The sequence below is a fragment of the Cecembia calidifontis genome (assembly GCF_004216715.1).
Lineage (GTDB): Bacteria > Bacteroidota > Bacteroidia > Cytophagales > Cyclobacteriaceae > Cecembia_A > Cecembia_A calidifontis.
Genome location: NZ_SGXG01000001.1, coordinates 3,671,271 through 3,728,941, shown reverse-complemented (window position 1 = coordinate 3,728,941; position 57,671 = coordinate 3,671,271). Strand labels below are relative to the sequence as shown.

Below are 57,671 nucleotides of genomic sequence, written 5' to 3'. Positions count from 1 at the left end.
TTTCGGCTTTTTTTAAATCCGCCCTGCGGATTTAAGGTATTAATGAACCAGGGTGAATACTCCTGTTTGTGTTCCTTTTTCACCATCATTGGCTTTGAAAACTATTTTATAAACATAATTACCATTTGGACTCAAGACACCGTTCAGTGTTCCATTCCAACCTGAATCATCTTTGCTGAAAGTGGAATAAACCAGTTCGCCCCATTTATTAAAAATATGCATTTCAAACTCATCGATTCCTCTCATTTTAGGCATGAAGGTATCGTTAAGCCCATCTCCATTTGGAGTAAATGCATTGGGGACCATGATCCTGTAGGATGCCAAAACTTCTACCTGAATACTTGTCTGGGAAATACATCCTAAAGCATCGAAAGTCATCAAAGTAATAGTATAGGTTCCAGGCCTTGTATAGGTATGCATGGGGTTTTGTTCATTGCTGGTAGTCCCATCTCCAAAATTCCATTCCCAGGCTATGACATTGCCCTGGGTTCTATCCAGGAACTGGACTTCGTCACCAACAATAATTTCGCCTTCCTGGCCAATTGAAATAACAGTGTATACGAAGTCTGCATCCGTAAACGCCAATGGCATTTCTACCAATACAACAGCTTCGTCCACGCAACCATTTTCATCATAAACCATGACAGAGAGTTCTCCATCTTCGTAAAAGAGAACTTCCCTGACATCAGTTTCCCCAGTATTCCAGAAAATCTTATAATCACCTTTACCTCCAGTAATTTCAGCCCAGGCAACCCCAACCAATTCTTTGTTTTCACAGTCTACCATGAAAGAAGTCTTAATATCAACCTGGAGCCTTTCTGGTTCTAGGATATTAAATGTTTTTTCTATTCTACATCCGTTGTCATCTGTTACCTTTACTGTATAAGTTCCTGCGGGAAGATCACTCCTAAATAAACTGTTCAGGTTTGGAGCGTCAGCCCAGACAACTTCATAGGGTTGGATTCCGCCATTTATTCCAATATTGATAAAGCCGGATCTGTCTCCATGACAGGAAAGTTCTTCTGAGAAATCACTTGTAATTTCGAGTGGTTCCGGTTCAAGAATGGTGTAGGTAGCTGCAGTAGAACAACCGTTTCGGTCTGTAACTATCACTGAATAGGTTCCGGGGCCAAGATTTCTTAAATTCCTACTGTTAGGGCCATGTGACCAACGGAAAGTATAAGGAGCACTACCGCCTGTTATATTCAAGGTAATACTTCCGTTTCTGGAACCTGCGCATTGGCTATTTTCCACTACTTCATTCAAATTTAGAATCTCAGGCTCCCTTATATTGAATGATGATGTGATGATACATCCCAAAGCATCTTCAACTTCGACCGAATAAGTCCCTGCTCTGAGGTTTCCGGCAAAGAGCTGATCTTGTACACCATGGCTCCATCTTATTTTTACAGGTTCTCTTGCACCAGTTAAAGACAATTGGATAGAACCATCATTTCCTCCAAAGCAGGAAACAGGATTAAGTGCTTCTAAATTTAACCTCCAGTTAGGTGCAGGAAGCACTTCTATTGACTCCCGGGCCCGACATCCATTTGCATCTGTAACAATCACTGTATAAGTGCCTGGACCTAAATTGGAAATGATAGGGGTGGTGGCTCCAGTATTCCATAAGTAGGTATAGGGTCCTGTACCTCCTGTAACAGTAGCTGATATTTGTACCCTCTCGCCTGGGGAGCACAGTACCTGACTGGCTGTTAGTTCTACCTCAAAAGGTAGAATTCTAGGTGGGATTTCGTAAGTTCTTTGAATTTGACAACCAGCTGCGTCAGTGATGGTTACTGTATAACTTCCCGGTTCAATCCCCACTAAATTCTGAGTGGTGGCACCATTGGACCATGAGAAAGTGTAGGGTGCGGTACCGCCTCTGACGTCAATCTCCAAGAAAATTTCATCATCGAAATTACAGAAGAAACTGTTGAAGTCAGCTTCCACTTCCAAAGGGGCATCAGGTTGGATAACTGTGTAAGTCCTTGATGCCACACAGGAATTTTGGTCTACAATAAATACGGTATAGGTACCTGCTGCTAGTCCAGTTAGCGAACTACCTATTCTACCGTTACTCCATTGGATGCTGTAATTCCCTGTTCCTCCCGTGATATTTAAATGAATCTCTCCGGTTCTTTCTCCGTAACAAGCCACATCAATCACTTCAGGAACAACCTGAATCGGTAATGGGCTATCGATAAAGACTACATCTTCCACAGGTTCACAACCTTGATCTGTAATGGTATATCTGTAATATCCACCTATAAGGTTGTTTAATTGGGTAGCATTATTGAAGCCTGGGTTAGTAGTAAAATTAACCCCGTCCGCAGAGTAGGCCCAATCTATCTGGTAAGGTGCCAAACCTCCTGTTACCTGAAGATTGATACGGGCAAAATTACCAGCACAATTTATAGTGGTATTGGTAACATTTACCTGTAAAGGTGTCGGCTGACTCAATGTCCTTGATGGGATCAATACCGGACAACCATTGGCATCAGTTGCGGTAAAGCTGTAATTGATGTTGGCAGCCAAATTATCGAATACAATCTCTTCTCCATCAAACCCGGTATAAGTATTTCCCTGGAAGGTGATGGTATAAGGAGCAGTGCCACCAATGAGAGTAAATGCAATCCTTCCATTATTGCCTTCGTAACAGGTAAGGTTCTGTGCCGAAAATCCTTGAAGCGTCAATGGAGAGGCTGGTTGGGTTACTTGGATTACCACATCTTCAGACCTACATCCGGTTGCATTATTGATGGCATAAGCTGTGTAAGTTCCTGCAATTGCCGTGAATTGGTTACCAAAAATCTGGTTACCGTTAACGAAGTAAGAGAAATTATCAGCTGTGCCAAAAGTTGCCGAAAGCTGTACGGTGGTATTACCACCAAAACAAAGGATATCTCCTTTGGTATAGGTCAATTCGAAGGCCGGTGGGGCAGTGATCAGAACATCTTCACTTACAGGATTACAGCCATTTCCATCTTCCACGGTGTACCTGTATAACCCTGGTCCAATATTGTCCAATTCCGGTCCATTGAAAGGAATCAATTCCCAACTTGAAGTAGTGAAATTAAATCTTTCCCAGGTGATGACATAAGGTAATTGACCACCAGTTATGTTAAGACTAATAAAAGTCAGATTTGGCTCACAAGAGATTGGGGGACTGTTGTGGGTAACATTAACCAGGTCAGGTTGTGTGATGACGAAATCCTTGATGACCTGACATACATCATCCCTGTCAAATATGGTTAAGGTATATTGTCCGGCAACTAGTCCTGTAAATTCATAAGTAAGATCTCTATCCAAGTTGCCCAACTCTGCTGAAAAGCCTGCTGTATTGGTCAGAACTGCTCTATATAATGGCCTTCCTCCGTTAACTCCAAAAGAAATTTTTCCAGTTGGGGTTCCAAAACATTCCCCATCTTCTTTTTCGAAATTAACGATTTCCAAAGGTCTGTCCGGTCCAGAGATTTGAACCAAGATCGGATCGGAGAGACAGCCAAGGTTATCTACTATTCTTACCTGATAATTTCCAGGAGCCAAATTGGTAAAGGTGGTAAGCGCTCCCTGGGAAATATTGTTGATCAGGACAGTAAAACTTCTTCCAGGCTGCAAGGTGGTACCGGTAATGTTGATTATTCCATTATTGTCTCCAAAACAGCTGACGTTTTGGGAAGCGACTGTAAATGATGGCTTAATTATTTGATTGATGGTAAATACTCCGGAAGTAATTCCGCATCCCGGATCTTCTATTGACCAAGTATAATCTCCAGGAGCCAGGTTTTCAAAATTAAATACCCCTGTATTTTCATTTTCAATGATCCTGCTGGTGCCATTGGTGGAATTTAGCTGAATAGTTTTCCCAGGAACACCTCCATTGACGGTAAGTCTGAAAGTACCTGTCTCATCAGCGCAAAGTGGCTGAATAACTAGGGGAGAGGTGACAATTTGTGGTGGTTGTGTAATGACAAAATCTTCTGAAATTATTGTACAGCCACTGGCATAAGTCAATTCGAAAAAATAGGTGCCTGCTATAAGGTTGTTTAATTCAGAGGTATCAATAGGAACAAATCCAGTTGGAATTACCCTCCTGAACCATTGGACCGATTGAATACTTGAGGTATTACCAAAAAGACCAAAAGTGATTATTCCATCATTTCCATTGAAACAGGAAACATTTTGGACTACTTCAGCGGTATAGAAAGGTGGATCAGGCTCGTTGATGGTAATGCTTCCAATATCTTCACAACCAGCACTGTCTGTAACTCTGACATCATAATTTCCTACAGTAAGGGATGTCATTATTGCAGGTGTGATTGGCTGCCAGATACCCCCAAGGAATATTTGGAAGGAATAACTTGGAACACCTCCGATTGCAGTAAAATTTAGTAAACCAGGTTCGCCAGGACAGCTCGCATCATCCGAATCCAGAATCAATCTTAATTTTGAGGTAGGACCATTTAAACGGATTATCCTTGTAACTGTACAAGATGCTCCTGTACTGTATTCCACTCTGTAAAAGCCCGGGGTAAGGCCATTGACGAAAGTCGTATTTTCGGCAATAAGGTCTCCTGTTTGAACATTAAACCACCTGCTTGTTGCAGTTCCGGGCAATGCTCCGATAAACTCTACCTCAATTGCACCATCATCGAAAACACAAGAAGGAGTAACTGTGCTCAGGACATTAATTTCAAGAGGATCAGGTTCGCTGATTACTATGTTTTCTAACCTTGCTTCACAGCCGTTAGCATCTCTTACGGTTACGGCATAAGTTCCCGGGCTTAAGTTTGTTGGGTTTTGGTTAATAAAACCATGATCCCAATTAAAAAAGTACAATCCAGTGCCCCCAGTTACTTCTATAAAAATTCTTCCATTATTTCTGCCATGGCAGGAGACATCTTCAATATTGGTGACAGTAATTTGTATCGGATCAAGTGCACCCAATGGAATGTTTTCCTCTCTCGTACAGCCATTAGCATCTGTAACGCTCACTTTATAATTTCCTGGGCCAATGTTTGATAAGGTTGTAGAATTGGATCCTACGGGTAAGAAAACCCCTGTGCTATTTTCTTTGAACCAGTTGAAGGTATAGGCCGGATTTCCTCCACCGGCCTGAATTTCAATTCTACCATTGCTAGCATCATGACAGGTAGGCTCAATGACATTTAAGACATTGATCTGAACTCCCCCAGGAGGCTGACTGATCAAAATATTGTTCAATTCTCTAAAACAGCCATTGGCGTCTGTAACCCTCACACTGTATTGGCCTGCTGGTACATTCGAAAGATTTTGGACATTGGATGTAAATCCATTTGGTCCTGTCCATTGGAAGGTGAGAGCACCTGTCCCTCCACTTGCAGCTATATTGATTGCTCCAGTTGACTCGCCAAAACAAGAAACATTCGTTGGCTGTCCATTGAGTTGAAGGCTCAATGCCGGGGTTGGTGGTATGGTTACATTGTGTAGAATAAAACAATTCGGATTGGTCAAATCAAAAATTCTTGCGACATAATCACCTGGACCACTGTTGCTAAGTAAGGCATTATTGGATAAAACAGTAGAAAAATTACCGGCCCTAAACCATTGGACACCCAATGAACCGCTTCCACCTGTAAATCCGATTTGGATAGATCCATTATTTTGACCGGCACAGGTTTCTGGCGTAATATTGGTACTAGTGACTGTAATAGCAGGCAGAGATGTGATGTCAAAGTTTATGTTAGGAACCTGACAATTATTTGCATCTCTTACCTCAATGAAATTATTATTGGAAGCAGCAAGGCCGGTAATAGTAACCGTATTCAAAGAGGTGGTTGTCGGGCTTCCTCCGTTGAGACGATAAGTATATGGGGCCGTACCTCCTGATATGGTGAAACTAACTGAACCTGTCGCATCTCCAAAACATCCCACATTGGTCACAACAGGCCCGCTTACTGCAAGTGGAGCAGGTTCATTAATAACGAATTGTCTTGTAACAATACAATTTTTGGCATCTCTGACCACAATCCTGTAAGTGCCTCCTGCCAAGTTGGAAATATTCAAACCTGTCTGGCCTGGAATATCAACAAAATTTGTCCCAGTTCTAACCTGCCATTGAAAACTTAGTGTTCCTGTACCTCCGGTGACTTGAAGTCCTGTAATGGATCCATTTCCGTTTCCATGGCATAAGATATGGTTAATCACGGGAGTATTAAATTGAATCTGTGGAGGGTTACTTACGGTTGCCTGATGGGTAATCACGCAAGTCCCGCCATCATAAGCAATATTGACAAAATAATCCCCGGCCGGGAGATTTTGAAAAGTCACATCATTTCCAATCAGGGTCTGTCCGTTTGTAGTGACAGCGTAAGTATTGGTGGGATCAGAAATTTGGATCCTAAGACTTCCATCAGAACCCCCAAAACAGGAAGGGCTGACTGGTGAAGAAGTTACAGTAGGGGCAGGAGGTACGCCGTTATTAACTGTCAATACCAGTTCGCATCCTCCAGAATCTCTAATGGTTACAGTATTTAATCCGGATGGAAGGTTAAATGCAGTAGCTGTAGTTTCACCATTGCTCCATAAATAGGTGTAAGATCCCCAACCTCCCGTTACTCCGGTTACTGTGGCTCTACCGTCATTAGATCCGATACAAGTTAATCCTACAACTCCATTTATACTTGCAGATAAAGCGGATGGAGGGCCTACCACATTAACATTAGCCACAGAAGTACATCCTTCGGAATCAGTTACTGTCACAGAATAGTTGCCTGGGGCAAGTCCGGTGGCTGTTGCAGTAGTAGCACCATTACTCCATAAGTAAGAGAATCCTCCCCAGCCACCGGATGCATTAACGGTAGCTGTTCCATCATTGGCTCCAAAACAAGTTAGGGGGGTAGATGAAGTACTCAAATTAATAGGGGAAGGAGGGGCGGCAACGGTTACTGTAAATTCCTGTTGACATTCAGGATAATTTACACCACCATGTCTTACCCTTATGGTGTAGGTTCCTGGTCCAAAACCTGAAAAAGTTTGCTGACCCGAGTTAGTACCGATGGCTACTGATGCATTGTTGACAGCAATTGTGTTATTGGGACGGATGATATCTACATTTATATTGGCAGGAGGGAAAGGAAATCCCATAAAAACCCTGTCTGCTCTTATAGTAATGGTTCCATCGTTACCACCAAAGCAGGTAACGGGAGTGCTAGTGGCCGTGTAATCCAATAGAATTTCATTTCCTATGGAAAAATCTAACTCAGCTGGACAAGTCTCATTTCTATAGAAATCGATAATTTCTAAAACATAATTACCTGCTACCAATTGATTGTATTGGATCAATCCACCCGGTGCCACTGTCCATCCATTTACATAAGTACCATTCGCCCGCCTGATCCTAAACCTTACCTCTCCGGTAAAACCTTGCGCATTAAATGAAATTCCCCCATTTGCCGCACAAGTTTCGGGAAATGTACCTACACCAGTAGCAGGTTCGAGAATTATAGGATCAATTTCAGGTATGTCAATTTCAGTTAATTCAATGCATAGTAAGGCGTCTTCTACCTCTACCACATATTGGCCTGCTGGAATTCCAGTCAAATTAAGTGGACCTCCTGGAAAATTATTAACAGTTCTAACTAAGTTTTCATTTAAATCAAAAAAACGTATAGTATAGGGGGGTAATCCACCTTCTATTATTCCCGTAATATTTGCGGAGGTCTCATTAGCACATTGGAAAATTTCTGAAATTTCAATATCGAGTGTAAAATTGCTAGTTCCAACGAAAGGTATATTTCTGGTTAGTGCTCTACCTCCATTATCTGTAATAATAAGAGTATAGACTCCAGGCTGTGCCCTTGTTAGCAAGCTAAACTGAGAACTTGATAAATTATTGTCAATTTGAACTATTTCTCCTTCGAAAGACCATTGATAGGTATATGGCGCAAGACCTCCAGAAGCTCTAGCCTCTACTGATCTTCTACATTCAGAAAAATTTAAGTCCTGAAGAATCAATGGGGTTTGCCCCATAGTTTCATTACCAAAGGCAAGCCAACAAAACAACCCAAAAACTGTAAGAAAAAAATGCTTATTAAGTGTTCTCATATAAGTTTCACATCTAAAAACAATTGTGTGACTCAAGTTTTTTCTTCTTATGGGTTTAAAAAGCACCCATAATTTTCAGTTTTTATAGCAATTAATGTAACCTATGCACAAAAATCAGTATTTCGTGTTTTAGTATATTATTTTATGTTTTTCGTATAAACATAATTTTCATTGCTGAAAAAACTGATTATCAATTAATAAATAGAATAAAATTATAAAAACAAAAAATTAATTCGATAAAAAATTTCAAGAGGAATAGAAAATTTCAAAGAAATAATTGTTGAGGGAGGTTTTTTTGATAAGCCCTGAAACAAATAAGCATCCACTAGGGATGCTTATTTGTTTCATATTTTTGGTGAGAATTTATTAGTATCAAGTAAATTCGATGAAGAGAAGATTTGTATTTTTTTCTAATCGATTTGAAAAATATTTTCTTTCTTTCCTCTAAACTCGTAGGAGTCACCTTTCTTTAAACCCCACAAGGTGGAGACTAAAGGAGAATCATTAGAGACAAGCTGATAATCCGTTCCTTGTAAACTGATTTTACCTAAAGGGATGGAAACCCACAGGTTTCCAATTGAAAGCTTTACCAAGGCGCCTTCCTGAACTGTATACAACTCTTTTACGGGTACTGCGTTGAGTTGTGCCAATAGCATTTTACTTTTCGCAAGACTTTTTTCCAACATGTCCCTGGATTGGTTGAGCATTTCCTGGTGTGTTTCATATTTGTCCCCTGCGGAACTCTTCTCTTCAGATTCTGAAGATTCCTGTAATGCCTCTAGTTGGTTTTGGATATCAGCAATCTGATCTTTTAAACTTTGTTGGGCTGCTGCCAACAATGCTTCTTTGATGGGATGACCTTTTTCACTCATGTCAGCAAAATTCATCTTTTTTCCGTCAATTCACAAAATCACTCAAAAATAAAGTTGAACTTTTCAATTTTCTCGAAAATTAAGCTTTTGGAAAATTATGAGCGTTGAAAATCGATTGGATATTTAATACCACTTTATCAGATAAACCTTCCACATGGTTCAAATTCTTTCCCCATAACTTTTCATTTGCCAGTACTTTTTGTACAAAAGAGACAAGATCATCATCCTTCCACGCTTCTCTGAAAAAAGAGATGATTTCCTGATCATCATTCACGGGAAGGGTTTTGCCCTGCCATTCACCTCTATAAAATACCAAAAGTGCCGAAAGAGATTCAACAAGCAGGGTAGGCAATGCTCCGAATTTTTCGACATATACCAAAAGGCTTGGAAGTACCCTTACCTTGAATTTTGAAACCGAATGAAGTGCAATTGAAGCAAGTTCATGCCTGATAAAGGGGTTTTTGAACCTATCCAACACATCCTCGGCAAATTGGGTCAACTCCGTTTCGGGAAGGTCCAGGGTCGGAATAATCTCTTTATAAATAATGGTATGGATGGTATTAAAGAATTCCTTGTCCTCAATGCAATCCTTGACCGTACGAAAACCCTTCAGATAGCCCAATGGTACCATGGCAGTATGGGCTCCGTTTAAAATCCTGACTTTCCTAGTTCGGTAGGGTTGAATGTCCTGAACGAATTTTACATTTAAGCCCGCTAGTTCGGCAGGAAAGATATCTTTTAGCTCCTGTTTGCCTTCAATTACCCAAAGGTGAAAAGGTTCGGCCATGACAATCAAATTATCTTCGTAATCCAGTTCTTTCTGGATTTCACTGATCTTTTCTTTTGGGAAACCGGGTACAATTCTGTCCACCAAGCTATTGCAAAACACAACGGATGATTTTAACCAAGCATTAAACCCTAACGGAAGCTTCCATAATTCTGAGTATGCCAAAATAGCGGATTTTAAAACTTCTCCATTCTTTTCAATCAATTCACAGGGAATAATGTAAAGCTTATTAGAAGCATTTCCATTATTATGTTCATATTTTCTGAGAAGGAATGCAGTTAACCTTCCCGGAAAAGTCCGGGGAATTGTGCCGGTATCAGGTAAATCTGAGGGGTCAAAAATTATTCCTGACTCGGTTGTATTCGAAATAATAAATTTAAGCTCAGGGCTTTCAGCCAATCGCAAAAAGGAATCAAAGCTTTCAAAAGGATTGACGATACCTTCAATGGAGGTAATCAGTTTTTTCTTGTTTATCAATTGTCCATTTTCAAAACCCTGTATAATTACATGATACAGGCAATCTTGGGATAAAAATGCTTCGGGCACTTTTTGGCTTTGGTTGAGCACAATTTTCACTGATCCGTTGAAATCCGTTTTTTCATTCATGATTTCAATCATCCAGTCCGCAAATCCCCTTAAAAAATTTCCAGTCCCGAACTGAAGGACTTTTATAGGCCTAACGGGTTTATCAATACTTTTTTTGTTTAACTTTTTCATTTGGATGCAAAATATCAATTTCAAATTATAACTTTAAATCAATCAAAATTTTGATTATTTAACGGGATCATTTTCATTTAAAAAAATCAAATTATGCCGGCATTGGTATTGGTCGAAGTCGAAATCCATAACCCCGAATTGTATGAGGAATATAAAAAACACACCTTGGCTACCATTTCAAAATTTGGAGGCAGGTTTGTGGTAAGGGGGGCAAAAACCGAATCTCTTGAGGGAGACTGGAATCCAGGAAGGTTGGTCATTCTTGAATTTCCTTCCGTACAGGTTGCAAAAGATTGGTGGAATTCTCCAGAATATACCTTGGCCAAGAATATCCGATATCAGGCAGCCCGATCCAAAATGCTGGTTGTAGAATGTAATGGTGAAATTGGGGTAAATTGATCATTTCAAAGTAGCTTAATTAACTGTGCTGCTTCCATTCCATTATCATACTACTTTAAATGAACCGCGATTGCCATGGAAATCAGGGTACCCTACGAAACGGTAAAGTCCACACTGCTAAGAATTCTGGAAAAGTATGATTTTCCAAATGAAAAAGCCCTTTTGTGCAGTGAGTTGTTTGTGCGGGCCAGTTTGGATGGGATCTCATCCCATGGTTTGGATAGGTTTCCAGTTTTTTTGAACATGGTCCGCAAAGGATGTGTGGTTCCTTCTGCAGATCCGGAATTTGTATTCAGATATGGTGTTTTTGAAAGATGGAATGGTAAGCTTGGTCCCGGTCCCTCTAATGCCCACTTTGCTATGCAAAGGGCAATTGACTTGGCCCAGGAATTGGGGGTCGGAATAGTGGCCCTGCAACATACCAATCATTGGATGAGGGCAGGAAATTACGGACTTCAGGCAGCAGATGCAGGATGTATTGGTATTTGTTTTACCAACACAAAGCCAAATATGCCAGCATGGGGAGGCAGTGAACCCAAATTGGGAAATAATCCCTTGGTAGTCGCGATTCCAAGAAAAAAGGGCATTGTCCTTTTGGATATGGCCATGTCGCAGTTTTCTTATGGCAGAATGAATATTTTTTTGAGAAAGGGTGAGCAGTTACCTTTTGATGCGGGATTTGATCAAACAGGAAAATTAAGCAAAGATCCAGCTGAAATAATTGAAAATGAACTGGCTTTACCTGTAGGCCTTTGGAAAGGAGCAGGTCTCTCTCTGGTCTTGGATATGCTGGCCAGCATGTTGTCAGGAGGAAACGCAACCCATGAAGTGGGAAAAAGCGGTACGGAATTTGGTCTTTCCCAGGTTTTTTTCTGCCTGCATCCCCAAAAATTAGGTATGGAAGATTGGGCTGATTCCAAATTGGACCTGATTATTCGGGACTTCAAATCCTCAAGGGTTTTTGAAGGAAAGGAAATTCGTTATCCTGGAGAAAAAATCAGTTCTATCAGAGAACAAAATCTTGTTTTAGGAGTGCCTGTGGATGAGGACCTCTGGAAAAAAATAATTAAAGAGCTGGAATGAAAAGAAAAATTGGAATTGGGATCATAGGAACCGGTGCCATCACCGGAACGCATATCCAGGCAATCCAATCATTGGAAAATGCCCATTTGGTAGGCTTGCTTGGTTTTTCCGAACAAGTAGCTCAATCTGCCGAAAGTCAATTTGGGGTAAAAGTGTTTTATGATATCAGGGAATTTTTAGCCATGCCTGATCTTGATCTAGTTTCCATCTGTACTGCCAGCGGAAACCATCTGGAGAGTGCTTTGGCAGCCATCCAGGCTGGCAAGCATGTTCTGATTGAAAAACCCATAGAAATCAATCTTGACAGGGCAGATCAAATAATCAAAGCTTCTGAACAAAATGGCCTTAAATGTGGGGTTATTTTCCAAAATAGGTTCAGTCCTGATTTTTTGAGATTGAAAGCTGCGGTCAATGCAGGAAAATTTGGGAAGTTATTGATGGGGAATGCCCATATCAATTGGTACAGATCTCCTGAATATTATAGTAGCAGTTCGTGGAAAGGAACTTTGTCAGGAGATGGGGGAGGAGCTTTTATCAATCAGGGTATCCACACCATTGACCTCCTATTGAATATCCTAGGTCCAGTTGAAATGGTCTTTGGAAAAGTTAAAACTCTTCTTCACCGGATAGAGGGAGAGGATATAGGGGCAGCCATTGTACATTTTAAAAACGGAGCTTTGGGAAATATCAGTGCTTCAACTGCACTTTTTCCAGGTTATCCGGAAAGATTGGAAATCTTCGGCAGTTTGGGCAGTGCTGTATTGGAAGCCGGAAAATTAAAAGCCTGGAATATTCAAGGAGAAGAAACTTCCCTTGAAGTTGGGAAGGCTAATTTGAATACAGGTGCAGCAGACCCTTTGGCAATCGGTTATAAGCTCCACCTCGAACAATACAAGGACATGGTAAAAGCCATCTTGGAAGACCGGAATCCATTGGTGGACGGTCATGAGGCCAGAAAGTCCCTGGAATTGATTCTGGGAATTTATGAATCCTCAAAATCCAAGTTACCCGTTTGGTTTTAAGGTGAATAACCGGCTTTTGAAACTTTCGCACCACAATAGAGTTAAAGGATATCCCTTATAAGGAAACCCCTCTTTTCCAAGGAATAAAGTCATCTTGTCCTAGCTCCATTGCTTTTGTGAGTTTTTCTCCTGAGGCCACCTTTATGATCAATTCCAGCATCTCTTCACCAAGTTCTTCAATGGTTTTTTCTCCGGTAATAATTGGACCTGAATTGATATCAATGATATCGGGCATTCTTTCCGCTAATTTATTATTGGAAGAAATTTTGATGACAGGGACAATGGGATTTCCGGTAGGTGTTCCCAATCCCGTGGTGAACAAAATGATATTGACACCGGAGCCCGCCATTGCTGTGGTGCTCTCCACATCATTTCCAGGTGTACATAAAAGGTTCAGTCCCGGTTTTTTAAGGTATTCACCGTAATCCAAAACATCTGTCACTGGAGAGGTTCCTCCTTTTTTGGCAGCCCCTGCTGATTTGATGGCATCAGTGATCAAACCATCCTTGATGTTGCCTGGAGATGGATTCATGTCAAAGCCTGATCCTGCGGCTTCGGCTGCTTTGGAATAGGCACTCATCAGGCTTGAAAATTTTTCTGCCGTATGTTCGTCCACACATCGGTTGATCAGTTCCTGTTCCACACCACATAATTCCGGGAATTCAGATAGAACGGTTTTCCCTCCCAAAGCAACAATAAGGTCTGAAACATGCCCAACGGCCGGATTAGCTGATATGCCGGAAAATCCGTCTGATCCACCACATTCCAAGCCTATGCTCAATTTGCATAGGGGAGCGGGTTTTCGGGTGTTTTCATTGGCCTCCACCAAAGCAAGAAAAGTCTTTTTAACCGATTGGGATAGCAATTCCTGTTCGGTGCCTTCCAGCTGCTGTTCTAGAATAATGACCGGCTTAGAAAGAGATGGGTTGACTTGTGCTAATTTTTCTTTTAATATGGATGGCTGGGCATTCTGACATCCCAAGCTAAGTACAGTGGCACCTGACACATTTGGATTGTTGATGTATCCTGCCAGGAGGGTGCAGAGCATTTCGGAATCCTGGCGGGTTCCTCCACAGCCTCCTTGATGGGTTAGGAATTTGATGCCGTCAATATTTTTGAACAAACGGTCCTCTTTTTGTTCTTGAACCAATTCTATTCGGAGATTTTCTATTTCATTTTTTTGTCCTGAGCGGTACAAATTTGACATCTGGTGAACCAGCGTTTTGTAAGGATTTGGCTTGCTGAATCCAAGGGCTTCCATGAAGGCATCCTTGATTACTTCTACATTTCTGTTCTCACAAAACACAAGCGGTATTACCAGCCAATAATTGGCAGTTCCCACCTGACCATCAGCCCTATGGTATCCCTTAAAAGTCCTTCCCTGGAATTTTTCAATATCAGGTGCTTGCCATTCAGTTCCTTTATTTCTTTTCCCAAAGCCACTGGTTTCATGCTCGGTATTAAGGGTGGTAATAAGCGTACCGCTAACTAAATCAGTTTTAGCTTTGCCTACTACTACCCCGTACATGATGATAAAATCACCCTTTCCCAAATCATCAATTGTAAACTTATGCTTGGCAGGAATTGCCTGCTTGGTCACAATCTTTTTTCCTTTGTATTCGATCTCTTCGTTTTTTTGAATATCGGTCAAAACTACCAAAACATTATCTTTTTCGTGTATTTGAAGAGTTTTCATCTTTTAATGGCTAAAATTTTAATTTATTTTTTGAAATCGTTTGCATAAAGTATGCTATCCCATACTACAAATGAAAATTTAAGTGATTATTTTCAGGTTCGAATAAATTTTGTCAAATGAGCAAAAAAATCATCACAATCGGCGAAGTAATGATGCGTTTCAGTACTCCCGGGCATGAAAGATTCCTTCAGGCTAATACCTATCACCTTACCTTTGGAGGGGCGGAAGCCAATGTTGCCATTTCTTTGGCGCAACTTGGAATGAAGTCTTCTCATGTCACTGCTTTTCCGGATAATGATTTTGGATTGGCGGCCAAGGCCTATTTAAGGCAAATGGGCTTGGAGACAGATCTGGTTTTTTTAAAGGATGGTAGGATGGGGCTCTATTTTTTGGAAAATGGGTCAATGCAGCGTTCATCTAAAATAATTTATGATCGGTTTGATTCGGCGTTTTCACTTTTTGAAGGTGAAGAAATAGATTGGGACCTGGTTTTTGAAAATGTAGATTGGTTCCATTGGACGGGTATCACACCGGCTATTTCCCAGCAAGCTGCTGACCTCTTATTGAATGCGTTGAAAGCTGCAAATGGAAAAGGGGTCACAGTGAGCGGCGATATCAATTACAGGAGGAACCTATGGCAATATGGAAAGGGGCCTTTGGATATTATGCCTGAACTGATAAGGTATACCCATGTGATTGTAGCAGGTAAAACAGACTTTGAAAATTGCATGGACATACAGGCAGATGATTGGATCACCTGTTGTTATGAGGCCAAGAAATATTATCCGCAAATAAAATATATCACGAAGACTAAAAGAGAATCAATTTCTGCGTCCCATAATAAACTCCATGGCGTGCTATGGAATGGATCGGAAGTCATCAATTCTAAGACCTATGAAATCACCCATATTGTGGACAGGGTCGGAGGCGGGGATGCCTTTATCGCTGGATTGATATATGGATTGATGCATATGGACGATCAGGAAGCTTTGGAATTCGCAACGGCAGCCACAGTGCTTAAGCACAGTATTCCAGGGGATGCCAATTTGGTCAAGTTGGATGAAATCATTGACCTGATGAATGAAAAAAATGTGGGAAAACTCATGCGATAACTCAACACCCTTAAAATATCAAACCTATAAACCATGGATCACCAAATAATTTTGAACAAGGTAGTTCAAAGCGGACTGGTTCCGCTTTTTACCCATCATGACCTGGAATTGGCCAAATCTGTATTGGATGCTGCTTATGACTCCGGGGTCAGGGTTTTTGAATACACCAATAGGCACAGTAATGCATTTGAAGTATTTAAATCCCTTAAGATCTATGCTGATAAATATCCTGATTTAATGCTGGGCATAGGGACCATTTTTGAGGTTTCAGATGCGCAGAGATTTCATAATGCGGGCGCTGATTTTATTATTTCGCCTGCTATGATTGGAGAGGTAGCCGAATTCTGTCAATCCAGAGGAATATTTTATGTGCCGGGCTGTGCTACGGTCACCGAGGTGTATCAGGGAAAAAAAATGGGGTCTAGCCTGATTAAGATCTTTCCTGGAAATGTCCTTGGCCCTGCTTTCGTCAAGGCTGTCCTTTCCGTCATTCCGGACATCAAACTGATGGCCACCGGTGGAGTAGAACCCAATGAAGATAACCTTAGGACCTGGTTCAATGCAGGCATCCACTGCGTGGGTATGGGCTCTCAATTGTTTGATTTGAAATCATTGGAAAGAGGGGATTTCAGCGGATTGAAATCCCATATTGAAAAATCTTTGACCATTATTCAAAATTTAAAAAAATGATCAAAGAAACTGGGAAAAAATATTGGGGTAAAGTGATCCAAAGATTGGTAATCGGATGTTTTGCCCTTCTTTTTTTTACAACCTGTCAGGGGCCCGGAGGGATCAGGATCATCAAAATGGGACATGGTCTTGGAGTAACGCATCCTGTGCATGAGGCCATGGTCTACATGGCTGAAAGAATTGCTGAAAAATCGGAGGGAAGGATGATTGTGAAGGTTTATCCCAATCAGCAGTTGGGCACAGAAAGGGAGCTGGTGGAACTGTTACAGATCGGTAGTCTGGGCATGACCAAGGTGTCTTCGGCTACATTGGAAAGTTTCGCTCCGGCCATGCAGGTTTTATCCATGCCCTATCTTTTCAAAGATGATGAGCACAGGGATGAGGTGTTAAAAGGGTCAATTGGAAAAAAATTGCTTCTTGAAAGTGAGAAATATTGGTTGAGAGGCCTTTGCTATTATGATGCAGGCAAAAGATCCTTTTATTCCAAAACTAAACCCATTGAATCTCCTGAAGATCTAAAAGGATTAAAAATCAGGGTTTTGGAGAGTAATATGGCCACCAATATGATCAAGAGTTTTGGAGGCTCACCTACACCAATTTCTTATGGGGAGTTGTATACCGCACTTCAGCAAGGGATCGTGGATGCAGCTGAAAACAATCCTCCCAGCCTTTATACTTCCAGGCATTATGAGGTTTGTAAATTCTATTCCATCAATGAGCATACAGCAATACCAGATGTGGTAGTGATCAGTACAAAAGTGTGGGACAGTTTGGATGAAGAAGAGAAACAGTGGATTCAGGAGGCAGCTGATGAATCAGCGGAATACCAATACAAACTCTGGGCAGCATCTGTAGAATTGTCCTTGAGAGAAATGGAAAAAGCCGGGGTTACCATTACTTATCCCGATCAATCTGGATTTCGGCAGGCGGTGGAGGTCATGTATGACAACTTCAAAACAAGCCAGCCTGAACTCTATGCCATCATTGAAGAAATCCGTAAAATAGGCAGTTAATATCAGTACAAAGGGAATTTTATTAAATGGGGAGGAAAGATAGCGGTAGGGGGAATCAATATTGAAAATCATGTTTTAAAGAAGAGTCAATGAATTTATCCTTCAAATCAAACTTGGACAAAATTGTGGCAGGACTGCTCATTTTACTAATGGCCATCATGGTACTCAACGTGACCTGGCAGGTGGTTTCCCGGTATGTTTTCCAAAATCCGAGTTCCTTTACGGATGAGCTCTCCAGGTATATGCTCATCTGGTTAGGCATGTTGGGAGCTGCTTATGTTGCCGGTCAGGACCAGCATTTGGCCATTGATATTTTACCTCAAAAATTGGTGGGAAGAGCCAAGGCTAAGCTGATGATTTTCATTTATGGGCTAGTTTTATTTTTTGCCTTTTTGGTAATGGTGTTAGGGGGAAGCAACCTGGTTTATATCACCTTTATTTTGGAGCAAAAATCAGCCACACTTCAATTGCCCCTGGCCTATGTGTACAGTATCATTCCCGTAAGTGGTTTTATTGTAGCTTATTATCAGATTTATCAGATAAAACAACAGATCCCTTCTCTTAAAGCCCAATAGCTCATGGAATACATCAGCATTATCATTCTGGTATTATCTTTTATTACATTAATGGGCATTGGGGTTCCTGTGGCCTGGAGTCTTGGGATCTCGAGTTTTCTCACCCTTTTGGTATCTGTAGCAGCCTTACCCTCGGCTACCACCATTGCACAACGGATGGGAACGGGATTGGATAGTTTTGCCTTATTGGCCATTCCATTTTTTGTGTTGGCAGGTGAAATTATGAACCGGGGCGGAATAGCCAACCGTCTGATTGAACTGGCAAAAGCCATGACAGGGAAATTGCCTGGGGGCCTGTTGTACGTGAATGTGATTGCAGCCATGCTCTTCGGGGCCATTGCGGGTTCTGCTGCAGCAGCTGTATCTGCCATAGGTGGGATTTTGGGTAAAAGGATGGAACAGGAAGGTTATCCCAAGGGATTGGGAGCAGCGGTTAACATTACTTCTTCCACTACCGGTCTGATAATTCCCCCATCTAACATACTGATAGTATATTCTCTGGCATCGGGAGGGGTTTCTATTGCAGCCCTTTTCGTTGCAGGTTACATTCCTGGGATTTTTATTGGACTGGTGCTGATGCTTACGGCTGCGATTTTTATCAAAAAACACAATCTTCCTCCGGGAGAAGTAAGTTCATTTAAGGAATTGGTGCAAAAATCAGTCAGGGCATTTCCTGCTTTGCTTTTACTGTTTATTGTAATCGGCGGCATTGTAGCAGGGGTTTTTACGGCAACAGAAGCTTCGGCCATTGCAGTCGTTTATACTTTGGCATTGTCTTTTTTCTACAAAGAATTGAAGGTAAAAGATTTGCCTGCTATTTTGCTGAAGTCCTCTGAGACGACCGCTGTGGTTTTGCTTTTGGTGTCTACCTCTATGAGTATGTCCTGGGTGATGTCCAGTGAGGATATCCCCCAATCCATTAGTGAAGCCCTATTATCCTTAAGCGACAATATTTTCGTCATTTTGATCATTATCAATTTGTTGTTGCTATTTGTGGGGATATTTATGGATATGACTCCGGCGGTTTTGATATTCACCCCGATCTTTTTGCCAGTTGTCACCGCCTTGGGTGTGGATCCTGTGCATTTTGGAATCATCATGATTTTGAACCTGTGTATTGGGCTTTGTACCCCGCCTGTGGGTTCGGTACTCTTCCTTGGGGTTCAGGTAGCCCAAATGAGTATACAAAAAGCTGTTAAGCCATTGATACCCTTCTTTATTGCTATGATTTTGGGACTGATTGTGGTGACGCTGTGGCCGGGATTAACTTTGTGGTTGCCAAGACTATTTGGTTTGTAATTGAAATAAAACAGGCTGTCCCTTTTTAAAAGACAGCCTGTTTTATTTTAGGCTAATTGAACACTATTTTTCACCTATGAAAGGCAGGCTTTCGGAGATGGCAAGGAGAATGGTGTTTTGGATATAACTATCCAATTGTAAGAATTTTGCTGTTTCTATTGGTGAAACCACCTTGTTGAATTGTTTGTGATATTTTCTGTGCAGGGCAGCTATCTCAGCATTATTGCGGATAATGGATTTAGTGATAGCATCTGCATCCGAATCGCTGAGTTTGTCAAATTTTTCCAGATATTCATTGATGGTTTTTATTCTTTCCCTGATAATTGATCTTCGCTCAGTTTCATAATTATTGTAAACGTTCCAGAATTGGGCGTTTCGGTCATATCCCATATACTCTTCGATCAAAGCCCTTTTTTCCATGCCGAAAGCACTTTGAATCAGGGTGATTTCATCATCAATAGATTGTGCATGTAGGAATGCGGGACTTAAAAGCAATGCTGCAATTAAAATGAATCTGGTTTTCATGTTTTTTTATTTTAGTTGATTTTATTAAGCAGAGGCTTCTTAGAATATTTCAAATGCTAGAAAGAGATTGTTGTTATCCAAATTGAAATTCTGATATAATTTGATAACACGAAAGGTTGATGGGTACCTCCTTGCCAAAATTTATGAATTGTTTGCAATAATCTGATGGCGCATAACTTTTCATTTCATGTTATCCGTTGATCTTGATTTAACTTTATGGAAAGAAAATGCTTCCTGATGAAAAAAATATTCTTGTTTGTCTTGATTTGCAGCCCGCTTGTTCAAGTAAGGGCTCAGGAATACCATGTGGATCCGGGTGCGGTAATCATTTTGGACAGGATGAGCGAAATCATAGGCAACCTTAATTCCTGTAGTTTTACAGTGCATACCTCCACAGAAAAATTTGACCAGGAAAAGGGCTATTTGAAGGATTTTTACAAGCTTGAAGTGTATATGGCCGGACCTGATAAAATGCATGTCTTAAACGAAGGATCTAAAGGTAAAACAGGGTACTGGTACAATGGGGATATGTTACTGTATTACGCAGTGAACACCAATCAATATGGATTTATTGAAACACCGGATAATATTACAGAAACTATTGATTTTGTATACCGAGAATATGATTTGGAGTATCCTGCAGCGGATTTTTTTTATCCGGGTTTTACAGATGATTTATTGGGTACCCATGAAAGGGTAAGCTATGAAGGATTAGTCAAAATCAATGGGGTAGAAGTCCATCATATTGTAGCGTATGGAAAGGAGACCAATGTACAGATCTGGATCAGCAATGATACCTTCGCATTGCCCATACGCTATTTGATCCATGACCTTACTAACGATAAGCCCCTACAGTTTGAGGGTGTATTTTCCAATTGGGTATTGAACCCCGTACTTCCTGATGCGATGTTTGAGTTTGTTGTGCCGGAAAGTGCCTCTAGAATCAGCATCCTTTCGAAATCATCCACATACATTAACAGTCCTGAGCAATGAAAACAGCCAATCGCGTCCATAAATTATATTTATTCGCATTCCTCCTTATTTTCTTTTTTGTACATCCTGCCATACTTGAAGCCCAACGGATGAACCATCCTTCTGCTGCCCGGTCTGCAGGGGCTCCAAGGGCTGCTTCACCGGGAGGAGGTGGAAATATGTCTAGGCCTGCCACAGGAGGAGGTGCTGCTGCTAGACCTGCCTCTCCTCCTTCACGGCCTGCCACAGCGCCTTCTTCAAGACCTTCCACTATGCCGTCCAATAGGCCAAGTACGGCACCGAGCAACAGACCTGGTAATCCTAACATGAGCAATCCATCCCAAAGGGGAAATATCAATGGTGGTGCGCAGCGTTCCCCGGAAAGGAGGGTAAATACACAAAATGCCACCCAAGACCGCTCAATCAATTCTGCCAGGGATCAAAGAAATAGGGGAGATATTAATAGGGGAAATCAAGCTGGCAATGACAGAACAGGGAACAGGACAGCTACTAGAGGAGGGAATGACAGGGGAGGAGCAGATAGGGGAAATATCCGGGATGGCAACAGAAATCCGGGAGGCAATAATGTCGGTAGGCCTTCCCGGCCCGGAGGAAATAATATCAATATCGGCAATAATAACAATATCAATATCAATGCACAGCGCAACACCGTCGTAAGGGTGAACATGATGCACCCCATGATGATGAGACCTCCCTTTATGTGGGGAGGGATGAGGGTTTTTGCTTTTCATTCATTCTTTTGGTTTCCCTTTAGACCCTTTTTCTGGGGTCCTATGTGGCATCCCTGGGGATTCCATGTGCCCATGCTTCCACCTCAGGCCCAGGTCATCAATGTAGTCCCTTAAATCCGCAGGGCGGATTTAAAAAAAGCCGAAAAAGTGGCTGAATTTATTCAATTCAGGCTTTTCCGGCTCGTTTTTTTTCACTTATTTAGGTGTTACCACACATCCTTGATAAGCGGTATGAAAATTACGAATTCGACAGAAAAAATCACACCTTTCGGAGGTTTTAATTTTGTTTTTAACTCTTTCAAAAATTCTGGTCTCCCAGAACTCATTGATAATCAATTGGGGGTTAGAGCCTTAAGGGGAGGGTTTTCATACAGTGACATTTTCGCCAATCATATGGCTATTTTCTTTAATGGTGGCGACTGTACTGAAGATATCAATGTTCACTTGAGAGACGCACTTGAACAGGTCCCTTCATTTTCAGTATGCAGTGCCGATACAATTCTGAGAGGTATCAAAGAGCTTGCTGTTGATACAGAACTCTTTATAAATCCGTCCAGTGGAGTAAGCCATGAATTTAATATCAATGGAAAACTCAACAGCTTGTTGTTAAAATCAGCTTGTAAGACCGGATTACTCAAGTCAGGTGTTGCTTACGACCTCGATTATGACAACACCGTCATTCCAACTGAAAAGTACGATTCAAAAAAGACATATAAACACGTCTATGGATATCAGCCAGGTGTAGCTTCCATAGCACATCCTGAATTTTCACAGGCCATTCCTGTGTACGTAGAGGGCAGAAATGGCAACAGTCAGGCCAAATATTTGCAGGCTGATACACTTACACGCATGTTTGGGCAGCTTACCAATGAAAATATCCGTATCGGAAGGTTCAGAGCCGATTCAGCATCCTATCAGGAAGAAGTTCTCCGCACACTGGAAGCACATACCGAAAGCTTTTATATACGGGCAAACAGATGTGCCAAACTGGATAATATCCTTGGAAGTATAGCCCCTGAGAAGTGGCAGAAAATACGTTTGGGTGTACAGGAAATGGAAGTTACTGACCTATCCGACTACAAACCTTTCGGTAAAGACAGGTCTTACAGGCTGGTCATTACCAGAATCAGGCGTAAAGACGGGCAGGCAGATGTGTTTAGTGGAGATGCATTTACTTACAGGGCTATTCTGACCAATGAACATACATCGTCCAATGAAGCTGTTGTAAGGTTTTATAACGCCCGGGGTGCAAGCGAACGCTTGTTTGATGTACTCAACAATGACTTTGGCTGGTCTAAGTTGCCCTGTTCGTTCCTTGCAGAGAATACCTCCTTTATGCTTATGACGGCTATGTATGCCAATTTTTACACCTATATCATTGGAGAGTATTCCAGAAAAGTTGATTGGCTTAAGCCTACCGACAGGCTCAAGAAGTTTATCTTCAGATTTATCACTGTTTCAGCCAAGTGGATAAGAACGGGAAGAAGAGAAGTGCTCAAACTGTTCACGAGTAAGGATTACAAGCCGATTTTGAACTAAATTCAGATAAAAACCCCTCAGGAGCTCAAAAAATAAAGATTTACAGGGAAGAGGTATGCCTTTTCCATTAAAATTGAGGAAAAAAACCGTCCATTTTATCCTCAAACCTAAAATCCATTGTCTCAAAACTATGAACACTCTTCAATCAAAGGGAAGAAATTCCCGAACTAGACCAAAAATGAACACAAACAAGCAGATTCAAATCTCCAAACTAAAATCCTGCGGATTTTAGGTAGTCAATGAAACCAATATAACGAATGTGACAAACGTGACGAACGTGACCAATGTAACTAATGTCATCAATGAATACCATTATGTTGACGGTATATTCTATCAGAAAGATGATGAAGGCTATGTGGTAGTTCCTGCCCCGTTAGGTGCAGAGGTAAGCCGGATCCCTGACAACTTTGAAAGAGTCGAGATTGGTGAAAATGAGTACAATTTTTACTGGGGAGGAGCCTTTTTTGAAGAGACGCCCAATGGATTTAGGGTGGTGCCTCCTGTAGCAGGAACTCTTGTCGAAAACCTTTCTGAAGGAGGAGAAGAGGTGAAAATTGGGGATAGGACCTTGATCCGCTTTGGGGAAACCTATTATCAGCCGGTTCAGGTCAATGGACGAAATATGTATGAGGTAGTGTATATTGAGCTAGAGGAAGAATAATATTTAGAAGAAGTTATCCCTTAGATATTGTTTACTGTCTTAAAATTATTGATTTTTATACCTGTCTTTATGGTATGAAACCAATAGTTTTTTATGGAAATTTCGCTGGATTGGAAAAATCTTGTTTATCTGAATTCTCAATTAATAGGATAACTTGTTGGTTTTATCCTTATCGTAAACGGATACAGGAAAAATCCATCAAATATTATATTGGGCATCATATTAATCGGGACTATGACACAAACTGTGTAAGTTGGTTTCACTACTTACGAAGTTAAAGTTAAACCTCGAAATTCTCTGTGTGATTTAGAAGAAATCGCACAGGGAATTTGAGGAACCCGCGGTAGGCGCCCCCCGGTCTGTGTGTGGACAATTTCTTACCTTTATAACACACAGATTACAAAAATGAAAAAAGAAGATCTCCTAAATGATGACTTCCTCAAGCAGTTCAGGACTGCCGGGGAGCTTAATTCCTTCCTTCAACAGCTTCAGAAAAGAGCCGTTGAGAAAATGCTTGAAGGCGAGCTGGATGCCCATCTTGGCTATGAAAAGCATCAGAATTCCGATAATCCCAATTCAAGGAACGGCTATTCCACCAAAACAATAAAAAACACATTTGGGGAAGCTGAAATCAGAGTCCCAAGAGACAGGGACGGCAGCTTTGAGCCTGCCCTTGTGCCCAAACGCAGAAGCATGGCGGAGGGCGTTGAAAACGTGATCATTTCCATGTATGCCAAGGGAATGTCAAACCAGGACATCGAAGAACAGATCCGGGAGCTTTATGACATCAATGTTTCCTCCTCCACCATCTCAAGGGTTACCGGTGCCGTAGCGGAGGATATTGTTGCATGGAGAAACAGGCCGCTTGACCCTGTATACCTGATCGTTTGGATGGATGGTATATCCTTCAAAGTCAGGGAGAACTCCAAAGTGGTCAACAAGACCGTTTATATTGCCGTTGGCCTCAGAACTAACGGCCTTAAAGAGATCCTAGGCCTTTGGCTTGGCAAGAATGAATCTTCGGCTTTCTGGATGGGGGTACTCACCGACCTGAAAGCCAGAGGGGTTGAAGATATTCTCATAACGGCAACTGACAACCTGAACGGGTTTACTGATACGATAAAAGCTTCATTCCCCCAATCAGTCACTCAGATATGTGTCGTCCACCAGATCAGAAACGCATGTAGATATGTCGCATGGAAAGACCGCAGGGCGTTTACAAGGGATATGAAGGAAATTTATACCGCCCCTACAAAAGATGCTGCTTGGGCTGCCCTGAACGATTTTGCCAAAAAATGGGAATCCAAATACGCTTATGCCATCAAAAGCTGGAGGGACAACTGGGATGAACTCACCGTTTTCTTCGATTACCCGGCTGAAATCCGTAAAATCATCTATACCACCAACCTGATTGAAAATCTCAATGGAAAGATCAGAAAATACACCAAAAACAAGCTCTCTTTCCCGACAGATGATGCCGTAATGAAGTCTGTTTTCCTGGCTGCAAGAGAAGCATCGAAAAAATGGACTATGCCTATCAGAGACTGGGGAGCTATTCTTAACAGTTTCCTGCTTATATTTGGTGATAGGGTCAGGCTTCTTGATACCTGACAATAAAACCATAATTTGAAGTTTACACACTTATCGGGATAGTGTCTATTAATCTGCCTGACGTACATTGCCTTTATAGCATGGCTGACTTATTCAGGAAACTTTATTCATTTTCCTCACTTGTACAGGACGGGAAATCTGGTTTCACTCCTAACTATTCCTTTTATTTTTCTATATGTTCAGACGATTATACTCAATAGGAAAGTTAAACCAATAGACCTGCTACATCTGCTACCTGCTTTACTTTTTTTTATTGATTTTTTGCCTGTTTTTATATTGAATCACCAAGAAAAGCTGAAACTGATTGAATCAGAAATTTCAGATCCTGTTTTATTTACACAATACAGGCAATCCAGGTTTTTTTCCTTTGATTTTTATACCTCGTTCCGTACCATCCTATTGATCATCTATTGGATAGCATCTATAACCTTGGTTTTCAAATACCAACATAAAATAAAGAAAACCTTCCATGATTTTGGAAAAAGTTGGTTCATCTGGATCAAGATTTTTTTAGGATTTGAATTATTGTTGTTTTTGCCATTCCTCATTTTTTCAAGGTCAGCTGAGCCCCTTTTGGGTTTTGAACTACTTCATTTCTTTACAGCCGTATTGGCTTTTGGAGCTGGCTTGAGTTTATTGTTTTTTCCCAGAATACTTTATGGTCTTAATGTAGAAAAATACATCGAGCAGAAAACCAAAGAAAAAACAGACACAAAAGATTTTTTGACTCAGGAGAAGATTTTAGAAATAGAAACCAAATTAAAAGCTGTATTGGATCAAGAAAAAAAATTTTTGAAGAGAGGATATTCTATCCACAATCTTGCCTTGGATACAGGGATACCAGGTTATTTGTTGACCTTATTTATCAACCATCATTTAGATTGTAGTTTTTCAGATTTTATCAATCAAAAAAGAGTTGAAGAAGCTTGCCTATTTATTGATTCAGGAAAATATGACCACCTATCCATCCATGGATTGGCAGAGATGGCAGGATTCAACAACAGGAATTCATTTACCCAGGCTTTTCAAAAATTTAAAAATATATCACCTTCCTTGTACATCAGGTCTGCAAAGGTAAAAAACCTAAGTAAATCTCGCCAAGATTAAATAATTCTTGGCTTTATGGACATCTCTAAGTTTGTTAGGGGGGCTGTAATTGGGGAAATTTGTAGTTAAATAGAATTCACAAATTTATCCACTATGAAAACAACAGTCAAATTCTTAACAATACCCGCAATGGCAATCCTGCTTTTTGCGTTGACCAATTGTTCAGAAAAGGAGGCGGGAACATTTCCTACTGACGAAAACTTAAAAGTAAGCGACCATTTTGATCCCAAGGGAAAGGGTCCCTCTAAGTATACTTTAGAAGTATGGGAAAACCGGAAGAAAACGCTTCCTTTTTCCGATGTCCGAGATTATGAAGAACAAAAAAAGGGATTTATTGCCGCACCATCTTACAGACAGATAAAAAATGCTGATGGCAGAGTGGTCTGGGATATTGGGCGCTATGATTTTCTCCTTCAAAACCAAGAGTTTAAATCTATCCATCCATCTCTCCAAAGGATTGCAACCCTCAATATGGGTTACGGGCTTTACAAGGTATCGGATGGTATCTATCAGGTACGTGGATTTGATCTGTCTAATATGACCTTAATTGAAGGTAAGACGGGATGGATACTCGTAGATGTATTGACTACTCGTGAAACTGCAGCCGCAGCTTTGAAATTTGCCAATGAGCAACTGGGCGAGCGCCCAGTTAGAGCAGTTATTTATTCCCATCCCCATGCAGACCATTTTGGAGGGGTAAGGGCAGTAATTAATGAAGAGGATGTAATTTCAGGCAAAGTGAAAGTGATTGCACCGGCAGGCTTTATGGATTTTGCAGTTTCTGAAAACGTGATTGCAGGGAATGCCATGAACAGAAGGCTTTTTTATCAGTACGGTGTGCTGCTACCTGTTAGTCCTTATGGACACGTAGATCAAGCCTTATCCAAAAATGTGTCAAGTGGTTTGTTAGGCTTAATTGCTCCTACGCTTTACATTTCCAAACCTGTGGAAGAGCATACAGTAGACGGGGTACGGATGATATTCCAAAACACGCCTAATACAGAAGCTCCTGTGGAAATGAATACCTATTTTCCGGATAAGAAAGCGCTATGGATGGCAGAAAATGTAACAGCTACCATACACAATATTTATACGCTAAGAGGAGCACTTGTTCGGGATCCTTTGCAATGGTCTAAGAAAATTTCTGAAGCCTTGTACTTATTTGGCCAAGAAGCAGAAGTAATGTTTGCCTCGCACCATTGGCCAAGATGGGGTAATGATAGGGTGCAGGAAGTGTTAAGAACACAAAGAGATGCCTATGCCCACATCCACAACACGGTGATGCATCTTGCTAACAAAGGTGTAACTGTAAACGAAATCCACAACGTGTATAAAGTTCCCGAAAGTTTACAACAGCAATGGGCTGCCCGAGCCTATCATGGATCTGTAGAGCACAATAGTAGGGCCGTTATTAACAGGTACCTGGGGTACTGGGATGCCAATCCGGCTACCTTGATGCCTTTACCTGAGAGGGAATCAGCCCCACTTTTTGTTGATATGATGGGAGGCTCAGGACCAATCATTAAAAAAGGAAAAGCACTTTTCGCTGAAGGTAAATACAGGCTCGCTGGGGAGCTTCTGAATAAACTCATTTTTGCTGAACCCAATAATCAGGAAGCGAAGGAACTTTTGGCAGATTGTTATGAGCAGATCGGTTACCAACAGGAAAGTACGAGCTTGAGGAATAGTTTTTTGGCAGGAGCTTATGAATTGAGGAATGGAATTCCCGGCGGAGAATCTCCAAAATCGGTTACTCCTGATATTATCCGCTCCATGTCTACTGGTATTTGGTTGGACTTCCTTGGAATTAAGCTGAACAGTGACAAAGCCAAGGACATCAAATTCAAAATGAACCTGATAACTCCAGACAATAATGAAAAATTCCTTATCGAACTGAGTAATGCTACTTTAAGCAATGTTCAGGGCTTTACTGCCAAAAATGCAGACCTCTCACTGACCCTGAATCGTTCTGATCTTAATTTGGTCATGATGGGAGTTAAAACATTTGAGGAATTGGTAGGAGAGGGAAAAGTCAAAATTGAGGGAGATATCAGCATTTTGAAACAATTGGTCGGAATGATGGATGAATTTGATCTGACTTTTGAGATTCTTCCGGGAACCAAAAAGGATAAATTCCAGGCTTCCCAAAAAGACCTGAAATTGGATGCGCCAGCTTATATCGAAGACTAATTGTAGAATTTATTCAATTAGTTGAATCCATAAATGATAATGTAAACCAATCACTAAAGTGAATTTATATGGATTCATTTCCGTGATTGGTTTCTTAAAGCTATCCATCAATGCTTGCCATGATTTATCAAATGCGGGCAAGTAATCAGAAAAGCTGGAATCCAATTTCAGTACTTTCGATAATTAAAAATTATTCTACCCCAAGAAAATCATGAAAAAGATCTTATGTGTCATATGGGTATTTTGTTTACTGTTTTTTTCACCATTTAACTTGATGGCCCAAGAAGAAAAGGGCAAAGTTGAAGAAGAGGGAAAAAAGGATGCAAAAAAAATGGATATTAACATTTTGCCGGTGGTTGCTGCAAACCCAACTGTTGGTGTTTTGTTCGGGGTATTGCCGGGACTTAATTGGAATATGGGAAATGGGGCCGATACCAGAAATTCTACTGCATTGATTGGGGTTTATTATACTACACTTAATCAACTGTTTACATCCGTACGCGCCAATGCATTTACCAAAGAGGACAAATTTAACCTCTTGACTGATATCCGTTTCAACCTCAACGCCCAGCCAACATATGGTCTTGGTTCGGTATTGGATCAAAGTACCCTGGTTGGAGGAAGTGAAATTCCTTCAGATAATCCCTATCCTCCTATTCAGAAGCAGGAAATGATGTCTTTCAACAATTTCCGCTTTTATCAAACCGTACAGAAAAGGCATAAGCAGACCAATCTGTTCTATGGTATAGGTTACCATTTGGATATCTTCTGGAATATTGATGACAAGCAGCTGGATCTTGGAACAGAGCCCCAAAGGATTACCCATCATTATCGATACCAAACACTAAAAGGAATAGGTACTGAAAAATATTCCCAGTCGGGACTTTCTGCCAATGCTACATTTGATAGTAGGGATAATGTGGTTAATCCCTATGAAGGACAGTTGGCAGCGATTTCCCAGCGGGGATTTCCGGAGTTTTTGGGCAGTACCACTAACGCTTCCCAATTGTGGATGGAATACCGCACCTATATCAATCTTGATGAGTCCCGACCAAGGAACCTACTAGCTTTTTGGACCTATGGATGGTTTGTCACCAGTGGCACATCACCTTATTTGGCTTTGCCCGCCATAGGTTGGGATATGTTTGCCCGTTCGGGAAGGCCATATACCCAGGGAAGGATAAGAGGGGAGGACCTTATGTATGCAGAAGCAGAATGGAGGTTTCCATTGCAGAGAGATAAAGATAAATGGGGAGGAGTTCTTTTCCTGAATACCTCCACGGCAAGCAGCAGAACCGAAAACATCAATATTTTTGAGAATTTTGTTTTCGGTTATGGTGGCGGATTGAGATTCATGATCAATGAGAAGAAAAGGGTTAATTTAGGTCTTGATTATGGTTTTGGGGCCAATGGAGCCCAAGGGTTGTTTGTGAACCTGAATGAATATTTTTAGGAAATCAGAATATTATCGAAAATAGATAAGAATTAGATTGATTAAAGGGAAAAGGGTGAAAAACAGTCTCAAGTCTAGGTACATTGAGTTTTGTTGGATTTCTTTGTCAAAGCGGATCAACAATCCTGCAGCAGCTATGAAAATCCAAATCCGGAAAATTATCGTTAAGAAATCAGACTGGAGACTGGTTTTTCTATTTTTTGTTTTGTTTTTGGCCATCCATCCTATAAAGGCCCAATTTGCCAAACCACAGTGGTGGTTTACCTACAACCATATTGGAAGGTTTGACGACAGATGGAGTTACGGATTCGACCTCAACTACCGGACAACCGGACTTATTCCCCTGAATTCCAGTCTGACTGCAGCGAGGTTAGGTATGAATTACCATACCAAGACTGGCTTTAGGATTACAGGAGGATATGCCTGGTTCGGAACTTTCGTTCCAACCAAAGACCGTATCTGGCTCCATGAAAACAGGATCTATGAACAAATCCAATATAACCATACGCTTGGAAAAGTCAATTTAGTGCACCGTATCCGTGTAGAACAAAGGTGGAGGCAGCAGTTTACCAATGAAAACCTGGACGAGACCATCTCCACTTTTACAAATAGATACCGCTACTTAATCCAATTCGACGGACCTATCACCGAATATCCTGAAAATAAGACTTCCTTACGATGGCAGTTGGCCAATGAGTTTTTTATCCACAACAAAGAAGAAGTCGGTTATATGCTTTTCGACCAAAACAGGACCCTGGCCGGAGTGCTGATTTCTCCTTCTGGAAGCCTAAGTCTTGCGGTTTTGTACCAACTAATTGTCCAGCAGCAGCCCTTTTTAAGGGAAACCTTTTTGATCAATTCCTTCCGAATCACACTTTTCCATACATTGGATTTTAGGAAAAGAAAAAAAACAATTCAAATAGAAGAAATTTCAGTGATTGATTAAAACACTTGGCTAGATGTCCAAAATCCTGTTTCTTTACTTTGATAAGTCGATTGCAAAAAAGTAAAGTTCGTGATGAAAAGTTTTTTTCTGTTATTTTTAGCTCTCTTTTTTTTGCCATTCCCAGGAAATGGACAGGCCCAATTCAGGACGGAATCCTGGTGGGGCCTGATGACTTCTGGTCAAATTGGAGAACGTTGGTCCTTATGGTTGGATTCCCACTATGTTCCTGAAATTTTTCTGATTGTCCGATCCGGAATTACTTATCATACGCCCAGTGATAAATTAAACTTTACAGCGGGTTATGCCCATCTGGGTTTGACTACTCCTTTTTCAGAAGGTAAGCTTATGCGTCCTGAAAGAAGGCCTTGGGGCCAGATTATTTTCAGGGTTCCTGGAGCTACAAGATATGGGGTAAGCTTTAGATTCAGGTATGATGCCAGGTTCCGTAATCAGTTTGACAATGAAACGCTTCTGGATGGCTTTGATTTAAACCATCGCTTCAGGTTTAATTCTGCCATCCGCTATAATGTCGGAAGAGTAGAGTCCTTACAATCTAATTTTTCAGTCAGTATGGTCAATGAAACCTTACTGACGAGCGGGCCTGCTTTTGTAGATATTCCATTTGAACACCGGATTTTTTTTCTAGCTGGTATGCAAAGGGGTACCGCCACACTTTCTCCCGGATATCACCTGCGGTTTCAAAGTACAGCATCAGGGCAGGTCAGGGTACTTCAGGGTTTTGTCCTTTGGATCAACCTGAATTACCGTTTTAAAGACTTTAAAAGACATTTCCTACGGGAGTTTCCAGCTGATAAAATTTAGGAAACTGTTAAAGGTATTGTTTCAGAACCCCTTCTTCCAGCATTTTCTCCAATACTACTGTGGAGAAGTCGGAAGCAAACTTTTCCAGGGAATCAGGATTAAGTGTTTTGGACTGTGCGGACCAAATCAGCAACTCTGTTTTCGCATCGTACAAATTGATCTCGATGATGTATTCGTTGTCATTTACGATATATCCTGGACTTGCCATCATGGGGTAATGATATACCCAATATCCCCAGTAAGTCCCCCTTCTTCCCCAGCCCCAGCCTCCAAGTACCATGGGGTTATACACCATTGTTCCGGGAATATACCTTTCCTCACTGTGCTTTTCCAGCAAAGTCATGGTTAGGATGGCATCGAATCCATTTTGAGAAATGATTTCCCTTATGGCCTCTTTGTCTATTTCCTTGCTCTCCCAAAAAGTGGGCTTTATCCTTTCTGAGCTGGTTTCAGAGGAAATATTCAATTTTGCCAATTTCTTTTTGAAATCATTTTCGACAACTTGTCTCGTCTGCATATTATCAATGACTGCAGCGATAAAAATACTCCTATAGCCTTCCGGATTTTTATCCGGGCTGGTCCAGGAACCTGTGATTTTTGTAGATGGGGCACATCCCAATAGAATCAGGAGCGCAAATAAATAGGGCAAGTTTTTCATGATTTGCTGGTTTTCTAATGTTCCTTTAATTTACAGTTTTGAAAAAAAACAATCAATTTTTTTACCCAAAATAAAAAGTTTAGGTTGCCAAATTGGATAAGCTTCAAATTTCGGGTTTTTTTTAACCTCTTCTTTTGCCTAAATTTCAAACTTCAAACCGATTTAGCGGATTAGGAAATGGATAAAAACGAACATGCAGCATCCTCACAAAGACCTTCAGAGGTGCTCGATGAAGATGCAAGAACAGGCCTTAGTGTGGAAGCATTAAAAAAGGCGATATTAAACAACCTTTTTTATGTTCAGGGAAAATACCCTGAAATAGCAACAAGGAATGATTATTACATGTCCCTTGCTTATGCTGTAAGGGATCGTCTGCTTCAAAGATGGGTAGCTTCTGTGAAGCAATATTTAGAGGGAAGGCACCGGATAGTTTCTTATTTGTCTGCAGAATATCTCTTGGGGCCACACCTGGCCAATAACCTGATTAATCTTGGAATATTTAAGGAAGTAGAGCAGGCTACCCAGGAACTGGGGATCAATTTGCAGTGGTTGCTGGATAAGGAAGTTGAGCCAGGCCTGGGAAATGGGGGGCTTGGTCGCTTGGCTGCCTGTTATATGGACTCCTTGGCAGCGCTTGAAGTTCCTGCCATAGGCTATGGTATTAGGTATCAGTTTGGGATTTTCGAGCAGGAAATCAGAGATGGCTGGCAAGTTGAAGACACGGATAATTGGCTCAGAAGGGGCAATCCCTGGGAAATTGCCAGGAGGGAACTGAATTATGAAGTCAAGTTGGGCGGATATGTCCAACATTATATGGACAGAGATGGAAAATTCCGCAGCAATTGGATACCTGAACTGACGGTAAAGGGTGTGGCTTACGATACGCCTATCGTAGGATATAAGGTCAATACTACCAATACCTTAAGACTCTGGAAGTCAGAAGCACCAAAATCCTTTGATTTTCAGTCCTTCAATTCCGGGGATTATAACAATGCAGTCAACCAAAAGATCATCTGCGAAAATATCAGTAAGGTGCTTTATCCGAATGATGAGACATTGAGCGGTAAAATTCTAAGGTTGCAGCAGCAATACTTTTTTGTATCCTGTTCCCTTCAGGATATGATTGGTATTCATCTGAGACAAGGGGAAAAGATAGAAGACTTCAATGTGACTTTTGCCGTACAGTTGAATGATACCCATCCTGCTATTGCCATTGCGGAGATGATGCGGCTTTTGGTGGATGAATATGATCTGGAATGGGTGGATGCCTGGAGGGTGACCACCAGGTCATTTGCTTATACCAATCATACGCTTTTGCCTGAAGCCTTGGAAACCTGGGATTTGGAATTATTCGGCTCAGTTCTCCCAAGGCATCTTGAACTTATTTATGAAATCAACCGTAGATTTTTGGACGAGGTTACGATCAAAGTGTACGGCAACCATAATAAAATCAATAGTCTTTCTATCATTGGGGAGGGGCCTAGGAAATATATTAAAATGGCAAATCTGGCCTGTGCCGGCAGCTTTGCCATCAATGGAGTGGCCGCACTACATACAGAGCTGCTAAAAAGTACCGTTTTAAAAGATTGGTATGCCCTGTACCCTGAAAAATTCAGTAATAAGACCAATGGAGTCACTCCAAGGAGATGGTTGGTTTTGAGTAATCCGAAATTGACCTCATTGATTTCCGGTAAAATTGGTGAATCCTGGATCAAACATTTAGAGGAACTCAAACGATTGGAAGCCTTTGCCGATGATCCTGAATTCCAGAAGGCTTGGATGGATGTTAAGTATGAGATGAAAAAGACCCTCGCCAAAAAAATTCTGAACAGGACAGGTATCAAAGTCAATCCAGATTCCCTCTTTGATGTTCATGTAAAAAGAATTCATGAATACAAGAGGCAACATCTCAATATTCTCCATGTGATCGCTTTATATAATAGGATCAAAAAGAATCCAAGTCTGGAAATTGTTCCCCGCACGTTCATTTTTGCAGGTAAGGCGGCACCAGGTTACAGGATGGCAAAGCTGATTATCAAACTCATCAATTCTGTAGGGGAAATTGTCAATAATGATCCTGACGTGATGGATAGGTTAAAGGTGGTCTTTTTTCCAAACTATAATGTCAGCAATGCTCAGGTAATTTATCCGGCCGCAGACCTTTCCGTTCAGATTTCTACCGCAGGCAAAGAAGCCTCAGGAACCGGTAATATGAAATTGTCTATGAACGGCGCCATAACCATAGGGACCTTAGATGGCGCCAATGTGGAAATCAGGGAAGCAGTAGGAGAGGAGAATTTCTTCTTATTTGGACTGACTGCAGAAGAAGTTGCGAAAAAGAAAAATGAAGGATATAATCCTTACAGCTACTACCTGGAGAATGAGGAATTGAAACTCGCTATTGACCAAATTGCATCCGGATATTTTTCCCATTTGGACGATAAGATATTTAAAGACCTGGTAGATAACTTGCTTTACCATGATCCATTCTTGGTTTTGGCAGATTTTGCCTCCTATGTAGCCAGTCAGGAACAGGCTGCGGAAGCCTTTAAAGACAAGAAATCCTGGGCAAAAATGTCCATATTGAATACTGCCAGAATGGGTAAGTTTTCAAGTGACAGGAGCATCAGGGAATACTGTGATGAAATCTGGAAAGTAAAATCTGTACCTGTACATCTCAATGGAAAATACTGAACTGGATTTTTTCTCGGGTTTTGAAGGGAAATTTTGGTAAATTAAAACTTCAAATTCACCTCCTTAATGAAAGCCTGGTTGTTGAAAGCAGTCTCTGATCTTACCAAAGTCAAAACCCCCTTGACTTTGGAGGATTTTACTGTCTCAGACCCAAAGGAAAATCAGGTTTTGATCAAGGTTTTCTGCTGTGGTATATGTCACACGGAGTTGGATGAAATTGAAGGCAGGACGCCACCTCCCTTTTTTCCTGTTATTCCCGGCCATCAGGTAATTGGCATTGTTGAAAAAGTGGGAGAAAAAGTTTCCATTTTAAAAGAAGGAGAAAGGGTAGGGGTAGCTTGGATTTTTTCCGCTTGTGGACATTGTGAATATTGCGAAAAAGGACTGGAAAATTTATGCCCTGATTTTAAGGCAACAGGAAGGGATGCTAATGGAGGCTATGCAGAATACATGCTTGTTGACGAGAAGTTTGCATTCCCGATCCCCCAAGATTTAAGCGATTTTGAAGCGGCTCCATTATTATGCGCGGGGGCGATAGGGTATAGGTCTTTAAAACTCACAGGACTGAGTGATGGGCAGGCGCTGGGCTTGACGGGCTTTGGTTCTTCGGGACATCTTGTCCTTAAAATGGCCAAATTTCTTTTTCCAAATTCACCCATTTTTGTTTTCGCAAGGAGCATAGAAGAGCAGCAGTTTTCATTGCGTTTGGGTGCTGATTGGGCAGGAGACATCGACGAGGTACCCCCTAAAAAATTACTCGCCATTATAGATACTACCCCGGTTTGGAGAACAGTAATAGGTTCTTTGCATCATTTAAATCCCGCTGGAAGGCTGGTCATCAATGCCATCAGAAAAGAATCACAGGATATGCAGTTCCTTTTGAATTTAAATTATCCCGATCATCTGTGGATGGAAAAAGAAATCAAGTCTGTGGCCAACATTACTAGGTTGGATGTAGAAGAATTCTTACAACTTGCCGCCAAGGTCCCCATAAGACCTCAAGTCGAGGTATATCCCTTTGAAAAAGCCAATGAGGCCTTAGTTGAACTCAAACGAGGGCATATCAAGGGGGCAAAAGTGTTAGATTGCCTCCATTGATATCTGTGGTTTTTAACTTATAAGTTTTTTTAAAATAGATCCAGGATAGTATAATGATTGTCTTTGAAGGAAAACTTATCACCTTTTTTCTTTCCTTTCATTTCCTGGTACAATGGACTTTGTGTGGATAAACCAAAGACCTTGATTCCATCCACTTCAAATTCTTCAATACTTGCCGATACGAAAAAGATCCTGTTTTCAGTCACGACCACTGAACCTAATGTCACTTGGTCATGGATATCCTCAATACTGGGGAGCATATTGTTCAAAAGCGTCATCTCCTCGTTGGCAAATGCAACTTGGTCTCCAATGGCATTTGCCTTTTGAACCTGTTCGGTATTGAAACTTTGTTGGGAAAGATCCATTTCCTCTTCATTCACTAATCCTTCACCTCCCAGCAATTCTTTGATACTTTTTTTGAAATCGTCGATGACGGATTGGTGTTTTCGGATACCTGCTTCGAGAAGTTTTTTCTTGAAAGGTGCATGCTGTACCTGAAATATTTTCCTGTTCATAAATAGTTTATTTAGGTTGACTAAGAAGTTTATTTGTTTTGATTTTCTTTTTTTGATTTCTCCCAATCTTTCAAAAATTGAATAGCATCTTCATCTCTCAAATTGAAAAACTCCTCATAAACTTGGGATACTGCATGGTAATCATAGGGAATTTCCAGAATAATGACATCATCTACCAAGGTTTTAAGCTTTTTAGCCATTTCTCTGCTTGATACAGGTGCTCCTACTACAATTTTTTGTGCTTCATTGTTTTTACAAAGCATAATCGTGGCCATCAGTGTTGCCCCTGTGGCGATACCATCATCCACAAGGATAACTGTCCTGCCTTTCATTTCCGGAAGAGGCTTTCCATTTCTGAATCTTTGGATTCTACTTTTTATCTCTTCCTCTTGCTCTTTTTTAATTTGTGCAAGCTCTTCTTCGGATACCTCGGAACTGGCATAAGGTGATAAATAAATACTGCCATCTTCTGCAATTGCCCCTATGGCATACTCTGGATTTTGGGGATGCCCCAATTTCCTGCTTATAACAAGCCCCATGTCGCCTTCCAGTTCTCTTGCAACATAATAGGCAGTCTCTGCCCCACCACGAGGAATGCCCAAGACAAGCGCATTGATTCCTTTATATTTTTCAAGTGCTTTGCCCAGTTGGATAGCCGCATCTTTTCTGTTTTTGAACATCCCTTTCAATGATTAATTGTAAATGGCGCCTTTAATTTGTTGTTTTTATCCTTTGCTTTTTTTGATTTGATTTTAGCCTTGCATATTTCAAGAACCAATTTCCCGCCAATTCTGCAACCTGTTCTAGGCAACCTGGCTCTTCGAAAAGATGAGTAGCCCCTGGGACAATTTCTAATTTTTTAGGTACTTGAAGTAAATCAAGTGCCCTTCTATTTATTTCTAATATATCGTTATCATATTCTCCAACAATCAAGAGGGAAGGCGCCTCAACTTCAGGAAGGTACTCATATGAAAGGTCTAATCTCCCCCCTCTTGAGACAATAGCAGCTATATGTCTGGGAATTAAAGTAGAAGCTATCATCGCTGATGCCGCTCCCGTACTTCCGCCGAAATAGCAAAAGGGCAAACTTTTTGTATAAGGTATTTTTAGCAAGTGTCTGCTTACTTTTTCCAACCTTTCAGTCAGCAAGGGAATATTGAATCTTAAGGTAGAATCCATAGCTTCCTCTCTGGTCAAAAGATCGAAAAGAAAGGTCCCTAAATTCAACTTCTTGAGATACTGGGCTACAAAGTTGTTCCTTGGGCTAAATCTTCCACTGCCGCTACCATGTGAAAAGATGACTATTCCCTGGCAGTGATCGGGAATGATCAACTCACCTTCCACATGAATGTGGTCTAATTTAATTTTCAGCAGTTCTTTTATCATGTTGTGTTCTATTAAACCCGAAAAAATGAAAAATAAAGTATCTAAATATACTTAATTGGGCTAAAAAAAAATATGATTTAGGTCAGTATTTTTAACAATAGTTTTAACTCAAAATTAAGCATAAGATTTAAAAAAGTGTCTATATAATGCAAAAAACAGAACAGAAGATACTTTGGTAAAAATGTGTTTTTTGGCATTATAAAAAGTTTTTTTGTAAATTTTTATTAAATAAAAGAAATATTATTACATTTATACCATATTTTTCTATTCCGGCTTAGCTTGAAACTTGTGCAAAAAGTTAAAATGATTTTATCGGTCTTTTTTCAAAATTGGAAGCAACTTACCAATCAACCTCACAAAAAATCGAAAGTTTTGGGCAAGGGAGTTATTTGGGACAAACATTTTTACAAAAAAAACTGCTCTTCCGACTCAAACTTTAGGATAAAGTGGCACTTTTTTCATTCTTCCATTTTTGCATTGAATGTTTCTTTTTTAGGGAAGCTTTGTTTTTTGATCAGCATTTTGATTTGCGGACTTGGTGTGGAATCAAATGCTCAAATCCAACCGCCAAGTATCATTTCAGGGGTAACATTCGAATGGGATGGACCTCAGCCAACAACCACTTCACCAGCTAATTTGGTATCAATTACCGTTGACGGGAAGGTTTTCAACAGGTTTGCCGCTCCATCAAGATATGAACTGTCCAGACTTGGGCCAAACGGCCATAACCAAAATAGGATTGTTGAAAACGGTGTAATCATTGAATCAGCAAGCAATACCCCAACCTGGAATTCGAATGCTTTAGCGGCTTTTTCAAGTCCGAACATGAATTTTATTTTTGAATCCGATGGAAATGGAAGAAACATTTGTTCAGACTTTGATCAAGCTTTAACGACAGATGCTCAGGTCCAATCAATTTTCTATGATAATTTACAAGTCGTAAATCAAGATGGAATAATTGCAATATCAACTAGAAATGCTAATAGTTGCATTTATATTGAGGTTTTGGGTGCTGAGACTTTTGGTGGACCTGAAATCGTTTTAAGTAGATTTTTTGCAAGACCCGGTCCATCAATAGTTGGTCCCGTCTTTGGTCAGCCTGCTGTAGGTGCGGATTATTGGAGGTCAGGTAGGGTCAATGCTAACAATGGTAATATCGGGATTGCACTTTTTAGGTTAAATGAAGTGGCACCCCTTGGTTCATATATTACAGGGATAAGGTATATAGGAGCCAATGTGAACCACGGTGATGGTAAGGTTTTTTTAATAAGGTCGGAATCCGCTGATTTAAGTGTAGTGAAGACGGTAAATAATTTGACACCTGATTATGGTGATGAAATTGATTTTTCAATCAAAGCCATAAACAACGGTTTATTAAATGCCAATGGGATACAAGTTACGGACTTATTGCCTTCTGGATTCAATTTTATAAGTGCTTCCACATCTAGGGGAACTTACAATAACACCACAGGAATCTGGAACATAGGATCTCTGAATTATGGTGATGTCGAAACCTTAGTTATAAGGGCTCGGGTAAATACAACCGGTGATTATACCAATCTAGCTCAGATATCATCAGGCCCTAACGATCCAAACTTGGAAAATAATATTTCCAAAGTTAAGGTGAGGCCAAGGAACATTGTAGTGGCCAATAACCTTACAGTTTCTACTGTGGCAAATAATCCTGATGCGGGCAATGCATTAGATAATGATCTTTTCAATGGCAATCCGATCCTACCGCGGGAAGTAAATATAAGATCGGTTAGTCCATCCAATCCACTTGTAACTATCGATGTAGATAATGGAACAATTACGGTAGGCAATGTGCCTAGCGGTCTCTATACGATAATCTATACCATTTGTGAGGCCGAAACTGATCCTGAAAATACCAATTGCTCAACTGCTACAGTTACTGTGCTGGTTTCTAACGAGCTTGTTGCCAGTGATGATTCGCTAATTAGTTCAGCCAATAACAATAACATTGGAAATATTTTTGAAGATAATGGAAATGGACCAGATGTTTTAAATGGTGAAACAGTTACCATTTTAAATGTTTCTATCCGAAACGTAATTGCTTCCAACCCCTTGGTTACTGTAGATGTTGCTACAGGAAATATAATGGTCGGGGACGTGCCGGTCGGAACCTACCAGATTGAATACACCATTTGCGAGACGGGAACAGATCCAGCGGAATCCAACTGCTCCACAGCTACTGTAACCGTGGAAGTCCGTAACCTCATTGTGGCCAATGATGACCTGGTCACCACCTCAGCCAATAATCCCAATGCGGGCAATGTACTTGAAGACAACGGCAATGGAGCGGATACCTTCAACGGCACGGAATTGACCGCTGGTCAGGTGAGTATTTCAGTTGTCAGCACTTCCAACCCACTGGTAACCTTGGACACTGCCACCGGAAATATTTCCGTGGGGAACGTTGTCAGCGGCAGCTACACTATTGACTACACCATCTGCGAGACGGGAACAAATCCTGCAGGTTCTAATTGTTCAACTGCCACGGTAACCGTGGAAGTCCGTAACCTCATTGTTGCCAATGATGACCTGGTCACCACCTCAGCCAATAATCCCAATGCGGGCAATGTACTTGAAGACAACGGCAATGGAGCAGATACCTTCAACGGCACGGAATTGACCGCTGGTCAGGTGAGTGTTTCAGTTGTCAGCACTTCCAACCCACTGGTAACCTTGGACACTGCCACCGGAAATATTTCCGTGGGGAACGTTGTCAGCGGCAGCTACACTATTGACTACACCATCTGCGAGACGGGAACAAATCCTGCAGGTTCTAATTGTTCAACTGCCACGGTAACCGTGGAAGTCCGTAACCTCATTGTTGCCAATGATGACCTGCTCACCACAGCAGCCAATAATCCCAATGCGGGCAATGTACTGGAAGACAACGGCAATGGAGCGGATACTTTCAACGGCAAGGAATTGACCGCTAGTCAGGTGAGCGTTTTAGTTGTCAGCACTTCCAACCCACTGGTAACCTTGGACACTGCCACCGGAAATATTTCCGTGGGGAATGTTGGCAGCGGCAGCTACACTATTGACTACACCATCTGCGAGACGGGAACAAATCCTGCAGGTTCTAATTGTTCAACTGCCACGGTAACCGTGGAAGTCCATAACCTCATCGTGGCCAATGATGACCTGGTCACCACGGCAGCCAATAATCCCAATGCGGGCAATGTACTGAAAGGCAACGGCAACGGAGCGGATACCTTCAACGGCACGGAATTGACCGATGGTCAGGTGAGCGTTTCAGTTGTCAGCACTTCCAACCCATTGGTAACCTTGGACACTGCCACCGGAAATATTTCCGTGGGGAACGTTGTCAGCGGCAGCTACACCATTGACTACACCATTTGCGAGACGGGAACAGATCCAGCGGAATCCAACTGCTCCACAGCTACTGTAACCGTGGAAGTCCGTAACCTCATCGTGGCCAATGATGACTTGGTCACCACGGCAGCCAATAATCCCAATGCTGGCAATGTACTGGAAGACAACGGCAATGGAGCGGATACCTTCAACGGTAAGGGATTGACCGCTGGTCAGGTGAGTATTTCAGTTGTCAGCACATCCCATCCACTGGTAACCTTGGACACTGCCACCGGAAATATTGTGGTCGGGGAAGTTGGTGGTGGAACCTTTGAAGTGGCTTATAGCATTTGCGAGATTGGTTCCAATCCTGTGAACTGTAAATCTGCAGTAGTAACCGTGATTGTCGAAATTGAAGACATAAAAATTGAAGCTAATGATGATATAGTCCAAGATGTCCGAGGAAAAAGTGGGGCAGTTAATATTATCAATATTTTAGACAACGACTTATTAAATGGAGAGGCTATAAATTTATCGGATGTCATTATTTCCGTTAGTGGTAATCAGGTTTTAAACCCCATTCCTTTTACTAACTCCAATAGTTTACCGGAATCCAATGTCGTTTTAAATCCGGATGGAAGTGTAAATGTTGCAGCCGATACAGAACCAGACACTTATGTTTTGGATTATTCCATTTGTTCTTCTTCAGATCCCAGTATTTGTGATACAGCTACAATAAGGGTTATTGTCCAGGTTTCTTCCATTATTGCTAATGATGACAATTATGGACCTTTAAATGGAATTTTAGGTGCAACTTTTGGAAATGTTATTGAAAATGATTCCATAAACGGAATACCGGTGAATCTTTCTGATGTCATTTTAAGCTGGTTAAGTGGTAGCCCAGAATTGACTTTAAATGAGGATGGTTCCATTACATTAGCATCCAATACCCCTTCCGGAGAATACATTCTCCTCTATAATCTCTGTGAAGCAAGGGATCCAAATAACTGTGTTACTGCTATTGTAAAGGTTGTTGTCATTGGAGAGGTTGACCTCTCTATAGAAAAGACATCCAATGGTATTGAAGTTTGGGGATCAGAAGTATTTGAATATTTAATTACTGTTTCAAATATTGGCCTGGCTGATGCAACCAATGTTACGATTGAAGACCTCCTACCAGAAGGAATTGACTTTGAATCGCAGGAAGTAAAAAGTTCAATATCTTCTCTGGAAATAAATTTCGAACAACAAGGGAATAAGCTGATATGGACGCTTCCTGTACTTCCTGTAAATGTTAATGTTGACATAAGGCTGAATGTTTTGGCACAAAATATTGAAGGAACAAAGCCTTTTGTTGTAATCAACAATGCGACTGTAAAAGGAGAGGAGCTAGAAACTAATCTCAACAACAATAGTGCAACTGATATCAATGCGATTAACCCTTTCTTTATTCCTAACGTGTTTACACCCAATGGCAACGGGGTTAATGATACTTTTGAAATTGTTGGTATCAATAAGTTTGTGAAAAATGATTTGGTGATTTTCAACAGGTTTGGTGACGAGATATTCCATGCTGAGAATTACCGTAATAATTGGGATGCCTCTGGACTGGTTGCCGGGACATACTTTTACGTGTTGCGAGGTGTCGACAGGTTTGGCGTAAACCAGGAATTTAAAGGTTGGATACAGGTGGTCAAAAAATAACGTGTCAGATTATGAAAAAGCTTTTTAAAAAATATTTAACCTTTTTGGGGCTGACTTTGACACCTTTATTTTCCCAGTCTCAGCAACTCCCTCAATTTAGCCAATACATGTTCAACGGTTTGCACATCAATCCGGGATATGCAGGATACAAAAACCAGGGATATGTGCAGAGTACTTTCCGTAATCAGTGGATCAACCTCCCGGGAGCCCCACAAACTTTTTCTTTGACAGCGGATTTTAGCGCCAATGGGGGCTTGATGGGATTTGGTGTTTCCCTGTTAAATGACCAGATAGGGCCTACCAGAACCACCTCGGCTCTTTTGACATATGCCCATAGGGTGAGGACAGGGGAAGATAGTTATTTAAGCCTCGGTTTGAGTGCAGGAACGAATCAATATGTCCTTGACGGCAGTAACCTTTTACCAGTAGATCCTTTGGATCCCGATATTAACTTTGAAAACCAGTCTTTGTTTACACCAAATATGAATACGGGACTGTTTTTTCATTCTCCGTATTTTTATGCAGGTATCAGTGCCTTTAATTTAATTGGAAGAAAGGCTTTAGACCGAGAGGATATTGCACTTTCTTTACATGACATTCATTATTTTTTCACGGCAGGAGCTATGCTTCCCATCAATGATGTGGTGAGTCTTAAACCAAGCATTTTGGTAAGAGAGGTAAGAGGGGCTCCCATAAGTTATGATTTGAATACCATGTTGCTTTTCTTTGAACGCTTATGGTTGGGAGCGAGTTATCGTTCAAACCTGCGATTTGGCAGTGAAAATCCTGAAGGTAACCTGAACAAGAGAAATGCTTTGGCTCTCATAGTAGAGGTATTTGTTACGGAAGATCTAAGGTTTGGTTATGCTTATGACCAAAACCTTAATACGCTCCAAAACCTGAGAAATGATTCCCATGAATTTTCGATAGGGTATTATATCAGCAAAAAGAGATCTAGAATCACAAATCCAAGATGGTTTTAAGAATTGCAGTTTATTCTGAAGCTGTTTAATCTTTAATATTTGATCTTCTTTTAAATTTTGAAACAACCTCAACACCTGGTTCAGGTGATTTATTTATTATTTCAGTTTTAGTTTGAACAGTCTTTTCTCCTTCCGGTTTTCGGTTTTGATGTTTGGGCCTGTTTTTTTTATTGTTTTTTCCCTTCTTGGGTTTAGGAGAGGACTTCTTCTCTTCATTGTAGGTCAAACCTTGATCAAATCCTTCCGGTAAAGGGATTTTTGGAATTTCTAAACCAATTAGTGATTCAATCCTTCTGAATTTATTTCTATCCTTTTCATTGACAAAAGTGATCGCTTCCCCTTTACTATCGGCACGTGCCGTTCTACCTACCCGGTGCACATAATCTTCCGGGTCATTTGGGGTATCAAAATTGATGACCAATTCTATGCCCACCACATCAATCCCTCTTGAGATAATATCCGTCCCAATGAGAATCTTAAGAGATTTATTCTTGAACCTGGACATAATATCTTCTCTCTCTGCCTGTTCAAGATCAGAGTGGAAGGATTCCACCTCAAATGATTTTTTTAAGACTTTGTAAAGGCTTTTTACCTTCTCTTTGGTCGAGGTAAAGATGATTACCGCTTCATAATTTTTTTGAGAAAGGATATGCTTTACAAGGTCTTCCTTTTGGTGGTCATAGACCAGATAAGCCGATTGACTGACGCCTTCTGCAGTTTTGCCTATAGCGAGGCTTATTTCTTCAGGTTCGTGTAAGAGCTTTTTAGAAAATTGACGGATTTTTGGAGGCATAGTAGCAGAGAATAGGATAGTCTGCCGCTTTTTTGGTAAGTAATTGACTATTTTCAGGATATCATCTGAAAAACCCATGTCCAGCATCCGGTCAGCTTCATCCAAGATAAGATGTTGGATTTTGTCAAAGTTGATTTTTCCGCTGGAAAGTAATGCGATCAACCTTCCAGGGGTGGCTACAATGATTTCTGTTCCTGTCTCCAGTGCTTTTCTTTGTTGCTCCCAAACAATTCCGTCCCCACCTCCATACACAGGAATGGAGCTTATTCCTAAAAAGTAAGAAAAGCCTTGAATTTGTTGGTCAATCTGAATGGTTAATTCCCTGGTAGGGGCCAAAATCAAAGTATTTAGGCCGGATATTCCAGATTTGGCAATTTTATTGAGTATCGGAAGAATAAAAGCTGCAGTTTTTCCTGTCCCCGTCTGTGCACAGGCAATGATATCTTTGCCCTTCATGATAATGGGAATGGCAGACTCTTGAATAGGGGTGGGTTTTTCAAATCCCATGGCGTCCAACCCTTCTTTAAGGGCAGGTTCGAAATTAAATTGATTGAAATCCAATTTTTTAAATTTTTTGTTTGATTGCCAATTGGTTAAATGATCCAATTAAAATTGCAAAAGACGATGGATTTTTGTGCTTTTGCGATTAGTTAACCTTTTGGACAGTTGTATAATCTTTATTCCATAAATATACGCAATTGTGACCATAACAATATACATGGGGACAATTAAAGATAAGATCTCGGGAAACCGGACTTCCCAAGTTTTGGTGTTTAATTGATTGAAATTTTATCGGAATCTTTTATTGATTTCAACAAAAAACAAAGAAAATGCTTTTATTTGGAAAGGGCTTATACTTGTTATGGGTAAAATAAAAATTCTCCTGCTATTAGGTTTATTGATCTGTTCAATGAGTTTATCCGCTCAGGATAGGTATACCATTACGGGCATTATCAAGGATGGTCTAAATGATCAATACATCAAGGGGGCTATAATCACCATCAGAGAAACCGCATTTTCAGCTGTTTCCAAAGAAGGGGGGGCTTTTTTAATCGAAAATGTTTATCCCGACCGTTTTGTCATCAATATAAATATCTCGGGTTATCAAGCCTATCAGGCCCAGATAAATTTAAAATCTGACTTAAATTTGGGTACCATTACTTTGTTTCCCATGGGTTATGAAAACCCGGATGACATGGCTTTACAGAAAACTATCCGCGCGACTAATATTGCAGAATTGTTTTCCAAGAGACCTAATTTTATTGGAGGAAATCAAGTGTTTGGAATTCCTCCCGAACCCAAACGTCTCATAGGAAATTATTATTTGGATCCAAAGTGGAATAAGGCTTCGATTCTACTATACAAGGATATGGAAGTAGTAGAGGGATATTTTGTCCGTTACAACATCAGCTCCAATAATTTCGAAATGAGGGATGGTGGATCGGATCAGGTCAGCATAATTCCAGGATTTAGAGTTCAGAATATTGTATGGGTTGATAGTGAGCACAATATCCCGCGATACTTTGTCAATGGAATGGATTTTAAGTTAGAAGGATCCCCCATTTCAGGTTTTTTTGAGGTTTTGGTAGAAGGGCAAATGCCTTTGTTGAGAAGAACAGAGGCTGTAATCAAACCTTCCAATTACAATCAGGCATTGATGATAGGGGAAAGAAATGATCAGATTATCAAAAGGAATGTTTATTACTACCTCAAGGACAAGGAAATAATTCTAATTCCTAAAGAAAAACGTAAATTCTACAAAATATTTGGAGAATATGCCGCTGAAATTGAACAATTCGTCAAAGACAATGCAGTCAATATCCGCCAACCCTCTGGATACTTTACCATCTTCACACAGTACAACAGTAAGTTTGAAGGTTTTGAGTCCCTGATCCCAAAATTGATAGATAATTGATATATGAAAAGAGTAATTCTGATAATGTTTTTAGGGTTAATGCTCAATGAATCATTTGGCCAAAATACCCAAAAACCTCCTTTACATGGCAAACATTGGATGGCCATTACCGGAAAGCCTCTTGGGGCAACCGCGGGAGCCATGATTTTTGCGCAAGGTGGAAATGCTGTGGATGCTTCCTGTGCCATGTTGGCAGCCGTGTGTACCATGTGGGATGTATTGAGTTGGGGAGGGGAAACCCAAGCCCTGATTTACAATCCCAATACCAAACAAGTTATAGCCATTAATGCAATGGGAATTTCCCCAACGGGGGCTACCGTAGATTTCTTTAAAGAAAAAAACATGCAGTATCCACCGGAGTTCGGTCCTTTGGCGGCTACTACTCCAGGTACTCCTGGTGGTTTGATGACCATGTTGGCTGAATTTGGTACCATGAGTTTGGAACAGGTGTTGGCGCCGGCCATGGAAATGGCCAAAGGATATCCAATTGAGGCACAAACTGCCAATATGATAGAAAGCCGTAAGGATTTGATTAAGGAATGGCCTTATTCCAAAAAAGTCTTCCTTCCTCACCTGGGACAGGAACGGGAAGCTCCTCATGCCGGGGAAATATTTGTTCAAGAAGACCTTTATCAGACCTTAAAAAAATTGGTGGATACTGAAAAAGAAGCCTTAGCTCAAGGAAAAACCAGAAAAGAGGCCATATATGCAGCTTATGATAGATTTTATAAAGGGGATATAGCAGAGGAAATTGTCAGGGGAACCCGCGAACAGGGCGGACTATTTACCCTGGAGGATCTGGCAAAGTGGAAAGTCAAAATAGAAGAGCCATTAAGTACAAATTATAAAGGGATAGAGGTTTACAAGCTTCAAGAATGGACCCAAGGTCCTGTTTTGCTGCAAACCCTGAATATCCTGGAGAATTTTGACCTGAAGTCAATGGGATATAATTCTGCGAATTATATCAATACGGTATACCAGGCAATGAACCTTGCTTTCGCGGATAGGGATTTTTACTACGGTGATCCGGATTTTAACCCTAAAAGCCCTATGAAGGGCCTGCTTTCTAAAGCATATGCAAAACAAAGGGCAAAACTCATCGGTGAAAAAAATGACCCGGAGATTGGTCCGGGAGATCCTTATCCCTTTCAAAACGGTAAAAATCCATATTTACATTTACTAGTGAAGAGGAAAAATGCATTGGCTTATTATCAACCCGAACTTCCAATTCAGGGACCTGAAGATCCTTTCCTGAAGCAGTTCCAATCAGGAACAACTTCTATTCAGGCTGCCGATAAGGATGGTTGGGTGGTTTCTGTAACTCCCTCAGGTGGTTGGATTCCGGCTGTCATAGCTGGCAATACGGGTATTGGTTTAAGCCAAAGGATGCAAAGTTTTGTTTTGGATGAAACCCTGAATCCATTCAATGTCTTAGAGCCCGGAAAGAGACCTAGGGTTACACTTACTCCCAGTATGGCATTGAAAGACGGAAAGCCGTTTCTTTCCTTTGCCGTCCAAGGTGGGGACACCCAAGATCAGGACTTGTTGCAGTTATTCTTAAACATTGTTGAATTTGGAATGACTGTGCAGGAAGCCACTGAGGCAGCCAATATCCACAGCTACCAGATGCAGTCTTCATTCGGTGCGCATGAATCCAAACCTGGTTCGATAACCTTAAACACATCTGTTCCTTCTTGGGTTAGGAAAGACCTTGAAAAAAGAGGGTATAAAATGAATTTTTTGGAAAGGACTTCCGGTCCATTGAACGCCATCTGGTTTGATTGGAAGCACAACAGCTTCTGGGGCGGTTCAAGTAATCATGGAGAAGATTACGGCATTGCTTGGTAAAAAATCAAAAGAGGCTGTCGTTTTCGACAGCCTCTTTTGATTTTATCGGATTGCATTTTCCAATGTGGCCAGATAAACCCATTTTTGGTCCCGTGATTTTAATCCCTTCTCAACAGCAACCCTTTGTTCTGCTGTGGATTCCATATCCTCATATTCCTGAGCATTGAAAAACTGCACATAGTCTTTGTAGATGTTCATGGTAAGATGGGTGGATTTGGCCTCACTGCCAAAAGGAAGCGCAGTCCTCAATAAACTCCAATGTCCCATCAAACCTTTTTCAATCCTGTTTTGATGGATGGGCAGAAACACTTCCCTTTCTGCTTTTTCATATTCCTGAAACTTTCCTTCTACTGCCTTCATTAGGTCAAAAGAAGCCAGTGTACCTTTTTTGAACTGAAAATTATCATTCGAATAGGCTATTTCCTGCATATAGGCCCTTTGTGCCAGGTCCATACAATTGTAGGCCGAGTTGAGCTTTTCTCGGACCTGTTTTTCTGTCAGGTGGGGATGGGCAATCATTCCATAGCGGACAAGATCTTCTTCACTAAATCCGTTCATCATGGAAACTGGATCTTTATAGTAGGTAATGGTGATGTATTGGAATTCACTGGGATCTGCCCCTGACTGTAATGACCAAAAATCCCATCCCGAAATCTTTTTGTCATTAACTGCTCCCTGGTATAGCTTTTCCATGAATTCTTTGTATTCAATAAAATCATAAGTCTGATTGGACTCCACCTTGATAAACTCAAATACCAGATACCTGGACTGTTGGCCGTATGTAATGGCTGCCGCCATTAATAATCCAGCGAAGGTTATTAGTAACTTTTTCATAGGGGTTGTTATTAGTGATAAGAAATTCCAATATGAAACTGTTAAAATTTACAAATAAAATTTCAAAAAGTATAATTTTAAGACTTTAAAATGAGTGTTAATTTTTATTTTGATAATGAATGCTCTAAAAAGAATACGGTTCCTGAAGTTGGCTTGCTGTAAAAATTACCTTTGATAAAAGAGCATATCTTATTAGATTTTGGAAAATTATCCGTTATGAGTTTGTCAAGAAGAGAATGGTTAAAAAGTGCGTCCCTGTTCAGTGGATTAGCTGTGCTGACAGGTGCGGCATCCATAGGGAAATTGTCAGCAGAGGAGGTCAGGAAATTTAATCCTAGACCTTTCAATACGCCAGTCAGGTTAGGTTCCAATGAGAACCCGTATGGGCCTTCGGCCATAGTCAGAAAAGCCATGCTGGACAACTTTGACCTGGGTTGCCGCTATCCCTGGGCTTACAATGGTCCATTGAGGGAAATGGTCGCAAAAAGGGAAGGAGTCAGTCCCGACCATATAGTCTTAGTTGCAGGATCCACTGAAGGTTTAAAAATCACAGGAATAACATTTGCCGGAAAAGGAGAGGAAATCATTTCGGGCTTACCTACATTTTTATCCATGATGGAATATGCCAAAATCTGGGGCGCTGACATCAATTGGGTCCCATTGGACAAAAATATGGACTATGATCTGGAGGAAATTGAAAAGCGGGTTTCCCCAAAGACAAAATTGGTATTTTTATGTAATCCCAACAACCCCACCGGAAAGTTACTTCCCGCACAAAAAGTAATGGATTTTTGCGACAAGGTCAGTGAAAAAACCATGGTCTTCAGTGATGAGGCCTATTATGATTACATAGAAGATCCCAATTATCCCTCTATGGTAGAATTGGTTAAAAAAGGCAAAAATGTGATCGTTTCCCGTACACTTTCCAAGGTATATGGTTTGGCAGGGATACGCTTGGGGTATCTGGTGGCCAAACCTGAGATTGCAGCCAAACTGAATGACAGGGTAGTGGCCAATACCAATGTGATGGCGATTGAAGCGGGTAAAGCAGCACTCAAAGATGATGAATTTTATCGTTTCAGTTTACAGAAAAATCTTGAAGCTAGGAAAATGATCGAATCCACCTTGGATCAATTGGGGCTTGAATACCTTCCTTCCCAGGCCAATTTCGTGTTCTTTCATGCCAAACAGGATGTCAGAAAATTGGCGGAAAAAATGTCGGCAAAAGGCATAATTATTGGCAGGCCCTTTCCTCCTTTTGATGATTGGTGCAGAATCAGTACCGGGACAATAGAAGAGGTAGCATTTTTCAATAAAGCATTAATGGAGACCTTTGCCTGATGGATTTAGATTTTAATCTTGTATTGGAAGATGATCTAGTTCTATTGAGACCCGTTGAAGAGAGCGATATTCCAAAAATACTGGAATTGACAGCTTCTCCAGAATTATGGAAATATTTCACCTATGATCTGAGTAATCCGGAAGATTTTCATGATTGGATCCAGCCTGCAATCAACAAGCAAAGGCTTCAGTTGCTGCTCATTGATAAGCAGGAAAATGAAATCATAGGGTCATCTGCTTTTGGAAATTATTCTAACCGGGACTTAAGAATAGAAATAGGCTGGACCTGGATAGACCAAAGGTTTCATGGATTGGGCTATAATCAGAGAATGAAAAAGCTCATGCTTTCTTATTGTTTTGAAATTCTTGACCTGGAAAGGGTTGAATTTAAAACCGATGTGTTAAACATTCCCGCTCGGAAAGCCCTGAAAAATATCAATGCCATAGAAGAAGGTGTCCTTAGAAGCCATTCTTTGATGACGAAAGGCCGGAGAAGAGATACTATTTTTTATAGCATACTGAAAAATGAGTGGCCCTTTGTAAAGAGAGAAAATGATTGGTAAAAAGTAAGGGTGTCAGTTATTTTTTTACCAACACCCTTTTCTTGATACTTGATTAAACTTTAGGCAGGGTCCATCCATTATGGTAATTTGCTTTCATCAGGGCATTGGCATCAGCATCGGTGAATTGGCCCTTTTGAGCATCCCAATAGATCTTTTTACCTGTTTTGAAGGCAATGTTGCCCATTTGGGCGTTGATCGCTGCTATGCTGCCTGTTTCAATTCCACAGGTCAATTTTGAAGCATCATTCTGCATAATGGCATTCACAAATCCCAGAGCATGTAAATCCAAAGCATTGCCATTAGGCCTGGTATGGGGAACTTCTTCGATTTTGTTTACTCTTTGACCATCGAGGGTTTCGGTTTCAGGGATGACTTTCCAGCCGCCTCTATTGACTACCAAAGTGCCGTTGTTCCCAATAAAAGCTATCCCCTCTGTGGTGCCATAATTACCACCATCTATGCCTGTGGCATGCTCCCATAGCATATTGAAGCCATCATATTCATAAACAGTCTGTAGAGTATCGGGCGTTTCAGATGCATCGTCAGGGTAAGCAAATTTCCCCCCTGAGGCCATCACTGATTTTGGAGCTGTTACCCCCATCGCATATAGGGCAATATCAATTTCATGCACCCCCCAGTCCGTCATCAGTCCTCCTGCATAATCCCAGAACCAACGGAAATTAAAATGAAAACGGTTTTCATTGAATGGTCGCTTTGGTGCTGGTCCCAGCCACATGTCGTAATCTACCCCAGAAGGTACAGGGCCATCAGGTAATTTCGGAACTGGTTTCATCCAGCCCTGGTATGCCCAGGTCTTAACCAATCGGATCTGACCGAGTTTTCCTGATTTTACATAATCAATGGCTTCTGCATATTGGGACCCGCTTCTTTGCCACTGCCCCACCTGTACCATTTTGCCATACCTTTGTTTGGCCTTGACCATCAGGTTACATTCTTCAATGGTGTTGGCTATGGGTTTTTCCACATATACATGTTTTCCTGCAGAAAGACTGTCTACCATGTTGAGACAATGCCAGTGATCAGGAGTACCTACAATTACCACATCAATGTTTTTATCTTCCAGTAGCTTCCTGTAGTCCTTGTAGACTTTTGGTTTTTTCCCCCTGAGTTTTTCCACATCATTTGACCTTTGGTCAAGTACACTCTGGTCTATATCTGCTAAGGCGACACAATTTACATTAGGAATTTTAAGGTGGGCATTCATATTGGACCATCCCATACCTTTGCATCCAATTACGGCGAAATTGAGTTGGTCAGAAGGTGCAATTTTTTTGGCAAGTTTACGAAGGCTATCAGCTTCTACCATGCCGGGAATACTTAGACCGGCACCGGCAATTAGGCTGGTTTGTAGGAATTTTCTTCTTGATGTCATTTGGATTTAGGTTTAATGGTTTTTTTAGCAACTGATGCCTTAAATATCGGAATTTCATGAAATATTTATCTGCCTTTTTAGAATTTTACTTATACCAATTCCAAATTTGATATCCTAATACAAATTCTAGAACATTTAATCAATCATATAGTTATTTTTGTGTAAAGCTCTTGGCGCAAAAGAAAAAGCCAAAAATTAATAGTATTGAATACAAAAATGAATATGGATATGAAAAGTAAAGAAATCGTAACGTTAAAAAGATCACTGTTACACGATACAGAACAACTCCTGAACCAACAGATCGAAATGGAAGGCAAATCTTCTGCCTATTATCTCTCCATGGCATCATGGTGCCAAATGATGGGTTATGAGAATGCCGCAAAATACCTTTACACGCATTCGGATGAAGAGCGTATGCATATGATGAAGATTTTTCACTATATCAATGAAGCGGGGGGACATGCTATCCAGCCGGAAATTACAGGGATAAGACACCATTTTAACTCCTTGAGAGAAGTTTTTGAACTGATCCTTGAGCATGAAATCAAAGTGACAAAATCTATCAATGCCATCGTGGACCATGCATTTTCGGTCAAGGATTTTGCGACCTTTAGTTTTATGCAATGGTATGTAACCGAACAAAGGGAAGAAGAAACGCTGGCCAGAAGAGCCTTGGAGCTATTTGATATTATTGGGGAGGCCGGTATTGGTCTATGGACTATTGATCAGGAATTGGGCAAACTGCATGCCAGTACCGGAGATGCTTCCGGTGAATAATAAGTTATCACCTCAAAAAAGCGGTTTAAAAGCCGCTTTTTTTGTGACCTTAATTTTTTTTATAGTTTTAAGAAAAAAATAAACCATGGTCAATAAAATTTTAAAGGTCGAATATGTAGGGAAATTGTTGTTGAGGATTGGCATTGCTATTTACATGTGGTCCGTGGTGCTCTTATCATTTCAATTGGACAAAGACAAATTATGGCTGGCCGCTGTTATGGCAATTTTGGTGATCATTCCTGGTCTTTCTCTATTGCATTACCGTAATGCCAGGACCGGACTGGTAGGAGGAATAGGTACTTTTTTGTTTTTTTTGGGGTCTGCGGTAATTTTGATTGTGACAGACCTTGCTGCTAATCTGCCATGGTCTATGATTTATCTTCATATTGTTAAAGATCTTTTATTAATGATTGGGTCAGTCATCCTGATAGGGGAGTCCCTCAAAGAAATGGTCAGGGAGAAAATCACTGCTCCATTTCCCAAAAAATATTAGCGTAAAGTAATGCATCAAAATAAAATTTAATGCCAAATAAATCGCTTTATCTTATCCCATTATTCTTTATTTCTTTTTGCATGGCCGCCTGTCGAAAAGAAACAAAAGAATTTGCCCCAGGAAAATCAGAACTACTTGAACTGAAAAAAAAAAATGGAATGGTGCTAATACCAGGAGGTTCTTTTTTCATGGGAACCAATGAATTGGAGGCTTATGCGGTCGAAAGACCAGCTGTAAAAAGGGAAGTAGCCAGTTTCTGGATGGATGAAACAGAAGTGACCAATGCGCAATTTGCCGCATTTGTGGAGGCTACGGGTTATGTAACAGTTGCCGAGAGACCTGTTGACTGGGAAGAACTCAAAAAGCAATTGCCTCCCGGTACCCCCAAACCCTCTGATGAAGAGTTGCAGCCAGGTTCTTTGGTGTTTCTGCCCCCATCCCATTCCGTCCCTCTTCATGATATCAGTCAATGGTGGAAATGGGTCTCTGGTGCCAGCTGGAAACATCCGGAAGGCCCGGGAAGCACTATTCAGGGAAAGGAAGATCATCCTGTAGTACATATTGCCTACGAAGATGCAGCAGCTTATGCCAAATGGGCCGGGAAAAGATTGCCTACTGAAACTGAATGGGAATATGCAGCCAAAGCTGGTAGGGTTCACCAACGCTATGCCTGAGGGGATGAATTCAAACCGTCAGGAATGTTTATGGCTAATACTTTTCAGGGGAAATTTCCCAACCAAAATATCGCAGAAGATGGCTTTTCAGGAACCGCTCCCGTGAAGAGTTTTCCTCCAAACGGTTTTGGGCTTTATGATATGATAGGCAATGTTTGGGAACTTACCTCGGATTGGTATGATGCTATCAAATTCAATCGAATTGCAGGAAATGCACCTGCTTTGGATTCCAGTATCAATCTTTGTTATAACCCATCCAACCCATATGCCATGGAAAAAGTGATAAAAGGAGGGTCCTACTTGTGCGCAGATGATTACTGTATCAACTACAGGCCCTCTGCGAGACATAGTCAGGCATATGACAGCGGAACCTCTAATATTGGATTCCGCTGTGTGAAAGATTTTGACTAGGGTTCAATCATTTTGGTAAACTTTCCAATACCATTTTGACAAAGTCTGCCTTTTTCTCGTTTTTGATCCAACGGGTCACGATGACAAGATCGTTTTCTTCATCCACATAAACCATATTGGTTCCTGCTCCCAAATGAAAAAATGCAGTTTCGGGGGCAGCAGGAATTTCTTTTCTGTCGGTGTTGAGGAAGTAGTTCATGTATCCATAATTGGTCTGCACATCTGTAGGTGTCTTTGATTTTTTGATCCACTCCTCAGAAATCAACTGTTTTCCATTCCAATTGCCCCTGCGAAGTGTCAGGTAGCCAAACCGAGCTTGGTCATAGGCACTGATAAACAGTCCCCCTCCCCAATGTGAGCCTCCACTTACAGATTGTACAATTTGGCCATCGAGGACGATATAGGAATTTTCATATCCTGTCCATCGCCAAGTTGGACTTGCTCCGATTTCATCCATGATATAGGTTTTCAAAACCTGGGGCAGCGGTTTTCTCCAAACATTCAATATAGCCAAAGCCAAAACATTGACACGGGTGTCATTATACTTGTAAACTGTTCCGGGTTCATGCCTTTCTCTGGTAAGCCAGTTAGAAGAATTTCCTTGCGGTCTATCTGCCCAGTCAGGTTTTCCCCATAAACTCCCCTCCCAATCCGAAGTCTGTTGAAGGAGGTGCTCCCAGGTTATTTTTTTGTTGTGCGGGGTCGCAAAAAGTTCAAAAACATCTTCTTCCTGAAGATGGTCTGATTTGTTCATAGTCAATTTATGAGGTTCATAAGGGATAATGGGGGCCATGTAAGGATAAACCAGATCTTTTTCGCTTTTGATCAGTCCCCTATCATAGGCCAGGCCGACAGTGGTAGACAAAATACTTTTGGCCACACTGAAAGTAAGGTCAACCCTATTCGGATCTCCCCATTTGCCAATGACATATCCTTTATAAATGATCAGGCCTGTAGATGGTCCACGATCTTTCATGGGCCCTACGGGAAACCCAAAAGGTTCTCTTCCAAATGCACTTTGGTAATGGGCTATCTTGAGGTTTTTGTCTGTATCGCTTTCCTCCAGTATGGCAAAATTGATAGCTTGTTGTAATTTCTGGGAATTTACCTTAAGGTCTTGGGGGCTTTTCTCCATCCATTCACCTGGAGAAGGGTAGTAATGGTTTTGGGCTTTCGATCCTTTATAGGTCAAAAACACGAGGGAAAAAAGACAAATGGCAATGATTCTTTTCATATTGGCGTATTTTAGCTGCAAGGTAATTTTTTGTTCAGGGCTTGAGAATAGATTTTACAGGATTAACTTCAATTAAAATTTAATTGGTCAGGAATAAAAATTAATTTCACCTACAAACAATTTTGGTTGGAAATGGTCTAATTGTTATACCTAAGAATTATGAAGAACGATCAGAAGATTTACATTATCGGAGCAGGCATCTCAGGCCTGATCGCAGCTTATGAACTCGAAAGGGCTGGTTTTAGTCCGGTTATATTGGAAGCATCAGATAAGGTGGGCGGAAGAGTAAGGACAGACGAGTACAAGGGATTTTTGTTGGACAGGGGATTCCAGGTTTTATTGACTGCTTATCCTGAAGCCCAGCGATATCTGGACTATCAGGCTTTGAATTTAAAGCAATTTGATCCAGGTGCCGTCATTCTTAAGCCGGGAAATTCATTTATCATCGATGACCCTTTAAGACAGCCCTCTAAATTTATCAACATGGCTTTTTCACCTGTTGGTACTTTGATGGACAAAATCAAAATTTATCAGCTTACCCAAAAACTCAAGCAAAAAACAGAGGAAGAGATTTTTTCCGAGCCTTCCACAACTACCATTCAGTTTTTACGCGATTTTGGGTTTTCGGAGAAAATAATCAACAATTTTTTCAAGCCGTTTTTTAGGGGAATCTTCCTGGAAAATGAATTGAGCACCTCTTCAAGGATGTTCAAATTTGTTTTTAAAATGTTTTCTCTGGGTTATGCAGCTGTCCCTGAGAATGGCATGCAGGCCATACCTGATCAGCTCAAAAGCAAATTGACCAAAAGTCAAATCAGGTTCAACACACCGGTTAAGAAAGTTGAAGGGAGAAAAATCTATTTGGAAACAGGGGAGGAGCTTGATTCAGATGCCATTATTATCGCTACACGGCCGGATAAATTGATGGAACAGCTTCAAGGTCAGTTTAAGCCTTCCCGCAAAGTGGTGAACCTATACTACTCCTTGAACCATTCTTTTATTGCTCAGCCGAAAATTGCCTTGGTGACCGATGACCAGTTTTTAATCAATAACCTGGTATTCATGACTGATGTAAGCAAGGCCT

General features: G+C 41.0%; 42 protein-coding genes and 1 pseudogene (1 of these 43 only partly in view). 30 read left to right on the top strand and 13 right to left on the bottom strand.

Annotated features, from left to right (window positions below; all coding sequences use genetic code 11):
• Positions 1-39: 39 nt before the first annotated feature.
• From BC751_RS15945 to BC751_RS15935, 3 genes are all read right to left on the bottom strand, one after another.
• On the bottom strand, positions 40-8,085 hold the full coding sequence (locus BC751_RS15945) for a T9SS type B sorting domain-containing protein (RefSeq protein ID WP_130276524.1): 8,046 nt from the start codon (positions 8,083-8,085) through the stop codon (positions 40-42).
• A 410-nt stretch (positions 8,086-8,495) separates the two neighbouring features.
• On the bottom strand, positions 8,496-8,957 hold the full coding sequence (locus tag BC751_RS15940) for a capsid protein p24 (protein ID WP_130276523.1): 462 nt from the start codon (positions 8,955-8,957) through the stop codon (positions 8,496-8,498).
• Positions 8,958-9,036: 79 nt separating this feature from the next.
• Positions 9,037-10,461 carry a tagaturonate reductase gene (locus tag BC751_RS15935; protein ID WP_130276522.1) on the bottom strand — a complete coding sequence of 475 codons (1,425 nt, stop codon included), beginning with the start codon at positions 10,459-10,461 and terminating at the stop codon, positions 9,037-9,039.
• A gap of 93 nt (positions 10,462-10,554) precedes the next feature.
• Between BC751_RS15935 and BC751_RS15930 the strand changes: the two genes are divergently transcribed.
• The 3 genes from BC751_RS15930 (at position 10,555) to BC751_RS15920 (ending at position 12,965) form a co-directional block, all read left to right on the top strand.
• Positions 10,555-10,860, top strand: coding sequence for a DUF1330 domain-containing protein (locus BC751_RS15930; RefSeq protein WP_130276521.1), 306 nt, complete (start codon positions 10,555-10,557; stop codon positions 10,858-10,860).
• A 75-nt stretch (positions 10,861-10,935) separates the two neighbouring features.
• Entirely contained in the window at positions 10,936-11,943 is a 1,008-nt protein-coding gene (gene yiaK / locus BC751_RS15925; RefSeq protein WP_130276520.1) for a 3-dehydro-L-gulonate 2-dehydrogenase, read from the top strand.
• Positions 11,940-12,965 (top strand): Gfo/Idh/MocA family protein, encoded by a 1,026-nt coding sequence (locus BC751_RS15920; protein ID WP_130276519.1) that lies wholly within the window; start codon positions 11,940-11,942, stop codon positions 12,963-12,965. The genes yiaK and BC751_RS15920 overlap by 4 nt, the downstream gene beginning before the upstream one ends.
• Before the next feature lie 55 nt (positions 12,966-13,020).
• Here BC751_RS15920 and BC751_RS15915 read toward each other — a convergent pair whose 3' ends face one another.
• Entirely contained in the window at positions 13,021-14,661 is a 1,641-nt protein-coding gene (locus tag BC751_RS15915; protein WP_130276518.1) for a UxaA family hydrolase, read from the bottom strand.
• Positions 14,662-14,777: 116 nt separating this feature from the next.
• On the opposite strand from BC751_RS15915, the gene BC751_RS15910 reads away from it, so the two are divergent.
• The 5 genes from BC751_RS15910 (at position 14,778) to BC751_RS15890 (ending at position 19,350) form a co-directional block, all read left to right on the top strand.
• Positions 14,778-15,773 (top strand): sugar kinase, encoded by a 996-nt coding sequence (locus tag BC751_RS15910; protein WP_130276517.1) that lies wholly within the window; start codon positions 14,778-14,780, stop codon positions 15,771-15,773.
• Between the two features lie 33 nt (positions 15,774-15,806).
• The gene (locus BC751_RS15905; RefSeq protein ID WP_130276516.1) at positions 15,807-16,463 is read left to right on the top strand and encodes a beta/alpha barrel domain-containing protein; all 657 of its coding nucleotides are present in this window, start codon (positions 15,807-15,809) and stop codon (positions 16,461-16,463) included.
• Positions 16,460-17,476 carry a TRAP transporter substrate-binding protein gene (locus BC751_RS15900; protein ID WP_130276515.1) on the top strand — a complete coding sequence of 339 codons (1,017 nt, stop codon included), beginning with the start codon at positions 16,460-16,462 and terminating at the stop codon, positions 17,474-17,476. Before BC751_RS15905 ends, BC751_RS15900 begins: the two co-directional genes overlap by 4 nt.
• Before the next feature lie 89 nt (positions 17,477-17,565).
• Positions 17,566-18,051, top strand: a complete 486-nt coding sequence (locus BC751_RS15895; RefSeq protein ID WP_130276514.1) for a TRAP transporter small permease — start codon at positions 17,566-17,568, stop codon at positions 18,049-18,051.
• A 3-nt stretch (positions 18,052-18,054) separates the two neighbouring features.
• Entirely contained in the window at positions 18,055-19,350 is a 1,296-nt protein-coding gene (locus BC751_RS15890; RefSeq protein WP_130276513.1) for a TRAP transporter large permease, read from the top strand.
• A 63-nt stretch (positions 19,351-19,413) separates the two neighbouring features.
• Here the strand turns inward: BC751_RS15890 and BC751_RS15885 are convergent, their stop codons facing one another.
• Positions 19,414-19,875, bottom strand: a complete 462-nt coding sequence (locus tag BC751_RS15885) for a hypothetical protein (RefSeq protein WP_130276512.1) — start codon at positions 19,873-19,875, stop codon at positions 19,414-19,416.
• A gap of 237 nt (positions 19,876-20,112) precedes the next feature.
• On the opposite strand from BC751_RS15885, the gene BC751_RS15880 reads away from it, so the two are divergent.
• The 10 genes from BC751_RS15880 (at position 20,113) to BC751_RS15830 (ending at position 31,928) form a co-directional block, all read left to right on the top strand.
• Positions 20,113-20,868, top strand: coding sequence for a DUF2092 domain-containing protein (locus BC751_RS15880; RefSeq protein WP_130276511.1), 756 nt, complete (start codon positions 20,113-20,115; stop codon positions 20,866-20,868).
• A complete protein-coding gene (locus BC751_RS15875; protein WP_207226910.1) occupies positions 20,865-21,713 on the top strand; it encodes a DUF6515 family protein in 849 nt (282 codons plus the stop codon). The genes BC751_RS15880 and BC751_RS15875 overlap by 4 nt, the downstream gene beginning before the upstream one ends.
• A gap of 117 nt (positions 21,714-21,830) precedes the next feature.
• Positions 21,831-23,138, top strand: a complete 1,308-nt coding sequence (locus BC751_RS15870; protein ID WP_130273823.1) for an IS1380 family transposase — start codon at positions 21,831-21,833, stop codon at positions 23,136-23,138.
• Positions 23,139-23,397: 259 nt separating this feature from the next.
• On the top strand, positions 23,398-23,799 hold the full coding sequence (locus BC751_RS15865; protein WP_207226909.1) for a DUF6515 family protein: 402 nt from the start codon (positions 23,398-23,400) through the stop codon (positions 23,797-23,799).
• A 405-nt stretch (positions 23,800-24,204) separates the two neighbouring features.
• On the top strand, positions 24,205-25,410 hold the full coding sequence (locus tag BC751_RS15855) for an IS256 family transposase (protein ID WP_130274032.1): 1,206 nt from the start codon (positions 24,205-24,207) through the stop codon (positions 25,408-25,410).
• 276 nt (positions 25,411-25,686) lie between these two features.
• Positions 25,687-26,517, top strand: coding sequence for a helix-turn-helix domain-containing protein (locus BC751_RS15850; RefSeq protein ID WP_242617501.1), 831 nt, complete (start codon positions 25,687-25,689; stop codon positions 26,515-26,517).
• A gap of 129 nt (positions 26,518-26,646) precedes the next feature.
• Positions 26,647-28,707 carry an alkyl/aryl-sulfatase gene (locus tag BC751_RS15845; RefSeq protein ID WP_207226908.1) on the top strand — a complete coding sequence of 687 codons (2,061 nt, stop codon included), beginning with the start codon at positions 26,647-26,649 and terminating at the stop codon, positions 28,705-28,707.
• Between the two features lie 211 nt (positions 28,708-28,918).
• Positions 28,919-30,160, top strand: coding sequence for a BamA/TamA family outer membrane protein (locus tag BC751_RS15840; protein ID WP_130276508.1), 1,242 nt, complete (start codon positions 28,919-28,921; stop codon positions 30,158-30,160).
• A 136-nt stretch (positions 30,161-30,296) separates the two neighbouring features.
• Positions 30,297-31,106, top strand: coding sequence for a DUF2490 domain-containing protein (locus BC751_RS15835; RefSeq protein ID WP_207226907.1), 810 nt, complete (start codon positions 30,297-30,299; stop codon positions 31,104-31,106).
• A 111-nt stretch (positions 31,107-31,217) separates the two neighbouring features.
• Positions 31,218-31,928: a DUF2490 domain-containing protein gene (locus BC751_RS15830; RefSeq protein ID WP_242617500.1), complete on the top strand. Its 711-nt coding sequence runs from the start codon at positions 31,218-31,220 to the stop codon at positions 31,926-31,928.
• Positions 31,929-31,935: 7 nt separating this feature from the next.
• Here BC751_RS15830 and BC751_RS15825 read toward each other — a convergent pair whose 3' ends face one another.
• On the bottom strand, positions 31,936-32,586 hold the full coding sequence (locus tag BC751_RS15825; protein ID WP_242617499.1) for a hypothetical protein: 651 nt from the start codon (positions 32,584-32,586) through the stop codon (positions 31,936-31,938).
• Positions 32,587-32,763: 177 nt separating this feature from the next.
• On the opposite strand from BC751_RS15825, the gene BC751_RS15820 reads away from it, so the two are divergent.
• Both BC751_RS15820 and BC751_RS15815 read left to right on the top strand, forming a co-directional pair.
• On the top strand, positions 32,764-35,280 hold the full coding sequence (locus tag BC751_RS15820) for a glycogen/starch/alpha-glucan phosphorylase (RefSeq protein WP_130276504.1): 2,517 nt from the start codon (positions 32,764-32,766) through the stop codon (positions 35,278-35,280).
• Positions 35,281-35,346: 66 nt separating this feature from the next.
• Positions 35,347-36,378 (top strand): zinc-dependent alcohol dehydrogenase family protein, encoded by a 1,032-nt coding sequence (locus BC751_RS15815; protein WP_130276503.1) that lies wholly within the window; start codon positions 35,347-35,349, stop codon positions 36,376-36,378.
• A gap of 29 nt (positions 36,379-36,407) precedes the next feature.
• Here the strand turns inward: BC751_RS15815 and BC751_RS15810 are convergent, their stop codons facing one another.
• From BC751_RS15810 to BC751_RS15800, 3 genes are read right to left on the bottom strand one after another with little or no spacing between them, the layout of a single operon-like run.
• Entirely contained in the window at positions 36,408-36,893 is a 486-nt protein-coding gene (locus tag BC751_RS15810) for a hypothetical protein (RefSeq protein WP_130276502.1), read from the bottom strand.
• A gap of 29 nt (positions 36,894-36,922) precedes the next feature.
• On the bottom strand, positions 36,923-37,573 hold the full coding sequence (locus BC751_RS15805; RefSeq protein WP_130276501.1) for a phosphoribosyltransferase: 651 nt from the start codon (positions 37,571-37,573) through the stop codon (positions 36,923-36,925).
• Between the two features lie 31 nt (positions 37,574-37,604).
• Complete coding sequence (locus BC751_RS15800; RefSeq protein ID WP_130276500.1) at positions 37,605-38,279, bottom strand: dienelactone hydrolase family protein; 675 nt, start codon at positions 38,277-38,279, stop codon at positions 37,605-37,607.
• Positions 38,280-38,915: 636 nt separating this feature from the next.
• On the opposite strand from BC751_RS15800, the gene BC751_RS15795 reads away from it, so the two are divergent.
• Positions 38,916-43,328, top strand: coding sequence for a T9SS type B sorting domain-containing protein (locus BC751_RS15795; RefSeq protein ID WP_165389851.1), 4,413 nt, complete (start codon positions 38,916-38,918; stop codon positions 43,326-43,328).
• 11 nt (positions 43,329-43,339) lie between these two features.
• Positions 43,340-44,311, top strand: a complete 972-nt coding sequence (locus BC751_RS15790; RefSeq protein ID WP_130276498.1) for a PorP/SprF family type IX secretion system membrane protein — start codon at positions 43,340-43,342, stop codon at positions 44,309-44,311.
• A 25-nt stretch (positions 44,312-44,336) separates the two neighbouring features.
• Here BC751_RS15790 and BC751_RS15785 read toward each other — a convergent pair whose 3' ends face one another.
• Positions 44,337-45,665, bottom strand: coding sequence for a DEAD/DEAH box helicase (locus tag BC751_RS15785; protein WP_165389850.1), 1,329 nt, complete (start codon positions 45,663-45,665; stop codon positions 44,337-44,339).
• A gap of 349 nt (positions 45,666-46,014) precedes the next feature.
• Here BC751_RS15785 and BC751_RS15780 point away from each other — a divergent pair, with 349 nt between their 5' ends.
• Both BC751_RS15780 and BC751_RS15775 read left to right on the top strand, forming a co-directional pair.
• A complete protein-coding gene (locus BC751_RS15780; protein ID WP_242617498.1) occupies positions 46,015-47,019 on the top strand; it encodes a carboxypeptidase-like regulatory domain-containing protein in 1,005 nt (334 codons plus the stop codon).
• A gap of 3 nt (positions 47,020-47,022) precedes the next feature.
• Positions 47,023-48,867, top strand: coding sequence for a gamma-glutamyltransferase family protein (locus BC751_RS15775; RefSeq protein ID WP_130276496.1), 1,845 nt, complete (start codon positions 47,023-47,025; stop codon positions 48,865-48,867).
• Between the two features lie 42 nt (positions 48,868-48,909).
• On the opposite strand, the gene BC751_RS15770 is transcribed toward BC751_RS15775, so the two are convergent.
• Positions 48,910-49,701: a hypothetical protein gene (locus BC751_RS15770; RefSeq protein WP_130276495.1), complete on the bottom strand. Its 792-nt coding sequence runs from the start codon at positions 49,699-49,701 to the stop codon at positions 48,910-48,912.
• Positions 49,702-49,917: 216 nt separating this feature from the next.
• Between BC751_RS15770 and BC751_RS15765 the strand changes: the two genes are divergently transcribed.
• Together BC751_RS15765 and BC751_RS15760 are read left to right on the top strand one after the other, a co-directional pair.
• Positions 49,918-51,042 (top strand): pyridoxal phosphate-dependent aminotransferase, encoded by a 1,125-nt coding sequence (locus BC751_RS15765; protein WP_130276494.1) that lies wholly within the window; start codon positions 49,918-49,920, stop codon positions 51,040-51,042.
• The gene (locus BC751_RS15760; RefSeq protein ID WP_130276493.1) at positions 51,042-51,605 is read left to right on the top strand and encodes a GNAT family N-acetyltransferase; all 564 of its coding nucleotides are present in this window, start codon (positions 51,042-51,044) and stop codon (positions 51,603-51,605) included. The genes BC751_RS15765 and BC751_RS15760 overlap by 1 nt, the downstream gene beginning before the upstream one ends.
• A gap of 52 nt (positions 51,606-51,657) precedes the next feature.
• Here the strand turns inward: BC751_RS15760 and BC751_RS15755 are convergent, their stop codons facing one another.
• Positions 51,658-52,998: a Gfo/Idh/MocA family protein gene (locus BC751_RS15755; RefSeq protein WP_130276492.1), complete on the bottom strand. Its 1,341-nt coding sequence runs from the start codon at positions 52,996-52,998 to the stop codon at positions 51,658-51,660.
• 228 nt (positions 52,999-53,226) lie between these two features.
• Here BC751_RS15755 and BC751_RS15750 point away from each other — a divergent pair, with 228 nt between their 5' ends.
• From BC751_RS15750 to BC751_RS15740, 3 genes and pseudogenes are all read left to right on the top strand, one after another.
• Positions 53,227-53,775 carry a ferritin gene (locus tag BC751_RS15750; RefSeq protein WP_207226906.1) on the top strand — a complete coding sequence of 183 codons (549 nt, stop codon included), beginning with the start codon at positions 53,227-53,229 and terminating at the stop codon, positions 53,773-53,775.
• 85 nt (positions 53,776-53,860) lie between these two features.
• Positions 53,861-54,268: a hypothetical protein gene (locus BC751_RS15745; protein WP_130276491.1), complete on the top strand. Its 408-nt coding sequence runs from the start codon at positions 53,861-53,863 to the stop codon at positions 54,266-54,268.
• A 29-nt stretch (positions 54,269-54,297) separates the two neighbouring features.
• Positions 54,298-55,353, top strand: a pseudogene (locus tag BC751_RS15740) (formylglycine-generating enzyme family protein).
• 7 nt (positions 55,354-55,360) lie between these two features.
• Here the strand turns inward: BC751_RS15740 and BC751_RS15735 are convergent.
• Positions 55,361-56,587 (bottom strand): serine hydrolase domain-containing protein, encoded by a 1,227-nt coding sequence (locus BC751_RS15735; RefSeq protein WP_130276490.1) that lies wholly within the window; start codon positions 56,585-56,587, stop codon positions 55,361-55,363.
• A gap of 159 nt (positions 56,588-56,746) precedes the next feature.
• Here BC751_RS15735 and BC751_RS15730 point away from each other — a divergent pair, with 159 nt between their 5' ends.
• A protein-coding gene (locus tag BC751_RS15730; RefSeq protein WP_130276489.1) for a protoporphyrinogen/coproporphyrinogen oxidase crosses the window boundary here: on the top strand, positions 56,747-57,671 show its 5' portion. Its footprint extends 329 nt past the window's final position; 925 of the gene's 1,254 nt are visible here — the first part of the coding sequence; it begins with the start codon at positions 56,747-56,749; its stop codon lies beyond the right edge, outside the window.

What these genes read in the sequence shown, in the direction of transcription:
- BC751_RS15815 (WP_130276503.1), top strand. Translation starts at nt 35,347, where the DNA reads ATGAAAGCCTGGTTGTTGAAAGCAGTCTCTGATCTTACCAAAGTCAAA.
- BC751_RS15910 (WP_130276517.1), top strand. Translation starts at nt 14,778, where the DNA reads ATGAGCAAAAAAATCATCACAATCGGCGAAGTAATGATGCGTTTCAGT.
- BC751_RS15760 (WP_130276493.1), top strand. Translation starts at nt 51,042, where the DNA reads ATGGATTTAGATTTTAATCTTGTATTGGAAGATGATCTAGTTCTATTG.
- BC751_RS15745 (WP_130276491.1), top strand. Translation starts at nt 53,861, where the DNA reads ATGGTCAATAAAATTTTAAAGGTCGAATATGTAGGGAAATTGTTGTTG.
- BC751_RS15780 (WP_242617498.1), top strand. Translation starts at nt 46,015, where the DNA reads ATGAGTTTATCCGCTCAGGATAGGTATACCATTACGGGCATTATCAAG.
- yiaK (WP_130276520.1), top strand. Translation starts at nt 10,936, where the DNA reads ATGGAAATCAGGGTACCCTACGAAACGGTAAAGTCCACACTGCTAAGA.
- BC751_RS15890 (WP_130276513.1), top strand. Translation starts at nt 18,055, where the DNA reads ATGGAATACATCAGCATTATCATTCTGGTATTATCTTTTATTACATTA.
- BC751_RS15800 (WP_130276500.1), bottom strand. Translation starts at nt 38,279, where the DNA reads ATGATAAAAGAACTGCTGAAAATTAAATTAGACCACATTCATGTGGAA.
- BC751_RS15915 (WP_130276518.1), bottom strand. Translation starts at nt 14,661, where the DNA reads ATGAAAACTCTTCAAATACACGAAAAAGATAATGTTTTGGTAGTTTTG.
- BC751_RS15805 (WP_130276501.1), bottom strand. Translation starts at nt 37,573, where the DNA reads ATGTTCAAAAACAGAAAAGATGCGGCTATCCAACTGGGCAAAGCACTT.
- BC751_RS15930 (WP_130276521.1), top strand. Translation starts at nt 10,555, where the DNA reads ATGCCGGCATTGGTATTGGTCGAAGTCGAAATCCATAACCCCGAATTG.
- BC751_RS15845 (WP_207226908.1), top strand. Translation starts at nt 26,647, where the DNA reads ATGGCAATCCTGCTTTTTGCGTTGACCAATTGTTCAGAAAAGGAGGCG.
- BC751_RS15940 (WP_130276523.1), bottom strand. Translation starts at nt 8,957, where the DNA reads ATGAGTGAAAAAGGTCATCCCATCAAAGAAGCATTGTTGGCAGCAGCC.
- BC751_RS15885 (WP_130276512.1), bottom strand. Translation starts at nt 19,875, where the DNA reads ATGAAAACCAGATTCATTTTAATTGCAGCATTGCTTTTAAGTCCCGCA.
- BC751_RS15855 (WP_130274032.1), top strand. Translation starts at nt 24,205, where the DNA reads ATGAAAAAAGAAGATCTCCTAAATGATGACTTCCTCAAGCAGTTCAGG.
- BC751_RS15750 (WP_207226906.1), top strand. Translation starts at nt 53,227, where the DNA reads ATGAAAAGTAAAGAAATCGTAACGTTAAAAAGATCACTGTTACACGAT.
- BC751_RS15945 (WP_130276524.1), bottom strand. Translation starts at nt 8,085, where the DNA reads ATGAGAACACTTAATAAGCATTTTTTTCTTACAGTTTTTGGGTTGTTT.
- BC751_RS15810 (WP_130276502.1), bottom strand. Translation starts at nt 36,893, where the DNA reads ATGAACAGGAAAATATTTCAGGTACAGCATGCACCTTTCAAGAAAAAA.
- BC751_RS15835 (WP_207226907.1), top strand. Translation starts at nt 30,297, where the DNA reads ATGAAAATCCAAATCCGGAAAATTATCGTTAAGAAATCAGACTGGAGA.
- BC751_RS15880 (WP_130276511.1), top strand. Translation starts at nt 20,113, where the DNA reads ATGAAAAAAATATTCTTGTTTGTCTTGATTTGCAGCCCGCTTGTTCAA.
- BC751_RS15935 (WP_130276522.1), bottom strand. Translation starts at nt 10,461, where the DNA reads ATGAAAAAGTTAAACAAAAAAAGTATTGATAAACCCGTTAGGCCTATA.
- BC751_RS15820 (WP_130276504.1), top strand. Translation starts at nt 32,764, where the DNA reads ATGGATAAAAACGAACATGCAGCATCCTCACAAAGACCTTCAGAGGTG.
- BC751_RS15840 (WP_130276508.1), top strand. Translation starts at nt 28,919, where the DNA reads ATGAAAAAGATCTTATGTGTCATATGGGTATTTTGTTTACTGTTTTTT.
- BC751_RS15920 (WP_130276519.1), top strand. Translation starts at nt 11,940, where the DNA reads ATGAAAAGAAAAATTGGAATTGGGATCATAGGAACCGGTGCCATCACC.
- BC751_RS15770 (WP_130276495.1), bottom strand. Translation starts at nt 49,701, where the DNA reads ATGAAAAAGTTACTAATAACCTTCGCTGGATTATTAATGGCGGCAGCC.
- BC751_RS15875 (WP_207226910.1), top strand. Translation starts at nt 20,865, where the DNA reads ATGAAAACAGCCAATCGCGTCCATAAATTATATTTATTCGCATTCCTC.
- BC751_RS15905 (WP_130276516.1), top strand. Translation starts at nt 15,807, where the DNA reads ATGGATCACCAAATAATTTTGAACAAGGTAGTTCAAAGCGGACTGGTT.
- BC751_RS15870 (WP_130273823.1), top strand. Translation starts at nt 21,831, where the DNA reads ATGAAAATTACGAATTCGACAGAAAAAATCACACCTTTCGGAGGTTTT.
- BC751_RS15895 (WP_130276514.1), top strand. Translation starts at nt 17,566, where the DNA reads ATGAATTTATCCTTCAAATCAAACTTGGACAAAATTGTGGCAGGACTG.
- BC751_RS15735 (WP_130276490.1), bottom strand. Translation starts at nt 56,587, where the DNA reads ATGAAAAGAATCATTGCCATTTGTCTTTTTTCCCTCGTGTTTTTGACC.
- BC751_RS15825 (WP_242617499.1), bottom strand. Translation starts at nt 32,586, where the DNA reads ATGAAAAACTTGCCCTATTTATTTGCGCTCCTGATTCTATTGGGATGT.
- BC751_RS15790 (WP_130276498.1), top strand. Translation starts at nt 43,340, where the DNA reads ATGAAAAAGCTTTTTAAAAAATATTTAACCTTTTTGGGGCTGACTTTG.
- BC751_RS15755 (WP_130276492.1), bottom strand. Translation starts at nt 52,998, where the DNA reads ATGACATCAAGAAGAAAATTCCTACAAACCAGCCTAATTGCCGGTGCC.
- BC751_RS15900 (WP_130276515.1), top strand. Translation starts at nt 16,460, where the DNA reads ATGATCAAAGAAACTGGGAAAAAATATTGGGGTAAAGTGATCCAAAGA.
- BC751_RS15765 (WP_130276494.1), top strand. Translation starts at nt 49,918, where the DNA reads ATGAGTTTGTCAAGAAGAGAATGGTTAAAAAGTGCGTCCCTGTTCAGT.
- BC751_RS15775 (WP_130276496.1), top strand. Translation starts at nt 47,023, where the DNA reads ATGAAAAGAGTAATTCTGATAATGTTTTTAGGGTTAATGCTCAATGAA.